The sequence below is a fragment of the Pseudoclavibacter sp. AY1H1 genome (genome assembly GCF_002931055.1).
Lineage (GTDB): Bacteria > Actinomycetota > Actinomycetes > Actinomycetales > Microbacteriaceae > Pseudoclavibacter.
In genome coordinates, this window is record NZ_PSXX01000010.1 from 113333 (window position 1) to 160406 (window position 47074).

Annotated in this window: 43 protein-coding genes (1 of these 43 only partly in view); 27 read left to right on the forward strand and 16 right to left on the reverse strand. The window is 68.8% G+C overall.

All coding sequences use genetic code 11. From position 1 onward, the window contains the following. Positions 1 to 2399: the 3' portion of a YhgE/Pip domain-containing protein gene (locus C5E05_RS14975; protein ID WP_104342384.1), read on the forward strand. 82 nt of this gene lie to the left of the window's left edge; 2399 of the gene's 2481 nt are visible here — the last part of the coding sequence; its start codon lies off the left edge, out of view; its stop codon occupies positions 2397 to 2399. Positions 2400 to 3125: 726 nt separating this feature from the next. Here C5E05_RS14975 and C5E05_RS14980 read toward each other — a convergent pair. Together C5E05_RS14980 and C5E05_RS14985 are read right to left on the reverse strand one after the other, a co-directional pair. Beyond that, positions 3126 to 3851 carry a GPP34 family phosphoprotein gene (locus tag C5E05_RS14980; protein WP_104305694.1) on the reverse strand — a complete coding sequence of 242 codons (726 nt, stop codon included), beginning with the start codon at positions 3849 to 3851 and terminating at the stop codon, positions 3126 to 3128. Between the two features lie 55 nt (positions 3852 to 3906). After that, entirely contained in the window at positions 3907 to 4566 is a 660-nt protein-coding gene (locus C5E05_RS14985) for an XRE family transcriptional regulator (RefSeq protein ID WP_104239973.1), read from the reverse strand. Between the two features lie 93 nt (positions 4567 to 4659). Between C5E05_RS14985 and C5E05_RS14990 the strand changes: the two genes are divergently transcribed. After that, entirely contained in the window at positions 4660 to 5214 is a 555-nt protein-coding gene (locus C5E05_RS14990) for a hypothetical protein (protein ID WP_104332017.1), read from the forward strand. Further along, entirely contained in the window at positions 5211 to 5744 is a 534-nt protein-coding gene (locus C5E05_RS14995) for a ferritin (RefSeq protein ID WP_104239975.1), read from the forward strand. Before C5E05_RS14990 ends, C5E05_RS14995 begins: the two co-directional genes overlap by 4 nt. 96 nt (positions 5745 to 5840) lie before the next feature. Here C5E05_RS14995 and C5E05_RS15000 read toward each other — a convergent pair whose 3' ends face one another. Genes C5E05_RS15000 through C5E05_RS20580 form a run of 3 tightly spaced genes read right to left on the reverse strand, consistent with a single transcriptional unit; the run spans position 5841 to position 8894 of the window. Further along, complete coding sequence (locus C5E05_RS15000; protein WP_104342385.1) at positions 5841 to 6617, reverse strand: DeoR/GlpR family DNA-binding transcription regulator; 777 nt, start codon at positions 6615 to 6617, stop codon at positions 5841 to 5843. A gap of 10 nt (positions 6618 to 6627) precedes the next feature. Continuing rightward, positions 6628 to 7623 (reverse strand): 4-hydroxythreonine-4-phosphate dehydrogenase PdxA, encoded by a 996-nt coding sequence (pdxA, locus tag C5E05_RS20575; protein WP_104342386.1) that lies wholly within the window; start codon positions 7621 to 7623, stop codon positions 6628 to 6630. Beyond that, entirely contained in the window at positions 7620 to 8894 is a 1275-nt protein-coding gene (locus tag C5E05_RS20580; RefSeq protein WP_104342387.1) for a four-carbon acid sugar kinase family protein, read from the reverse strand. The genes pdxA and C5E05_RS20580 overlap by 4 nt, the downstream gene beginning before the upstream one ends. A gap of 245 nt (positions 8895 to 9139) precedes the next feature. Here C5E05_RS20580 and C5E05_RS15015 point away from each other — a divergent pair, with 245 nt between their 5' ends. After that, positions 9140 to 10576, forward strand: coding sequence for an Nramp family divalent metal transporter (locus C5E05_RS15015; protein WP_104342388.1), 1437 nt, complete (start codon positions 9140 to 9142; stop codon positions 10574 to 10576). After that, positions 10576 to 11523, forward strand: a complete 948-nt coding sequence (locus C5E05_RS15020) for a phosphoglycerate dehydrogenase (RefSeq protein WP_104342389.1) — start codon at positions 10576 to 10578, stop codon at positions 11521 to 11523. The genes C5E05_RS15015 and C5E05_RS15020 overlap by 1 nt, the downstream gene beginning before the upstream one ends. An 84-nt stretch (positions 11524 to 11607) precedes the next feature. On the opposite strand, the gene C5E05_RS15025 is transcribed toward C5E05_RS15020, so the two are convergent. Both C5E05_RS15025 and C5E05_RS15030 read right to left on the reverse strand, forming a co-directional pair. Further along, positions 11608 to 12501: a dihydrodipicolinate synthase family protein gene (locus tag C5E05_RS15025; RefSeq protein WP_104342390.1), complete on the reverse strand. Its 894-nt coding sequence runs from the start codon at positions 12499 to 12501 to the stop codon at positions 11608 to 11610. 60 nt (positions 12502 to 12561) lie between these two features. After that, on the reverse strand, positions 12562 to 13542 hold the full coding sequence (locus C5E05_RS15030) for an aldo/keto reductase (RefSeq protein ID WP_104342391.1): 981 nt from the start codon (positions 13540 to 13542) through the stop codon (positions 12562 to 12564). 135 nt (positions 13543 to 13677) lie between these two features. Between C5E05_RS15030 and C5E05_RS15035 the strand changes: the two genes are divergently transcribed. After that, entirely contained in the window at positions 13678 to 14397 is a 720-nt protein-coding gene (locus tag C5E05_RS15035; RefSeq protein WP_104342392.1) for a CoA pyrophosphatase, read from the forward strand. Between the two features lie 57 nt (positions 14398 to 14454). On the opposite strand, the gene C5E05_RS15040 is transcribed toward C5E05_RS15035, so the two are convergent. Further along, complete coding sequence (locus C5E05_RS15040; protein ID WP_104239982.1) at positions 14455 to 15435, reverse strand: LacI family DNA-binding transcriptional regulator; 981 nt, start codon at positions 15433 to 15435, stop codon at positions 14455 to 14457. Between the two features lie 86 nt (positions 15436 to 15521). Next, entirely contained in the window at positions 15522 to 16757 is a 1236-nt protein-coding gene (locus tag C5E05_RS15045) for a Gfo/Idh/MocA family protein (RefSeq protein WP_104342393.1), read from the reverse strand. A gap of 225 nt (positions 16758 to 16982) precedes the next feature. Here C5E05_RS15045 and C5E05_RS15050 point away from each other — a divergent pair, with 225 nt between their 5' ends. From C5E05_RS15050 to C5E05_RS15060, 3 genes are all read left to right on the forward strand, one after another. Beyond that, on the forward strand, positions 16983 to 18239 hold the full coding sequence (locus C5E05_RS15050) for an ABC transporter substrate-binding protein (RefSeq protein ID WP_104239984.1): 1257 nt from the start codon (positions 16983 to 16985) through the stop codon (positions 18237 to 18239). A 129-nt stretch (positions 18240 to 18368) separates the two neighbouring features. Continuing rightward, positions 18369 to 19220: a carbohydrate ABC transporter permease gene (locus C5E05_RS15055; protein ID WP_201297692.1), complete on the forward strand. Its 852-nt coding sequence runs from the start codon at positions 18369 to 18371 to the stop codon at positions 19218 to 19220. Beyond that, complete coding sequence (locus tag C5E05_RS15060; RefSeq protein WP_104342394.1) at positions 19217 to 20146, forward strand: carbohydrate ABC transporter permease; 930 nt, start codon at positions 19217 to 19219, stop codon at positions 20144 to 20146. The genes C5E05_RS15055 and C5E05_RS15060 overlap by 4 nt, the downstream gene beginning before the upstream one ends. 25 nt (positions 20147 to 20171) lie before the next feature. Here the strand turns inward: C5E05_RS15060 and C5E05_RS15065 are convergent, their stop codons facing one another. Continuing rightward, complete coding sequence (locus C5E05_RS15065; RefSeq protein ID WP_104342395.1) at positions 20172 to 21008, reverse strand: exodeoxyribonuclease III; 837 nt, start codon at positions 21006 to 21008, stop codon at positions 20172 to 20174. Positions 21009 to 21074: 66 nt separating this feature from the next. On the opposite strand from C5E05_RS15065, the gene C5E05_RS15070 reads away from it, so the two are divergent. From C5E05_RS15070 to C5E05_RS15085, 4 genes are read left to right on the forward strand one after another with little or no spacing between them, the layout of a single operon-like run. Further along, the gene (locus tag C5E05_RS15070) at positions 21075 to 21779 is read left to right on the forward strand and encodes a hypothetical protein (protein ID WP_104342396.1); all 705 of its coding nucleotides are present in this window, start codon (positions 21075 to 21077) and stop codon (positions 21777 to 21779) included. Further along, complete coding sequence (locus C5E05_RS15075; RefSeq protein WP_104239989.1) at positions 21776 to 22081, forward strand: transcriptional regulator; 306 nt, start codon at positions 21776 to 21778, stop codon at positions 22079 to 22081. The genes C5E05_RS15070 and C5E05_RS15075 overlap by 4 nt, the downstream gene beginning before the upstream one ends. Before the next feature lies 1 nt (position 22082). Beyond that, positions 22083 to 23048, forward strand: a complete 966-nt coding sequence (locus tag C5E05_RS15080; RefSeq protein WP_104342397.1) for an ABC transporter ATP-binding protein — start codon at positions 22083 to 22085, stop codon at positions 23046 to 23048. Positions 23049 to 23053: 5 nt separating this feature from the next. Then, complete coding sequence (locus tag C5E05_RS15085) at positions 23054 to 23806, forward strand: ABC transporter permease (RefSeq protein WP_104342398.1); 753 nt, start codon at positions 23054 to 23056, stop codon at positions 23804 to 23806. 70 nt (positions 23807 to 23876) lie between these two features. On the opposite strand, the gene C5E05_RS15090 is transcribed toward C5E05_RS15085, so the two are convergent. After that, a complete protein-coding gene (locus C5E05_RS15090; RefSeq protein WP_104342399.1) occupies positions 23877 to 24548 on the reverse strand; it encodes a GntR family transcriptional regulator in 672 nt (223 codons plus the stop codon). Between the two features lie 75 nt (positions 24549 to 24623). On the opposite strand from C5E05_RS15090, the gene C5E05_RS15095 reads away from it, so the two are divergent. The 4 genes from C5E05_RS15095 to C5E05_RS15110 all read left to right on the forward strand — a co-directional run bounded on the left by C5E05_RS15095 (position 24624) and on the right by C5E05_RS15110 (position 28953). Next, complete coding sequence (locus tag C5E05_RS15095; RefSeq protein ID WP_104305705.1) at positions 24624 to 26021, forward strand: MFS transporter; 1398 nt, start codon at positions 24624 to 24626, stop codon at positions 26019 to 26021. A 77-nt stretch (positions 26022 to 26098) separates the two neighbouring features. Then, the gene (locus C5E05_RS15100; protein ID WP_104239994.1) at positions 26099 to 26884 is read left to right on the forward strand and encodes an HpcH/HpaI aldolase/citrate lyase family protein; all 786 of its coding nucleotides are present in this window, start codon (positions 26099 to 26101) and stop codon (positions 26882 to 26884) included. Next, positions 26884 to 27873 (forward strand): C-terminal binding protein, encoded by a 990-nt coding sequence (locus C5E05_RS15105; protein WP_104239995.1) that lies wholly within the window; start codon positions 26884 to 26886, stop codon positions 27871 to 27873. Before C5E05_RS15100 ends, C5E05_RS15105 begins: the two co-directional genes overlap by 1 nt. Positions 27874 to 28113: 240 nt before the next feature. Continuing rightward, positions 28114 to 28953, forward strand: coding sequence for a DNA-3-methyladenine glycosylase (locus C5E05_RS15110; protein WP_104342412.1), 840 nt, complete (start codon positions 28114 to 28116; stop codon positions 28951 to 28953). A gap of 73 nt (positions 28954 to 29026) precedes the next feature. Here C5E05_RS15110 and C5E05_RS15115 read toward each other — a convergent pair whose 3' ends face one another. Both C5E05_RS15115 and C5E05_RS15120 read right to left on the reverse strand, forming a co-directional pair. Continuing rightward, on the reverse strand, positions 29027 to 29590 hold the full coding sequence (locus C5E05_RS15115) for a TetR/AcrR family transcriptional regulator (protein WP_104342400.1): 564 nt from the start codon (positions 29588 to 29590) through the stop codon (positions 29027 to 29029). 5 nt (positions 29591 to 29595) lie between these two features. Further along, entirely contained in the window at positions 29596 to 30063 is a 468-nt protein-coding gene (locus C5E05_RS15120) for a nuclear transport factor 2 family protein (RefSeq protein ID WP_104342401.1), read from the reverse strand. Positions 30064 to 30192: 129 nt separating this feature from the next. Here C5E05_RS15120 and C5E05_RS15125 point away from each other — a divergent pair, with 129 nt between their 5' ends. Together C5E05_RS15125 and C5E05_RS15130 are read left to right on the forward strand one after the other, a co-directional pair. Beyond that, positions 30193 to 30432, forward strand: coding sequence for an antitoxin VbhA family protein (locus C5E05_RS15125; RefSeq protein ID WP_104239999.1), 240 nt, complete (start codon positions 30193 to 30195; stop codon positions 30430 to 30432). Beyond that, positions 30432 to 31061 (forward strand): Fic family protein, encoded by a 630-nt coding sequence (locus tag C5E05_RS15130; RefSeq protein ID WP_104305708.1) that lies wholly within the window; start codon positions 30432 to 30434, stop codon positions 31059 to 31061. Before C5E05_RS15125 ends, C5E05_RS15130 begins: the two co-directional genes overlap by 1 nt. A 33-nt stretch (positions 31062 to 31094) precedes the next feature. Here the strand turns inward: C5E05_RS15130 and C5E05_RS15135 are convergent, their stop codons facing one another. Next, positions 31095 to 35873 (reverse strand): NAD-glutamate dehydrogenase, encoded by a 4779-nt coding sequence (locus C5E05_RS15135; RefSeq protein WP_104342402.1) that lies wholly within the window; start codon positions 35871 to 35873, stop codon positions 31095 to 31097. Between the two features lie 96 nt (positions 35874 to 35969). Next, positions 35970 to 37010, reverse strand: a complete 1041-nt coding sequence (locus tag C5E05_RS15140) for a Gfo/Idh/MocA family protein (RefSeq protein WP_104342403.1) — start codon at positions 37008 to 37010, stop codon at positions 35970 to 35972. A 137-nt stretch (positions 37011 to 37147) separates the two neighbouring features. Here C5E05_RS15140 and C5E05_RS15145 point away from each other — a divergent pair, with 137 nt between their 5' ends. From C5E05_RS15145 to C5E05_RS15160, 4 genes are all read left to right on the forward strand, one after another. Continuing rightward, positions 37148 to 38581 carry a hypothetical protein gene (locus C5E05_RS15145; protein WP_146081137.1) on the forward strand — a complete coding sequence of 478 codons (1434 nt, stop codon included), beginning with the start codon at positions 37148 to 37150 and terminating at the stop codon, positions 38579 to 38581. A 213-nt stretch (positions 38582 to 38794) separates the two neighbouring features. Continuing rightward, positions 38795 to 39604 carry a molybdate ABC transporter substrate-binding protein gene (modA, locus tag C5E05_RS15150; RefSeq protein ID WP_104305712.1) on the forward strand — a complete coding sequence of 270 codons (810 nt, stop codon included), beginning with the start codon at positions 38795 to 38797 and terminating at the stop codon, positions 39602 to 39604. A gap of 11 nt (positions 39605 to 39615) precedes the next feature. After that, a complete protein-coding gene (locus tag C5E05_RS15155; RefSeq protein WP_258064891.1) occupies positions 39616 to 40437 on the forward strand; it encodes an ABC transporter permease in 822 nt (273 codons plus the stop codon). Continuing rightward, positions 40434 to 41495, forward strand: a complete 1062-nt coding sequence (locus tag C5E05_RS15160) for a sulfate/molybdate ABC transporter ATP-binding protein (protein WP_104342405.1) — start codon at positions 40434 to 40436, stop codon at positions 41493 to 41495. The genes C5E05_RS15155 and C5E05_RS15160 overlap by 4 nt, the downstream gene beginning before the upstream one ends. Before the next feature lie 8 nt (positions 41496 to 41503). Here C5E05_RS15160 and pcp read toward each other — a convergent pair whose 3' ends face one another. Next, a complete protein-coding gene (gene pcp / locus C5E05_RS15165) occupies positions 41504 to 42145 on the reverse strand; it encodes a pyroglutamyl-peptidase I (protein WP_104305714.1) in 642 nt (213 codons plus the stop codon). 341 nt (positions 42146 to 42486) lie between these two features. Between pcp and C5E05_RS15170 the strand changes: the two genes are divergently transcribed. The 4 genes from C5E05_RS15170 to C5E05_RS15185 all read left to right on the forward strand — a co-directional run bounded on the left by C5E05_RS15170 (position 42487) and on the right by C5E05_RS15185 (position 47046). Next, the gene (locus C5E05_RS15170; protein ID WP_104342413.1) at positions 42487 to 43584 is read left to right on the forward strand and encodes an amino acid ABC transporter permease; all 1098 of its coding nucleotides are present in this window, start codon (positions 42487 to 42489) and stop codon (positions 43582 to 43584) included. Beyond that, positions 43581 to 44399, forward strand: coding sequence for an amino acid ABC transporter ATP-binding protein (locus C5E05_RS15175; protein ID WP_104240008.1), 819 nt, complete (start codon positions 43581 to 43583; stop codon positions 44397 to 44399). Before C5E05_RS15170 ends, C5E05_RS15175 begins: the two co-directional genes overlap by 4 nt. Positions 44400 to 44470: 71 nt before the next feature. Further along, positions 44471 to 45493 (forward strand): ABC transporter substrate-binding protein, encoded by a 1023-nt coding sequence (locus tag C5E05_RS15180; protein ID WP_104240009.1) that lies wholly within the window; start codon positions 44471 to 44473, stop codon positions 45491 to 45493. A 17-nt stretch (positions 45494 to 45510) separates the two neighbouring features. Next, positions 45511 to 47046, forward strand: coding sequence for an MFS transporter (locus tag C5E05_RS15185; protein ID WP_104342406.1), 1536 nt, complete (start codon positions 45511 to 45513; stop codon positions 47044 to 47046). The last annotated feature ends 28 nt before the right edge of the window (positions 47047 to 47074 follow it).

Below are 47074 nucleotides of genomic sequence, written 5' to 3' on the forward strand. Positions count from 1 at the left end.
TCATCTACGCGGGCTCGCTGATCTGGTCGAACGAGGACCCGACGCACCGCCTCGACCACATCAACGCCGCGATCGTGAACAGCGACCAGGCCGCGACGCCCGCAAAGACGACCGACGGCGAGCCCGCCGAGCCCGTCGACCTCGGCGCGACGCTCACCGAGAAGCTCGTCGACAGCACCGAGTCGAACAACTTCAGCTGGCACGAGATGTCGGCGGACGAGGCGCAGAGCGCGCTCGAGTCCGGCCAGGTGCTCGCCGTGCTCGACATTCCGTCGGGCTTCTCGGCGGCAGCGGTCTCCGCGGCCGGCGATGACCCGCTCGATGCGGCGATCGCCCGCCTCTCCATCACCACCAACGACGGCGCGAACATCATCGTCGGCAACATCGCGTCGACGGTCGGCACCACGGTCGCCGACGAGCTCGCCGCCGAGGTCTCCGACGAGTACCTCCGCAACGTCTACGTGGGCTTCACCGACATCCACGAGAGCGTCTCGGAGGCTGCCGACGGCGCGACCGAGCTCAACGACGGCGCCGAGCAGGCGCGCACGGGGTCCGGTGAGCTGGTGGTCGGTCTCGGGCAGCTGCGTGAGGGCGGCCTCGCGCTCGCCGACGGCAGCGCGACCCTCGCCGATGGGGCGACCCAGGTGGATGCGGGGGTGCAGCAGCTCAACACCGGCCTCGTCACCGCCAACTCGGGTGCCCAGCAGCTCAGCTCCGGCGCCGCTGACGCGAACACGGGCGCGCAGCAGCTCAGCGCGGGCGCGGCCAGCGCGAACGGCGGCGCGCAGGAGCTCAGCACGGGGCTGGGCACGGCGAGCTCCGGCGCGCAGCTCCTCAGCGATGGACTCGCGGAGCTGTCCACGGCCGCCACCGACCTGCCAGGGAAGGTCACCGCCCTCACATCTGGTGCCACGGCGCTCGACACAGGGGCGACAGCTCTTGCCGGTGGAGTGGACACCGCCTTGACCGGAGCCGAGACACTCAACGGCGGGGCGTCGCAGCTGGCGTCGAGCACCAGCGAGCTCTCGGGCGACGTCGACTCGCTGCTCTCGAGCTGGGACACGCTCTCGGACGAGCAGCGCAAGGAGCAGATCACGCAGCTCTCCGAATCCGCCCAAGCCGCAAACACGCAAGCTGCGGGGCTCAGCGCCGGTATGACGGGCCTGGTCGGCGACGCGGCGGCCGGTACGGGGCTCAGCTTCCTCCAGTCGAAGTCGGCAGACCTCGCGGCCGGTGCAACCCAGCTCTCCGGATCCGTCGCGCCGCTCAGCGGCAAGGCCGACGAGCTCGTCGCGGCGATCTCGACGGCTTCGACGAAGTCCGCAGAACTCGCGGCTGGCGCTTCGCAGCTCTCATCCGGCGCGTCGACGCTCGCGACAGGCACGCAGTCGCTCGCCGACGGCGCAGCCACGTTGGCGACGGGCACGCAGTCCCTCGCCGATGGCGCATCCACGCTCGCGACGGGAACGCAGACGCTCTCGGCTGGTGCATCCACCCTCGCGCAGTCGACGCCGCAGCTCGCCTCCGGCGCGACGCAGCTCGAGCAGGGCGCGACGACGCTCGCCGACGGGACGGCCGACGCGGAGTCGGGCGGCACCGAGCTGAACGACGGCATCACGCAGCTCGCGGACGGCAGCAAGACCCTCGCCGACGGCCTCGACGACGGGGTCTCCGACATCCCCAGCTACACGGATGCGCAGGCCGACCACCTCGCCGGGGTCACGTCGACGCCCGTGGAGATCACGAAGACCCGCCTCAACGAGGTGCCGGCATACGGCTACGGTCTCGCGCCGTACTTCATGACGCTCGGCCTCTGGGTCGGCGCGCTCGCCTTCTACCTGATGTTCCCGCCGCTGCGGGAGCGGCTCGTGCTCGGCCGCCAGCCGGCGATCGTCGTGGCACTGCGCAGCTTCGCACCCGGTGCGATGCTCGGCGCGGCCCAGAGCCTCCTCATGCTCACGATCGTGCGGTTCGGTCTCGGCCTCGAGCCGGCGAACATGCTCGGGCTCGTCGCGCTCGCGCTGCTCACGAGCGTCACGTTCGTCGCCGTCAACCAGGCCTTCAACGCGCTGCTCGGCCCTCCCGGGCGCTTCCTCGCGCTCATCATGATCGTGCTCCAGCTCTCTTCGGCCGGCGGCACCTACCCGGTCGAGACGGCGCCCGCGTTCTTCCAGCTGATCCACTCCTGGCTGCCGCTGAACTACGCCGTCACGGCGTTCCGCTCACTCGTGGCCGGCGGGTCGATCGGCATCGGCGAGGCGTACGGGATGCTCACCGTCTGGCTCGTTGCCGCCCTCGCGCTCACCACCCTGTCGATCGCGCTCAAGCGGCGCCGGGAGCGGCTCAAGCCAGCGGCGGCCCCGGCGGCGGCTGTTTCGGAGCCGGTTGCGGTTCGGTAGTTGTCGGCGGGCGAGCGTCTCGTCCGCTCTCCTACCGTGTTCGGGATGGTTGTAACGCTTCGGGATGGCTTGCAAGCCATCCCGAAGCGTAGAACCCACCCGGAAACTGCTCGCGGGGTTCGTGGGGCCGGTCGGGCCAGCGGGGGCCCGCAGGGATCGGTCGGGGCCGCGGGGTTCGGTCGGGCTCGCGTTGCGTGCGCTCTCCTGCCGTGTTCGGGATGGCTTTGACGCTTTGGGATGGGGTGCAAGCCATCCCGAAGCGTAGAACCCACCCGGAAACTGCTCTCGGGGTTCGTGGGGCCGGTCGGCCCAGCGGGGGCCCGCAGGGATCAGTCGGTCTCGCCGGCTTCGCGGGGCTCGTGGGGGCTCAGGCCAGCGGCGGCCCGGCCGCAGTTTCGGAACCGGTTGCGGTTCGGTAGTCGTCGGCGGGCGCGCGTCTCGTGCGCTCTCCTGCCGTGTTCGGGATGGCTTTGACGCTTTGGGATGGGGTGCAAGCCATCCCGAAGCGTGGAACCCACCCGGAAACTGCTCTCGGGGGCCGCGGGGCTCGGTCGGGTCCGCGGGGTTCGGTCGGGCGCGCGTTTCGTCCGCTTTCCTACCGTGTTCGGGATGGCTTTGACGCTTCGGGATGGAGTGCAAGCCATCCCGAGGCGTGGAACCCACCCGGAGACTGCTCGCCGGGGCCGCGGGGCCGCGGGGGCCGCGCCGGCCCGGGGAAGCGCAGGGCTAGCTGTTCGCTGCGTTCGCGTTGGCGGCGACGCTCGCGGCGACGGCGGCGTTGATGGTGATCGCGTTCATGGTGCGCGAGACCGCCGAGCTCGCGGCGGCAGCTCCCCAGTCGCCGGCCTCGAGTGCCTTCGCTCGGTTGATCACTTCGGTTTCCCACGGGAGCTCTCGGTGCAGGGTGGGCAGCGAGCCGCTCGCGGAGAGCAGCGCCGCGAGTGCGGCGGTGCGGGCGTCGGGCTCGGCGCCGTCGATGAGCACGGCTTGGACTCGGCTCATGAGTGCGGCTCGTCGGCCCGTGTCGCCCAGACTGATGGTGGTCTTGGGGATGAACCCGAACGTCTTGCCCTGCTCGCGGTGCAGGTCGCCACGGAAGATGAGGCTCTCCAGCAGCTGGCCGCGCAGCTGGGGGCCGATGGACGCGAGCATGCCCTGCACCTCGCGCCGCTTCCCGTCGGAGTACTCCCACGCGCCCCGGAGGATCTCGTCCTCCGGCGCCGTCTCACCCACGGAGAGCACCAGGGTCCCGCGCAGGCCGGCCTTCTCGATAGCGACCTGGTCGTTCAGGGCCAGCTCGGTGAGCACGGCACCGGCGAGCACGTAGAAGAGGGTGCCTTCGCCGCCGATCGTTCCGTCGTCTGGATTGAAGAGCAGCAGCAGCAGATCTTCGGCGAGCAGCGGCTTCGCTTCCTCGGGGCCGATGGTCGGGATGTGGTCGGGCTGTTCCATGGTTCCCCCTGGCAGGTGCGCGAGTCGTCGTGCCGGCCAAGGTACCAGCCGAGGCTCAGCCCTCCGCGCGGTCTCCGTACGCCGTGACGGAGAGGAAACGCGCCGGGAGCTCGATGAGCTCCTCCGGGCCGTGGGGGCCCTCGCCGTCGAACTGCAGGGTGTCGCCGGGGCCCATCTCGTAGCGCGCGTCCCCGTGCCCGTAGGCCATGCGGCCCTCGAGCATGTAGAGCAGCTCGGTGCCCGGATGCTGGAAGAGGGGGAACACCTCGCTCGCCTCGGTCAGCGTCACGAGCACCGCCTCCATGCGCTTGTGCTGGCCGCGCAGGGCGCCGAGGAGCTCGTAGAGGTGGCCGGATCGGGAGCCGCGGCGCACGATCTGCGCCCCGTGGCCTGCCGGCACGTAGACGGCCTCCCTGTCGGAGTCGACGCCGCGGAAGAGGGCGGTGACGGGCACGTCGAGGCCGTGCGCGAGGCGGCCGAGGGTGGTGAGGCTGCAGGAGGTGAGGGCGTTCTCGATCTTCGAGAGCATGGCCTTGGAGATGCCGACCTTGTCGGCCATCTCGGCGACCGACATCCCGGTCGCGAGGCGGTACGCGCGCACCTGGATGGCGATGGCACGCTCGAGGTCGCCCGGCTGCGGTCCGACCGTGGCCGGGTCGACCTCGCGGTGCACGGAGCCCACGCCGATCTCGTCGTGGTCGTGTGCGTCGCTCATGCAGCCTCCGGGGTTCCGTTCAAGCCTAGCTTTCGCCGACCGGCCCGCCCGCGTCGTTTGGTGTTGGGCGCGCCTGGCTCTAGCGTTGCGGTCATGAGCGAGACGAGCGCTGGTGCTGACCGTGGCTGGGTCGCGCGCGCCGCGATCAGGGCGGTGCTGCTCGTCATCATCGCCGGGTACCTGGCGTACATGCTGCTGGTGTTCCCGAACGCGGCTGCCGGATCCGACGTTGATCGCGACTCCGCCGAGGGTGCGCGCCTCGCCGGCACGCTCATCCCGATCGCGTACGCGAGCATCGCGGCAGCGGTGGTGCTGGGCGTGTGGCTGGCGCTCGATGTGACGAGGGCCATCGCGATGAGCCTGCGAGCGTCGCTGCTGTGGCTTGCCTCGGTCGCCGTCCTGGCTGCATCCGCCTGCGCAGCGCTGAGCGTCGCCGTCATCGTGGACAGCATCGTCGCGGGGATCGGCGTGGATGCCGACCAGACCAGGTACTGGGGGAGCACGGGGGCGATCATCGGGGATGCCTTCGGCCTGACCTGCCTCCCCTTCGTGGCGGCGACCGGTGTCGCCCTGCTCCTGTGGACGATTCGCACCGCGACGAAACTTGACCGCCACGCGAAACCTGCCAGGAGTAGCGTTGCGGCGTGACTTCATCTACGTTCAATGACCTTCTGACCGCCCAGATCGGCAACGAGTTCTCGGCCTCGCAGCAGTACATCGCGATCGCCGTCTGGTTCGACAACCACGACCTCCCGCAGCTCGCGGCGCACTTCTACCAGCAGTCGGTCGAGGAGCGGAACCACGCGATGATGCTCGTGCAGTACCGCCTCGACCGCGACCTCGGCGTCACGATCCCCGGCGTCGCCGCGCCGAAGACCGAGTTCGCCGATGTGGTCGAGCCCATCGCGCTTGCGCTCGCGCAGGAGCAGGAGGTGACCTCGCAGATCGAGGCGCTGTTCCGCGCTGCGCGTGCTGACGGCGACGCGATCGGCGAGCAGGCGATGCTCTGGTTCCTGAAGGAGCAGGTCGAGGAGGTCGCCTCCATGTCGACGCTCGTCACGATCGCGAAGCGCGCCGGCGACAACCTGTTCGACATCGAGAACTTCATCGCCCGCGAGACCATCGGCGACAGCGGCCAGGACGCGGACGCGCCTGCGGCGGCAGGCGGCGCGCTCTAGCAGCCGGCTCGGCCGATCGCGCCGTCGTCAGACGGCTCGCCTCGGGTGGGGGACGCGCGAGGCGTGTCCCCACACCCGAGCGCCGATGTGCAGGCGCTACGCGACGATGACCTCATGGCCGAGGGCCCGCAGCTGCTCGATGTGCTCTGGCTGTGCGGACTCGTCGGTGACAACCGTCCAGGAGGGCGGCATGGAGAGGGACGCCTGCCCGATGGCCTTCCCCAGTTTCGCTCCGTGTGCCAGCACGTAGACCTGGGTGACGCGACGCCCGATGATCTCCTTGAGTCGCGTCTGCTCGGTCTCCATCTCGCAGAGCTGCCCGTCCGAGGAGACGGAGTCGGCGCCGAGGAAGGCGATGTCGCCCCGCACCCGTTCGAGTGTCGCTTCGGCGAGCGCGCCTACGAAGCTGCGACTGAGCTTGCGGAGGCGACCCGCCACGGCGATGACCTGCACGGGCGAGTTCTCGTCAGAGAGGTCGTTGATGACCTGGAGGTTGGGGGTCACCACGGTGAGCTCCTCGCGGTGCCGAAGATGCGGGGTCATCGCCGCGATCGTCGAGCCTGCGTCGAGGATCAGGGTCGCGCCCGCGGTGATGCGCTCGGCGGCGAGCTTCGCGATGGCCCGCTTCTCTCCTTGCGCTTCGCCCGCCCGCTCCGGCAGGGAGGACTCGCCATGCCCGTTCACGGCTATCACGCCGCCGTAGGTGCGAGCGAGGAGTCCCGCCTCGCCGAGACGGGTGAGATCGCGGCGGATGGTCGAGGGGGTCACGTCGTAGCGCGCGGCGAGATCGTCGACCGTCGATGGCCCCTCGGCTGTTGTGCGCTGCAGGATGTCCTGGCGTCGTTGCTGCGCGGACAGTCGGGGATTGCTCATGGTTGAGAGATTACGCGTGCACGGGGGCGAGCACGATCGCCTGGCGCATCGCCTCGACCATGCTCCGCGTGTCGACGATCCCCTTGCCTGCGATGTCGAAGGCGGTGCCGTGGTCGACGGAGGTGCGCGGCACGGGGAGCCCCACGGTGATGTTGACGCCAGCTTCGATGCCGAGCACCTTGATGGGCCCGTGTCCCTGATCGTGATACTGGGCCACGACGAGGTCGTAGTCGCCTCGTCCCGCGAGGAAGAAGAGCGTATCGGCGGGCAGTGGCCCCTCGGCGTTGATGCCATCGGCGCGGGCGGCGTCGACTGCTGGCGCGATCTTGAGTGCTTCTTCGTCGTAGCCGAAGAGGCCGTTCTCTCCTGCGTGCGGGTTGATGGCGGCGACGCCGATGCGGGGATCGGCGATGCCTGCTCCCTGCAGAGCTGCGTGGCCGCGTCGGATGGTGCGCTCGACGAGGCCGGGTTCGATCTTCGCGATGGCATCGATGAGTCCGATGTGGGTCGTGACGTGGATCACGCGCAGCTTCGGGGTGGAGAGCATCATCGATACCTCCTCGGTGTTGGTCAGCTCGGCGAGCAGTTCCGTGTGCCCGGGGTACTTGTGGCCTGCGGAGTGGAGCGCGGACTTGTTGAGCGGTGCGGTGCAGATCGCCTGGATGCTGCCCGCCGCCGCCAGCTCGCAGGCGACGCGAATGTACTGGAAGGCGGCGTCCCCGGCGATGGCGGAGAGTTCGCCGAAGGGGAGGTCCTCCGGGATGAGACCGAGGTTGATGACGTTGATGACGCCAGTCTCCGTGCGCGCGTCGTTCGGGTCGGTGATCTCGTGGAACTCCGCGTCGAGACCGAGCGCCTCGGCTCCCCGGCGGAGGCGGGCCGTGTCGCCGATGACGACGGCGCGGCAGGTCGTGGTGATCTCAGCGTCGAGCAGCGCGGCGACGGTGATCTCCGGTCCGACGCCTGCGGCGTCGCCCATGGTCACTCCGATGGTGGGAAGGCTCATGGGAGCCACCTTTCGTTGTAGTCGTCTGCGGCGGGGTCCGCCGTGGTCTTCGGGGTCGTGGATGCTCGCAGCTGGATTGCAGCGGCTGCGGTGAGCAGGGCGTTCGGGCCACCGAAGCTCCCTGGCTTGGTGGCGATGAGGCGTCCGTCATCGGCGCGCATCGTGATGATGCCCGGCTCTGCTCTCCCGTCGGGGTCGAGGACGGGGTTCGGGTGGGTGAGCGAGGTGATGCCGAGCTCATCGAGGAATGCACCGGCGGTCTCACCGCCGGTGAGCACGAGGTCGTGGTCGATGAGGGCGCCGGCACAGAGGCTCGCGAATGCTCTGGCGTACGCCGGACGGTCGATGACGGCGGCACGAGGATCGGCGTGGAGCACCCAGATCCGGGACGCGGTGGCGATCGGGGCGCGGGAGTCGCGGGGATCCAAGCGGGTGACCGTGGCCCCCGCGGCGCGCAGGGCCTCCACCTGTGCAAGCGCACTGGGCTCGGGCGAGCCGACCACGACGGCGACCGGTCGGCGATCTGGAGAACGAGCAGGCGGAGCAGGCGCGTGGTGGTCGGCAAGGGCCGCCGGTATTCCGATGCTGGGTCTCGAGTCGAGTTGCGCTGCCGAGACAGCTTGGATGAGGTCGGCCGCTCCGACCGCAGCCACCGGCACGTCGAGGCGCACGATGCCGAGAGCCAGCCGCTCGAGGTCCGTGGTGGTCTCGGCGTCGACGAGGATGCACTCATGCGTCTCCGCCAGCTGGGCGAGCCGTCGGCCGAGCAGCGCCGGTGTGGGGAATCCACGCAGCTCATCGAGGTGGATCGAGAAGGTGGTGAGGTCTCCCGTGCTGTCACTGAGTCGTTCAGGTGCGCGGCTCGTCTCGCGCTGCCAGGCGGGAGTGACCGCGAGCGGCTCGCCGCCGACCAGGGGGCGTCCGGCGAGCACGGTGCGGCCGAGGCTCGGAGCGGCAGAGGTCATGACGATTGCGGCGTGCGCGGCGAGCGGCCGCAGCTCGGCGGCGATGTTCCCGCGCAGCTGGGAGTCGATCTTCTTCATGAGCAGGCCGGGGCGGTCACGCAGCGTGTGCAGCACGGTGCGGGTACGCGCTTCGGCAGCATCGGATGGCAGCGAGCGGCTGTCGGTATCGATGACGAGACGCGGCGCAGCAGAGGTGTGGGGGAGGCCTGCGGTGACGTCGCGCACGAGTGCGCTTGCGGGGCCGAGGGCACCCGCGGCCTCCACTGCGCCACTCAGATCATCGGCGATGACAGTGAGGTGCTGCATGGCTTGTCCTCTCTGCGGTCTGCCGTGGTTGCTGGGTCGCGGGAACCGTTGACATTGCGTGTTGTGAGCAGTCTTGCGCAGTTTGTGACGGTAATCAAGCCCATAGTGCGCGAACTGCGCGTATCTCTTGCGCGAAACGCGCTTGTGATGTCAGACTGTCTTCGTCGCAGCGTGGCACACCCCGCACTCGTGTGGGTCCCGTCGGCGCCGCATCCATCTGCACATTTCGCGCAAGGAAGCCGAACATGACTGAACAGGCCAACACTCGAATCGCTGTCGCCGGCGATCCTGCGAACAACGAAGACCCGTACCACCTCGACCCCGCTGACGCGATCGAGCCACCCACCACGTTCCGTGGGCGACTCAAGTACCTGGGTCCTGGGCTTGTCATCTCGGCGGCCGTCGTCGGCTCCGGGGAGCTCATCACGACGACGGCACTCGGTGCCAAGGCCGGCTTCATCCTGCTCTGGCTCGTCATCATCTCGACCGGGATCAAGGTCTGGGTGCAGCTCGAGCTCGCGCAGTGGACCATTCTCGCCGGCAAGCCGGCGCTCGAGGGGTACAGCAACGTGGGGCCGCGCGTCTTCGGCCGCGCGGGGTGGATCAACCTGCTCTGGGTCCTCATGGACTTCGCGAAGGTGCTCCAGCGTGGCGGCATCATCGGCGGTGCGGTCGCCTGCCTGAGTCTCGCGTTCCCGGTCATCGGGGAACCCCTCGGCCTGCCGTCCCTCATCTTCTGGACCGTGCTGAGCCTTGCTGTCGTGATCAGCCTCCTGCTGACCAACAAGTACAGCGTCGTCGAACGGCTCTCTGTCGTGGCCGTCGTGCTCTTCACGATCATCACCGTGGCGCTCGCCCTCGCGCTGCCCTTCACCGGCTTCGCCTACAGCACTGCAGATATCGCTGGCGGCCTCACCTTCGCGCTCCCGGTCGGGGCCATCGGCTTCGCCATCGCCATGTTCGGCATCACCGGAGTCGGGGCGGACGAGATGACGACCTACACCTACTGGTGCATCGAGAAGGGATACGCACGGTACGTGGGACCGGACGACGGCAGTCCCGAGCGGGCCCGGCGCGCCCACGGCTGGATTCGTGTGATGCGCACCGACGTGCTCGTCTCGTGGATCATCTCCACGATCTGCACGATGAGCTTCTATGTCATCGGCGCGGCCATCCTGCACCCGCAGAACCTCGTCCCCTCCGGCAACGACATGATCGTCACGCTCTCGTCGATGTACACGTCCGTCATGGGGCCAGCCGGGTACTGGATCTTCATCGTCGGCGCGTTCATGGTGCTCTTCTCCACCTTCATCGCGTCGACGGCCAGCGTCCCGCGCCTGTGGGCGAACACCGCGTCCATCCTCGGCTTCTACGACTGGACCAACCTGGCGACGCGCAAGCGCATCATCCGGGTCCTGACGGTCGTCTTCCCGATCATCTGGGCGCTCAGCTACCTCGTCATCCAGTCACCCGTGCTGATGGTGCAGATCGGAGGAATCGCCAGCGGCATCTTCCTCGTCGCAGTGGTCATCGCGGTCTGGCACCTGCGCAAGCACCAGGTTGCACCAGAATTCAAGTCGAACCATTTCTTCACTGTCATGCTCGGGGTCTCCTCGTTCGCGGTCGCCGCACTCGGCATCTACTCCGCCCTCGAGATCCTCGGCCTCGGAATCGGAGCCTGATGCGACTGCGCGTCCTCACCCCATCGTTCGGCCGATACTCGAGCGAGCCGTCCGCGCTCGCCGTTGAGCTCGGGGTCGAGCTCGAGTACCAGACCGACGGCCATCCGAAGGCGGCGGCCGACGTCGTCGCCGCGATCGGGGACGCACCTGCGGTGCTCGTCGGCCTCGATGAGGTCTCCGCGGAAGTGTTCGCGGCATGTCCTCAGCTGAGGGTCGTCGCGAAGCACGGCGTCGGCACCGACAATATCGATCTCGCAGCTGCTGCGGCCGCTGGGGTGGTGGTGGTCAACACCCCAGGCGCGAATGCGGACGCTGTCGCAGATCTGACGCTGGGCCTCATGCTCGCGGGGTCGAGGCGCATCGTCGAAGCCGAGCGCAGTCTGCGCGCTGGGAACTGGGACGTCTTCCTGGGGGCTCAGCTCGGCGGGAAGCGCCTCGGTGTCCTCGGGTTCGGGCGCATCGGACGTGCCGTCGCGCATCGTGCGGTCGCGTTCGGGATGCGCGTCTCGGCCTACGACCCGTACGTTCCGGCGTCGGTGCTCGAAGAGGCGGGCGTCGAGGCGGGTTCCCTCGATGAGATCGTCGCCTCGAGCGATATCCTCACGCTGCACCTCCCCGGAGACAGCGGTCCGCTGCTGACCCGCGAACGAATCCTGCGCATGCCGCACGGTGCGGGGCTCGTCAATGCAGCCCGTGGTGGGCTGGTGGACGAGTCCGCGCTCGCGGAAGCCCTGGAATCCGGGCGGCTGGGCTTCGCGGCGCTCGATGCCCTGGAGCATGAGCCGCCGCGTGCTGACGATCCGCTGCTGGTGGCGCCGAACCTCCTTCTCACACCGCATATCGGCGCGTTCACGGATGCGGCGAACACGGCGATGGGGACGATGGCCGTCGCAGAGGTGGCGAGAGTGCTCGGCGGCGGGGAGCCACGCTTCCGCGTCGGTGGTTGATGCTCGCTGATCGTCCTCAGACAGCGAAGGCGGGGCCGCATCCACGTGGATGCGGCCCCGCCTTCGTCGAGCGCCTGGTGTCGGTCAGCGGAGGCCGCGGGCCAGGTCAGCCTCCACGGTCTCCTTGACGGCTGCGATCGCTTCGTCCGACAGCTGGTTGAAGGGAGCACGGCAGGGGCCCAGGCCGGCACCCCGCTGGTTGGCGGCGTGCTTCACGACCGAGTTCGGGTTGCCGAGTGCGAGGCAGTTCCTGATCGGGCGGATGCTGTCCTGCGCCTTGCGGGCGTCATCGAAGCTTCCAGTCCTGAACAGGTCGTAGATGCTGGCCATGACGCTCGGGTAGATGTTCGCGATGCCGCTGATGCCGCCCGTGCCGCCCGCCTGCAAAGCCCAGAGGTTCAGCGAGTCGTTGCCGGACATGACGGAGAACGTTGCCCGGTCGGTGCGTTCGAGGTACTGGAGGATGGTGTCGAAGTTGCCGCTAGAGTCCTTCACCGCGACGATGTTGTCGACGTGCGCCAGACGCTCGATTGTCGCGGGGGCGACGCTCACGCCGGTGCGGGCGGGAATGTTGTAGACGATGATGGGTGCGTCAACGGCGTCGGCGACGGCCCGGAAGTGCGTCTCTAGCTCCTTCTGGGACGCGGCAGCGAAGTACGGGGCGATGATCGAGAGGCCGTCGGCGCCCGCTGCCGCGGCGTCCTTCGCGATGCTGATGGTCTCACTGGTGCTGACTGCCCCGGCGCCGACGATGACGGGCACTCGACCAGCGACTTGGTCGATGACCACCCGTGTGACGTGGGCACGCTCGGCCGGTGACTGCACGAAGAACTCGCCGTTCGTGCCGAGCGCGAAGATGCCGTGCATGCCTGCTGCAAGCTGAGTGTCGAGGTGCGCGCGCATGGCGCCCTCGTTGAAGGTCTCGTCATCGTTGAAGGCGGTGGCGACGGCGGCGAAGATGCCTGAGAACTGCGGCAAGGTGTTCCTCTCATTGGGTCGTCGCCTGCGCGGCTACGCGGAGGCGCGATGGTCGTTGACTCAGCGGTTGTAGAGCGGCATGGTGCCGCGGATGCCCGTGGTGGCCACATCGATCGCGTCGAGGATGTCGGCGGCGAGCGGGCCCTTGGCAACGGCTGCGATGTTGGACTGGAGCTGCGCGACGGTGCTCGTTCCGAGCAGGAGCGCGTCGGTGGCAGGCGAATGTGCCGCCCACCGGAGCGAGAGCTCCGCTTGCGGGATGCCGGCAGCGTCTGCGATATCCGCGAGGCTCTCCGCAGCCAGGGTGACGGTCTCTGAGAGGTATCGCTGGCGGTACATGTCTGCGAGCACGGAGCCTGTGAACCGGTCTGGCGTTCCTGCCGATGATGGGCGCCGCGCGAGGAGCCCGCCTGCGAGTGGGTTGTAGACCATGGTCGCGACGTCGTGGGTGCGGGCAGCTTCTGTCCACTCGTCTTCGATGCGCCGCGCGAAGATGCTGTACACGTTCTGCGCGACGGCAGGTCGGGGTGCGCCGGCTCGTGCGGCCTCCGTGATGAGGTCGACGACCTGCCAGGCGGCGAAGTTGGAGACTCCGAGGGCTCCGATCTTGCCTTCGGCGTGCAGCTCGGCGACCGTGCCCATGGTCTCAGCGAGGCCGGCGCTGCGGTCGGGCTGGTGGAGGTAGAAGAGGTCGATGCGGTCGACACCGAGGCGTCTGAGGGAGCCCTCCACGCTGGCGCGGAGTCCCTTGGCAGAGAGCGGAGAGCTGTCCCCTGCATCTGCGTGCGGCATCCCGGCCTTGGTCGCGAGCACGATGCGATCGCGGAAGCGTGCGACCGCGGGGGCGATCAGCGTCTCCGTGGTGCTCTTCGCGTACCCGTTGGCGGTGTCGATGCCCGTGATGCCGGATTCCACGGCGCTTTCGAAGATCTCGAGGGCAGTGGATGCCTCGACGGTGTCGCCGAACGACATCGTGCCGAGGACAAGGGGCGTCAGGTGCACTGAGGTGCCATCGAGTGCCAGCGGCTGTGCGCGAGTCATTGGGTTCTCCTCGTCGAGTCGGGTGTTCAGCGTCTCATGATTGCACGTTGCGCGCAACAGAATGCGTGCTTCGCGCAATGTGGGGCCTGTGCGCGGTGCAGGGCTGAGCCGGCGAGCGCCGCGTAGGCTGAAGCCGTGCATCCTGAACCCGTGACGAAGGCGGCGCGAGCGCAGCTGGCCGAGCTCGCCGAGTGCGCGGCTGCTGGGCGAGAGCCTGCCGTGCACCTGTCGCCCGTCGATGAGCGCCTCGTGCGCGTCTCCCGTTCGGCCGCGGTGCTCATCCTCTTCGGCGTCCTCGACTCGCTTCCCAGCGATCGCGAAGCACAGGCCGGCGCCGTCTCCCGTGACCTCGACGTGCTGCTGCTCGCGCGAGCTTCGACGCTGCGCTCGCACCCGGGCCAGGTCGCGTTCCCGGGCGGCCGGGTCGACGCGGAGGACAGGGATGCGGTCGCGGCCGCGCTGCGCGAGGCGGTGGAGGAGACGGGGCTCGATGCCGATGGCATCGACGTGCTCGGCCCCCTCGAGCCCGTGCCCCTCACCTACTCGCGGCATCTCGTCACGCCCGTGCTCGCCTGGTGGCGGCGTGCGTCCGAGGTCGGTGTCGTCGATGAGGCGGAGTCGGCGGCCGTGTTCCGGGCCCCCGTCGCCGAGCTGCTGGACCCCATGAATCGGGGCACCACGGTGCTGCGCCGCGACGGCGAGGAATGGCGTGGGCCGGCGTTCATGGTGCGGAACGAATCGGGCGAGCACCTCGTCTGGGGCTTCACGGCGATGCTGCTCGACGGCATCTTCGACCGCCTCGGCTGGACCGAGCCCTGGGACCAGGCGCGGGAGTTCGAGCTCCCCGACGCCTGAGCTCGCCAGTCGCCCGAATCGGCGTGGCGCGAGGCCGCGACCGCCGAGTCGGTGGGCTCATTCGCAGCCGCAGGACCTCCGGATGACGAGCTCGCCCCGAGGCCGCTCGTCCGGGATGCTCCCGACGCCGAGCAGCCGGAAGACGGCCTGCTCGGCGAGCTCGGCGATGGGCTGGGCGAGCGTCGTGAGCCCCGGCCAGGCGTACTCGGCGTCGTCCGTGCCGTCGAACGAGACGACGGCGACGTCGCCCGGCATATCGACGCCCGCCTCGTGGAGCGCCCGCATCGCTCCGATCGCGAGCTGGTCGGAGCTCATGAAGACCGCGTCGACCTGGGCGCTCGCGGCGGCGAGGTTGCGGCCGGCGAGGTACCCGGATCGGCGTTCGAAGTCGGCGGGGAACACGAGCCCGGGCTCGAGGCCGGCGGAGGCGAGCTCGGCGGTCCACCCGCCGTAGCGGGCATCCTTCGTCGAGCCGACGAACGCGATCCTGCGGTAGCCGTGGTCGATGAGGTGGCGCGTGGCGTCGCGTGCGCCCTGATCGAGGTCGACGCCGACACCCATGGTGCCTGCGATGGGGTGGGGGTTGTTGAGGGTGGCCCAGCGGATGCCGAGCGCGTTGAAGGCGGTGACCTCGTTCGGGTGCACGATGGAGGCGACGAGGAATCCGTCGACCTGCCGGGAGGCGAGGGACCGGGCGAGTGCGATGGCCCGGTTGTCGTCGTCGCGCGAGTTCACGACGAGCACGGCGTAGCCCTCACGTGCCGCCACGTTCTCGACCTGCTGGCACAGCTCCGACCAGAAGGGGTTCGTGGTGTCCGGCACGATGATGCCGATGAGCCGCGAGGACCCCATCTTCAGTGCGCGGGCCGCGGCGTTCGGCGTGTAGCCGAGGATGCGAATCGATTCGCGCACGCGCGCCGCGGTCGCCGGCGCGACGGGGGCACGGCCGTTGAGGGTGTACGTGACGACGGCATCGCTGACACCTGCGTGGCGCGCAACGTCCCGGCGCGTGACCTTCCGGGGTGCACCTTCGGGCATCACTACTCCTCGTTCACTCGAGTCGATCTTACGGTCGATGCGGGCGCCCGAATCCTCGGACGCCCGCATCTTCATCGCTCGCTCCGTCAGGCGCGTGCGGCGTCGGCGCTCACTGCACCGAGCGGCGCGGGTGCGTCGCCGAAGTCGTTGATCGGGAGTCGCTCTCCACCCGCCAGGGCAGAGCGGTGCGCGACGATGCCTGGCAGCGTGAAGCGCGCGGCGACCCAGGCGTTGACGGGCGGGAGGGTGCGGTTGTTGACGGCGGTGACGAAGTCGTCGACGAGGAAGTGGTGGCTGCCCTCGTGCCCGTTGTGGACGCCCGAGAACTCCGCGGGGAGCCGCGAGGTGTCGTGCACCTTCGAGTGCCCGGACACGAACGCGTCGCGTAGGGCGGGGGCGACGTGCGCGAGCGACGGGTCGTCGGCATCCGCAGTCGCATCCGTCGCGATCAGGTCGGAGACATCCGTGACGCCCTGCTTGTCCTGCCACACGGCGACCTCGGCGAGCTGCTCGAAGCTGCCCTCCGTGCCGAAGTAGCGGAACCGGCTCTCGCGGATGTGCGAGGGGTAGCCGACGCGACGCATCTCGTTGATCCGCATGGACCCGCCCTCGGAAAGCTCGAAGAGCGCCGTCGCGTTCGAGAAGTTGTTGTCGAACATGCTGATCTCGCGGTCGAAGACGCCGTCCTGGCGATCGTCGACCACGCCGATGCAGCTCACGCTGGTGGCGTGCCCCGGGATGGCGCCGAGGACGCCGCCGATGGAGTGGGTCGGGTAGAGCATGGGCGGGTAGCTCGCGGTGCGCTTCCACTCGGCGCCTCCCGAGTAGGCGTAGGCATCGTAGAAGCCCAGGTCCATGTCGTGGACGTAGTCGCCCTCGGCGTAGAAGATGCGCCCGAACTTCCCGTCGGCGAGCTGGTTGCGCGCGTAGATCGTCGCCGGGTTGTAGTAGCTGGTCTCGCCCATCATGTAGGTGAGGCCGGTCTCGCGCACCGCATCGATGATGGCGGCGATCTCGTCTTCCGAGATGGCCATGGGCACTGCCGAGTACACGTGCTTGCCAGCCTGCAGCGCGCGGAGCACCAGCGGACCGTGCGTCCAGCGCTGGGTGAAGAGGGCGATCGCGTCGATCGAGTCGTCGGCGAGGAGGGCCTCGAAGCTCTCGGCGGTTCCGTCGAGGTCGGCGGATGCGTTGAGCGCCTCCGCGCGCTCGGACAGCACGTCGGTCACGAGGATCCGGTCGACGCCGGGGTGGAGTTTGAAGAGGGTGGCGAACTGGCCGGCGAACTGACCGGCTCCGACGATTCCCAGGGACAGCGACATTGGTGACCTTTCAAGGTGACAGGAAAACCCTGGCTCCACCACGGTGGGGAGTCGGGCGCGGACCTCGAGCATCGCATGACTATTTACTCGCGTCAACACGATATGTGTCTGAATTATTGGCCCTTGCGGTTAAATATTTACTCGCATAAATTGTCGGCAGATAGCGATGGAGCCATCCGCGTCCTTGCGGTCGGCCGGATCCATCGCCCACACGAAGGAATGACAATGAAGTCTCGCGCTACCACCGTCGCGGCAGCCTCCGTCGCAGCGACGCTCCTCCTCGCCCTCACCGGCTGCAGTGGCGGCTCCGCCGAATCCGGCACGACCATCGAGTTCCAGACCAACGCCTCGGTCGACTCCAAGCTCATGATCGCCCTCGAGGAAGTGACTGCCGCCTTCGAAGAAGCCAACCCGGGCGTCACGATCGACCTCGTCGCGCCCAGCTCGCAGTACGAGGCCGACATGAAGGTCAGGCTCGCAGCAGGCGACGCCCCGGACATCTTCGCCACCCACGGATGGTCGCTCCTCCGCTACAGCGAGTTCCTTGAGCCCCTCCAGAACGAGGCCTGGGCCGCCAACTTCAACCCAGCCCTCGACTCGGCCATGCGCAACGACGCCGGCGAGTTCTTCGCCCTCCCCATCGACACCGACGTCGCAGGCATCATCTACAACGCCGACGTGCTCACCGCGGCCGGCGTCGACCCCGCCTCCATCTCCACCTGGGACGACTTCGCCGAAGCCGCCGCGGCCGTCGATGCGAGCGGGATCGCCCCGATCGCAGTGTCCGGCAAGGACGGTGGCCCGGCCGGCAACCTCGCCGACTGGATCGTCGCCGGCGCCTACACGCCCGAGCAGCTCGACGAGCTCAGCGCCGGTTCGTTCGTCGACGCGCCCTACGCGACGACGCTCGACCTCATCGACGGGTGGCGCACCTCCGGCTACTTCAACCCCGACTACTCCTCGGCGACCTCCGACGACGTGTCGCGCGCGCTCGCCGACGGCAACACCGCCTTCGTCTTCAGCCAGAACCAGGCGGCCAACAACGCCCTGCAGTACAACCCAGACGCCAACCTCGGCTTCATGCCCGTCCCCTCCCTCACGGACGAAGACCCGTACCTGGTCGGCGGAGAGTTCAACGCCTTCGGCATCTCGAAGACGAGCGAGCACCTCGACGACGCGAAGGCCTACCTGGCGTTCCTCGCGCAGCCGGAGAACATCACCGTGCTCGCCGAATCCGTCGGCAACCTCCCCGGACTCACCGACGCCTCGGCCGACCTCGGCCCGCTGCAGGAGTCGTTCGACACCCACGTCATCTCCGGCTCAGCGCCGCTCGTGCCGTACTTCGACCGCGTCTACCTGCCCAACGGCATGTGGAACACGATGGTGACCACCACCGACTCGATCATCACCGGCCAGTCCAGCGTCGACCAGGCCGTGACCCAGGTCGACGCCGACTTCACCAGCCTCTGGGGCCAGAGCTGAACGGCGAGCGGATGCTGAGAGGAGATCCCCATGAGCTCGCTTGACACTGCAAGAACGCCACAGAAGCTGCCAGCCAGAGCACCAAGGGCGCGGCGGAGCAGGGGGTCCTCCCCTCTCGCCGGAGCAGGGATGAACCTGCTCTACGTGCCGGCCCTCCTGCTGTTCGCCGTCTTCACCATCTACCCGCTCGTGACGGGCGCCGCCATCTCCTTCACGAACTGGAACGGGTACAGCGCCGACCGCAGCGACGTCGGCTTCGCGAACTACACTCGCCTCTTCCAGGACGAGACGTTCCGGCTCGTGCTCATCAACACGTTCATCTACGGCTTCGGGTCGACCATCATCCAGCAGGCCCTCGGGCTCGGGCTCGCGCTCGCCCTCGACCAGAAGGTGCGCGGCCGCAACCTGGCCAGGGCGATCATCTACCTGCCGGTGCTCGTCTCGCCCGTGGTCATGGGCACCATGTACTACCTGCTCTTCCAGTACAACAACGGCGCCTTCAACGACATCGTCGTCGGGCTCGGCGGCGAGCGCGTCGCCTGGCTCAGCGACTCGGGCGCCGCGATCGCCATCATCGTGCTCGTCAACTCGCTGCAGTTCGTGGGCGTCTCCATGATCATCTACCTCGCCGGGCTGCAATCGATCCCCACCGAGCTCTACGAGGCATCCACCCTCGACGGTGCCGGGTACTGGAAGCAGTTCTGGCACATCACGCTGCCCCTCCTGCAGCCGGCGTTCGCGACGAGCATCGTGCTCAACCTCATCGGCGGGCTGAAGCTCTTCGACGTCATCGTCGTGCTCACCGGCGGAGGCCCCGGCTACTCGACCAACTCGGTCTCGACGCTCATCGGCGTCGCCTACTTCGACAACCAGAGCGCCGGCTACGCCTCGGGGATGGGCATCGTGCTGTTCCTCGTGATCGTGCTCTTCACCCTCGGGCTCAACACCCTGCTCAACCGACGACGACTGGACCGCGCATGACTGCAACGACCGTGACCGAATCGAAGGTGGAGCATCCAGCCCCACCGACCAAGCCGCCTCGCAGCGCCGGGCGTGCGCGCAGCACCGGCCGCCCGAAGCGAACGAGCCGAGCCACGGGGACGGCCCTGGGGCTCGGCGCCGTCCTCATCGTCGCCTCCGTCGTGCAGCTGCTCCCGTTCTTCATCGCCGTCACCACGGCCTTCAAGGAGCGCACCGACCGCTCCTCCCAATGGCTGTTCCCGACGACGGACATCTTCTTCGGCAACTTCGCCATCGCCGTCGAGAGCGGCAACATCCTGCGGGCCATCGGCAACAGCGTCATCGTCACCGGAGTCTCGACGGTGCTCGTGTGCGTGCTGGGAGCACTGGCCGCGTATCCGCTCGCCCGACGCGCCTCGACGCTCAACAGCATCGTCTCGTTCGGCATCCTCGGCCTGATCATGGTGCCGCCGCTGTCGATCCTCGTTCCGCTCTACACGCTGCTCAACCAGATGGGAGCGCTCAACACTTACTGGGGCGCGATCCTCGTCATGGTCACCCACCAGCTGCCGCTGAGCATCTTCCTCTACACGGCGTTCATGAGGTCGCTGCCGCAATCGGTGGAGGAGGCGGCCACCATCGACGGCGCGAACCGACTGCAGATCCTCTTCCTCGTCGTGTTCCCCATGCTCAAGCCGGTCACCGCGACCGTCGTCATCCTCACCGGCGTCGCCGTGTGGAACGAGTTCGCGATCTCCGGGTACATCCTCACCTCGCCCGAGATGCAGACCATCGCGCCCGCGATCGCCTCGTTCTTCTCGGTGCAGAGCAGCAACCTCCCGGCCGCCGCGGCGGCGTCGCTGCTCGCCGTCCTGCCCGTGTTCGTGGCCTACCTCTTCCTGCAGAAGTACTTCATCAAGGGCATGGTCGCCGGCTCCGAGAAGTAGCCGGCGTCCCATCCCGGGGCCGGCTCTAGAAGATCATCGGGCGGTCGTCGTCGAGGGAGGTCTCGAGGTCGAGCTCCACGACGACGGGCACGTGGTCGCTCGGGCCGTCGCCCTTGCGCTCGTCGCGCTCGATGGATGCATCCACGACGAGGTCGTCGAACTCGGTGTTCCCGAGGATGAAGTCGATGCGCATGCCCTCGTTGCGGGGGAAGCGGAGCTGCTTGTAGTCCCAGTACGTGTAGCCCTCGACGCCACGCGAGCGGACGGTGTCGACGAAGCCGGCCTCGAGGAATGCCTCGAACGCGGCACGCTCGGGGGCCGAGATGTGCGTCGAGTCGACGAAGGCGGCGAGGTCCCACACGTCGATGTCGAGGGGCGCGATGTTGAAGTCGCCCATGAGGGCCAGCGGGGTGTCCGGATGCGCCTGCTGCCACGTGGTCATGTCGGCGAGCAGCGCCTTCAGCCAGGCGAGCTTGTAGGTGTAGTGCTCGTGCGTGAGCTCGCGCCCGTTCGGCACGTAGAGCGACCAGAGGCGGAGGTCCTCGACGGTGACGCCGAGCGCGCGGGCCTCGAGGGGGAGCGTGCCCTCCGGGGTCGTCTTGCCGAAGCCGGGCATGTCGGCGAACGTGATCTCAGGGTCGCTCATGGGGAGGCGGCTCGCGAAGGCCACGCCGTTCCACTGGTTGAGGCCGTGGATCTCGAGCTCGTAGCCGGCCTCCTCGAACACCTCGCGAGGGAACTGCTCCGGCTTGCACTTGATCTCCTGCATCGCGAGCACGTCGATGTCGGCCCGCACCATCCAGTCGATGACTCGGCCCGAGCGGGCCCGGATGGAGTTGACGTTCCAGGTGGCGATGCGCATGCGATCAAGGCTATCGCCCAGGTATCGCGGTTGACGCAAATTAGTTTGTAATGCAAACTACTTTGCATGGAGACAAACGGAAGCTCGACCCCCGCCGGCATCACCCCGTCGCAGGACGACGAGGCAGCCCTCGCGCCGAGCGAGATGCTGGCCCTCATGCGCGAGCAGCAGCGCACCACGCGCACCCGCCTCGACCGGGCCCTCTACATCCTGCTCGCCACGTGGGCCCTCGCCTGGCTCGTCGGATTCCTCGCCCTCTGGAGTGCCGAGGACGGCGGCGGCAACCCGGCGCTGCGCATCCCGACCGCGACCGCATTCATCGTCTTCGGGGTGCTCATGGTCATCGGCATCATCGTCTCGGCGGTCTCCGGCATCTCCATGGGCCGCGGGATGCGCGGCCGCAGCAACACCGCAGGAATGCTCTACGGCTTCTCCTGGTCGATCTCGATGATCGGTGCCTGGTTCTTCGCGGCGTCGCTCCTGCGCCAGGTGAACGATCCCCTGCTCGCGCCGCTCCTCATGCCAGGCATCTTCGCCCTCACGATCGGCGTCCTCTACATGGCGGGCGCTGCCATGTCACGATCGAAAGCGCAGTTCGCGCTCGGCGCCGCGGTCATCGCCCTCGTTGTCGTCGCGACGGCGCTCGGCGCCCCAACCCACTACCTCGTCTACGGCACCGTGGGTCCGCTCATCTTCATCACGTTCATCGTGCTGCTTCGCGCGGGCATCATCTCGAGCGAGCCGACCTTGCGGGACGAGGTGCGCGCATGAGCGACACGAGCATCGACCTCGATCCGATCATCCACGCCCCTGCCCGGCTGCGCATCATGACGACCCTCGCCGAGAGCCTCGACGACGGCGACGAGATGACCTTCTCGAAGCTCCGCAGCCTCCTCGACATGACCGCCGGGAACCTCACGACGCACCTCTCGAAGCTCGAGGACGCCGGCTACGTCGTCATCGACAAGGCCTTCGCCGGCCGCAAGCCCATCACGTATCTGACCATCAGCCCAGCCGGACGCGCAGCGTTTCGCAGCTACCGGACGGCGCTCCTGAAGCTCCTCGGAGGATGACATGGACGCACAGCCCACCCGCGAACAGCGCGCCACCACGCCGGCACGATCCATCGTCGAGGTCACCGACGTCGTGAAGCGCTTCGGCCAGCACGCGGCCCTCGACGGCGTCACCCTCGACGTCCGGGCGGGGGAGTGCGTGGGTCTCCTCGGCCCGAACGGCGCGGGCAAGACGACGCTGCTGTCGCTCCTGCTCGGCCTCCGCTCGCCCACGACCGGCACGGTCCGTCTCTTCGACGGCGACCCGCTCGACGTGCGCACCCGCACCCGCGTCGGCTCGACACCGCAGGCGAGCGCGCTGCCGGAGGCCCTCAAGGTCGGGGAGGTGCTGGACTACGTCGCCGCGCACTTCCCGAGACCCGCGGCGAGGGGAGGGCTGGTGGATGCGTTCGACCTCGGCCCCCTGCTCGGCAAGCAGTGCGGCTCGCTCTCTGGCGGGCAGCAGCGTCGGCTCGCCGTGGCCCTCGCCTTCGTCGGCGACCCCGAGCTCGTGCTCCTCGACGAGCCGACCACGGGCCTCGACGTCGATGCGAGGCGCAGTCTCTGGGGTGCCCTCCGTGCCAAGCACCGCAGCGGTTGCGCGGTCATCGTCACGAGCCACCACCTCGAGGAGATCGAGCAGCTCGCCGAGCGAGTCGTCGTCATCGACCACGGCAGCGTCATCACCGACGGCAGCCTCGCCTCGGTCGTCGGCAGCGTCTCTCGGCGGCGCGTCACGATGCGCGGTGTGGACGTCGCGCGCATCCAGGCCATCGACGCCGACGCCCTCACCGAAGTTGTCGAGGGTTCGGTGTCCGGCGGGCGGACAGCGGATGCGGGGCTCGTGACGGCACTCGTCCGCGACTCGGACGCGTTCATCCGCTCGCTCGTCGCATCCGGTGCCCCCTTCACGGACCTGACGGTTCGCGGAGCCACGCTCGAGGAGGCGTTCCTCGCCATGACGCAGAACGCCCAGAACAGGAGCTGAGGACCATGTCCACTGCAGGACTCATCGCCACGCACGTCAAGTACTCGCTCATCGAGACCGCGCGCGTGCCCATCGCCGTGATCGGCTCGCTCGTCTTCCCGACGCTCGCGTTCTGCTTCTTCGTGCTGCCGCAGAGCGCCATCGTCGACGACCCGGCGTTCGCGACGCAGGCCACCGCGTCCATGATCGTCTTCGCATTCATGACCAACGGCCTCTTCAGCCTCGGCCTCGACCTGGCGGAGCAGCGGTCGAAGCCGTGGGTGCCCTACCTGCGCACGCTGCCCGGGAAGCCGTCGGCGCGCATCGCGGGTCTCGTGATCAGCACGCTGGTCATGGCCACGCTGGCGATCATCCCCCTGCTCGTCGTCGGCGGACTGTTCACAGCGGCCGACCCGGCCCCGATGCGCGTGCTGCTCGGACTCGTCGCCGTCGTGCTCACCGCGATTCCCTCCGCCCTCATCGGCGCGATCGTCGGCACGACCGCCGGCCCGAAGGCCGCCATCGCGATCACGCAGGTGCTCATGTTCCTGCTCGCGTTCGGCGGGGGCCTGTTCCTGCCGCCCTTCCTGTTCCCCGACTGGCTCGACTCGGCGTCGAAGGTGCTGCCCGTCCGCCAGGCCCGCGAGCTCGTCATCGCGACCGTCTCCGGAAGCGAGTTCCCCGTGTGGGCGCTGCTCGGCATCCTCGCCTGGACTGCGGTCCTCGGCTTCCTCGCCGTGTTCCTGTACAAGCGCGACGAGGGCCGCAAGTTCTCCTAGGGGGCCGTGGGGGAGGCCGCATGTGCACAGCGTTCTGCTGGGCAGCACCGCGTGCTGCGCCGAAGTCGGCCTAGTCCTGTGGCGTCAGCATTCCCGTCGATGACATGCCCGCCAGGACGTGGAGTTCCCAAGCTCGGAGCAGCTCGCGTGTCTGCCCGTGGGCCAGAGCCGCCTCCAGCAGGTCATACAACTCCTCGTGAGACCGGAGGAACTCGGGAGTCCCAAGACCGGACGGGTGCGGCGTCACGCTCAGCGCGAGTCGGATCTGGTCGCGCAAAGCCCCGTAGCGACTCGACAGCCGCGGCAGCCCGGCCAGGGCGACGACGCCGGCGTGGAAATCAGTGTCGGCTGCGACGAACTCCTCGGAGCTTTCCGCCGTGCGCATCTCGTCGATGTGCACGCGGAGCGAATCAACCGGGGTGCGGTTCTGCACGATGAGTCGCACGGCGAGGAGTTCGTCGGCAACCCTCAGCGCGGCCAGCTCCGGGAGGTCGGAGCGGTCGATCGAGAGCACGCGATATGCGCGATGGGTCGCCTTCTCCACCAGCCCGACTTGCTCGAGCAGCCGCAGCGCTTCGCGCACAGGCGAACGGCTGACCCCCATGCGTTCGGCGATCACCGAGTCCGGCAGCGTGTCGCCCGGCCGGAGCGTGCCGTTCAGGATCTGCTCCCTAATCTGCATCTGGGCCTCATCGGTCAGCGACATGGGTCTGATCTTCTGGAAGTCGCTGCGTGAGGCCATGTTCTTAGAGTACAGGCGACTTGCGATTGTCGACAGTACGCAATACTCTGACCTCAACCGAGCAAAGGAGCTCTAGTGTCCAACCAAGATGTCGTGGCGTCCCCAACATCGCCGGCAGACGGACTTACCCGAGCGCGATCATTTCGCGCCATCGCCGCAGCGACGGCAGGCACATTCATCGAGTGGTACGAGTACGGCCTGTACACCTACGTCGCGGGCCTGGTCATCGCGCCCCTCTTTTTCCCCGAAGGGGCGGGTTCCGTCGCGGTGCTGGCAACCTTCGCAACGTTCGCGGTCGGTTTCGCTGCCCGCCCGGTCGGCGGCATCGTCCTCGGCGCCGCTGGCGACCGATGGGGCAGGCGCCCGGTTCTGATCTTCTCGATCATCCTGATGGGAGTCGCAACGACAAGCATCGGTCTCCTCCCGCCGTTCGCCGCGATCGGCATCTGGGCACCAGCGCTCCTGGTCCTGTTCCGCCTCATGCAGGGATTCGGAGCAGGAGCCGAACTGGCCTCGGCGATGATCTACGTCAACGAATCCACTCAGCAGAAGGCCAAGGGCTATCACTCCTCCTTCCTGCTGGTCGGATCCATGATGGGCGCGATCCTCTCGCTCGTGCTCTTCACGGGACTCAGCGCCGCGCTGACCTCCGAAGCGTTCCTCGAGTGGGGATGGCGTGTGCCCTTCCTGCTCGGGGCCGTGCTCACGGTGATCGGTCTCCTCCTGCGCCGAAAGGTCGGTGAATCGCCCGAGTTCGAGCGAGTCCAGCGTGAGCGTGACGCCGGCCGGGCCCCGATGGCGCGCAGGAATCCGCTCGCGGCGATGGGGGACGCGTTCAAGGCGAGCCCGAGAAACTTCATTGCCGGTTTCCTCCTGCCATCAGGGCTGAACGTCACCGGCTTCGTCGCGCAGGCATTCGGCATCAGCTACCTCTCGGGTCAGATCGGGCTCAGCGCCGATGAGACCCTGCTCACGATCTTCGTGATGATGGGAGTCGGCGTTCTGGTCCTGCCACTCTGGGGGCGGTTGACCGACAAGCTGGGCGCCAAGCTCGTCCTGTACGCGGGAGCGATCGGCGGCATCATCCTCGCGTTCCCGTACTTCATGGCGCTCCAGACGGGAAACCTCCCGCTCATCGTGGTCGCGAGCGTCCTCATCTGGGCTGTCGGCTGGGCCGCTGGGAATGCCGCCCAGCTGATCATCCTCCCGGCCATCTTCCGCACGGAATATCGATCATCAGGTCTCACCTCCTCGCGTGAGCTGCAGGGGGCGCTGGTCGCCGGTCCTACTCCGCTGATAGCGACGGCTCTCGTCCTCGCACTCGGCGGTGCGCCGTGGCTCGTCGCCGCCATGATCGTGCTCGCTCAGACGATGACGATCGTCGGAATGCTCATCGCCCGCCCGACTCTCACCGCTGAGGAAGTGGAATCAGCATCTGCCCATCGCGGGCTCGGAGTGAAGTCCTCCGCATGATCCTCGACGTCTCACCGATGCACCGCACTCCGCGCTGCACACATCCCACCAGCACCACCAGAAAGAAATGAGCAGCAATGCCGCAGTACGACCTCCGGTCCCGTGTGCGAGACGCACCCGTGATCGGCACCACGATCCTCACCGGTTCCCCCACGCTCGTCGAAGCCCTCGCCGCGACCCCCTTCGAAGTGCTCTGCATGGACCTCGAGCACTCCGCCACGACGATCGAGCAGCTCGAGCAGCTCGTCCGTGCTGCTGACGTGCACAGGACTCCCGCGCTCGTGCGGGTGCCCGAAGTCGGTCACTACATCTCCCGCGTGCTCGACGCAGGCGCCGCCGGCATCATCGTTCCCCGTATCGAGACGGCGGCTCAGGCAGCTGAAGTCGTCGAACGAGCTCGATACGCCCCGGAGGGGAAGCGAGGAAGCGGTCCTGGCCGTGGTGCTGCCTATGGAGCCAGCCTCGCATCCCCGGACTACTCCGCCGTGACCAACGCCAGCGTCCTCGTCGCGATCCAGATCGAATCCGCGGAAGGTGTCGAAGCGGCCGATGAGATCCTTGCCACTCCTGGCCTCGACGCGGTCATCATCGGCCCGGGCGATCTCGCCCTCTCCCTCGGCGTTCGCATGGGATCGGACGAGCACTGGGCAGCCATCGATCGCGTGCTGAGCAGCGCTGCCGCCCACGGCGTCGGCACGGGCGCGTTCTGCTTCACGGTTCCGGATGCGCAGCGGTACCTCGCGAGCGGAGCACGGGTGATCCTGTCGGGTGGCGACCTGAACTGGGCCGTCAGCGGCGCGATGTCCGAGTGGCACGCTATCCAGAGCCTCTCGACCGAGGCAGAAACCGCAGGTACCCGCTGATGGCGTCCTACAAAGTGGTCCTGACCAACAGCGCTGTCCCGCTGGCCGAAGAAGCAGAGAAGGCCTTCCTCGGCATGGATGTCGAGTTCGTGACGGTGGATGCACCCACTGAAGACGAGCTGATCAGGGTTGCCGGGGACGCCGACGCGATCATCGCGTTGGCGGAGCCCCTGAGCCGCCGCGTGATCGACAGCCTCTCCCGCTGCCGATCCATCACGAGATTCGGTATCGGCCTGGATGGTGTCGATATCGATGCGGCAACCTCCAATGGGATGTGGGTCACCAACGTGCCGGACTCGAACTACCGCGAAGTGGCCGTTCACGCCATCACGCTCGCGCTCTCAGTCTCGCGGCGGATCGCCTCGCTCGACCAGGCGATGCACCGAGACGGGACGGCGTCGCTCGCTCTCGCGGCCGGAACCAGGCGACCGGATGACCAGACCTTCGGGCTGCTCGGGATCGGACGGATCGGCCGACGCGTGGCCAGCATGGCCTCGGCGATCGGATATCACGTCCAGGCCTACGATCCGGGTGTCTCGGCCGACGACATCCGAGCGCTCGGATTCGTTCCCGTGAGCTTCGACGAGCTGGTGGAGACGTCGGACATCCTCTCGCTGCACGTCCCCCTCCTCGAGTCCACGCGAAACATCATCAGCAGTGCCGTCATCGATCGCATGCCCGCCGGCGCAGCACTCATCAACGTCTCGCGAGGCGGCCTGGTCGATGAGGGCGCGCTTGCTGCTGCGATCCGTTCCGGGCGCCTCGCCGGGGCAGGGATCGACGCTCGTGAGGGCGAACCGGCCCCCATGTCGGTAACCAATCCGCTGCGTGGTCTGGAGCGCGTGGTCCTCACCCCGCATTCTGCTCACTACAGCGTGGAGTCGCTCGCCGAGACGAAGTCCAAGGCGCTCGACGACGTTGCGAGGGCACTGCGCGGTGAAAGCCCGATCTATGCCGTGAACGATCCTCTGTCACTGCGCATCGGCTGACCAGCCTCGGCGCTGAGGTGCATTGGGCAGGGAAGGCGTCGTCGGCTCAGCGGCGCCCTCCCTGCTGGCGTGCCCATCGACTGGTGGTGGCCGATGTCGGCCGCCTCCGAGTCTCGATCCAGGTGGATGGCCCTATATTTGCGATCGTTCCCAGCGCCCGTCGACGGAGCCTTTGGCCGCACGTTGACCTCCACCGAGCCCGGCGGCACTGCCATCACTCTCCACGACAAGGTCGGACACATGACTCGACTCGAGACGGTTCACGAGATCGTCGGGCCCTGGTCGCTCGCCACCAGCAAGCGCTTCTGGGAGGGGTTCGCCCCCGGCAGGCTCGCGTCCCAGACGGAGACCGCGGGCATCCAGACCACTTTTCTCTGCGATACCGACTGGCAGCGAGTGGATGCCGTCATCACCCAGGACGGGCCATCCGTCCGTATCGTGGTGGAGGGCCCGGGTGATCTGGATGCCGCGACCGAGCAAGTCCGTCGGCTGCTGTCGATAGACATCGATGCGCGCGGCTGGCCCGATGTCGCGGCGCGCGATGAGGTCGTCGCGGAAGCGCAGGCTCGGCTCCCCGGGTTCAGGCCGTGCGGTTTCTTCTCGCCATACGAGGCGGCCGTGTGGTCGGTGCTGTCGCAACGGCTGCAGATGCGCCAGGCGGTGGCGATCAAGACGCGGCTCACGCTGCAGCTCGGCGACGACGGAGCCTTTCCGTCTCCGGCCACGCTGCGGGCGGCGTCACTCACCCTGCCCGGGCGCAAGGCGGAGTACCTGCACGCGATCGCCGAGGCCGCGCTCGACGGCCAGCTCTCCGGCACCTACCTGCGCTCGTTGCAGTCGTCCGAGGCGTTCGTCCAGGTGCAGAGCATCCTGGGGATGGGGCCGTTCTCGGCCGAGCTCGTCGTGATTCGCGGCGCGAACTTCCCCGATGTCCTGCCGCGCAACGAGGGTCGACTGAGCGAGGAGGTCATGAAGCGCTACGGCCCCGACCGCTCGATCGACGAGATCGCCGAGGCGTGGAAGCCGTTCCGCTCGTGGGCAGGGGTGCACTTGCGCGCGCTGCGGGCGCTCGACGAGTAGACGATCGTCACGATCGCGTCGCCGCAGGCGCGGGCCGAACTCAGGATGAGTGACGGCCAGCGGCAGTGAGCCGCTAGCGCCTGCGCGCTGGCGATGCTGCGTCGAGAACGGTGTCGAACGCGTCGGGATCATCCAGCGCGCGGGCGAGGACGATGCCGCCCTGAATGGCAGCGACCAGTTGGAGCGCGTGCGAGCGGGGCTCCGGCGACCCCGCGGCGGCCAGGGCGGCAGTGAGCGAGTCGACCCATTCGGTGAAGTAGCCGCGCACGGCCTCATCGAACTGGTCGCGCTCGCGGCCGGTGGCGAATGCGCCGGGGAGGCACGCGCGCCGACCGGAGCGGAAGTAGGCCCGTACCTCGTCGATCATGGCGTGGATGCCCTGTCGCGCCTCCTCCGCGTTGGTGCTGGTGGCGCGCAGCGGTGTGAAGATGCGCTCGTCGAACCATGCCTGGATATCGGCGAGGACTGCCGCCGCCATCTCTTCCTTGCCACCGGGAAAGAAGTGGTACAGGCTCCCGCGGCCGAGGCTGGTCGCGTCCTGGAGGATGGCCATGCTGGCCCCCTCGTATCCGTGCTCGCGGAATGCCTCCGTCAGGAGGGGGATCACGGCTTCGCGAGTCGTCGACGGCTTGGCCATGACGCTCAGATGCCCAACTCGGTCAGCCCCGGGTGATCGCTCGGTCGCGGGCCGAGGGGCCAGTGGAAGAGCCGGTCGGCCTCGTCGATCGGAACGTCGTTGATCGCCGCGAGTCGACGACGCATCAGGCCGTGCTCATCGAACTCCCAATTCTCGTTGCCGAACGAGCGGAACCATTGCCCAGCTGCGTTGTGGGACTCGTAGACGAAGCGGACAGCGATGTGGTTCCCTTCGTAGGCCCAGACCTCCTTGATGAGCCGGTAGTCGAGCTCCCGGCTCCACTTCTCTGTCAGCAGCGCCACGATTTCGGCGCGCCCGTTCACGAACCGATCACGGTTCCGCCAGGCGCTCTCGACGGTGTAGGCCAGGGAGACCCGCTCGGGATCACGCGTGTTCCAAGCATCTTCGGCCGCTCGCGCTTTGCGTGCAGCGGTCTCTGCTGTGAACGGGGGAAGGGGTGGACGCTCGTCCATGAAAGCTCCTCGATGTCACCACCGGTTCTTTACCGATTGGTACAGAGGCTACGCTGTATCGATCGGTAAAGCCAGGATGCGGGATGGGCTGCTTGGTAGACTTGGAGCCCACTGAGCGAGAGGCTCGAGATGGCCGTCGAATTCGACATCCAGAAGCGTTGGCCGGAGCTCTTCGCCCCGCTGAGCGCACAGCAGCGCAAGATCGTCGTGAACGCGCTCGCCTCCAGCTGGCACGAGGGCTGGGTGCCGAATCGCGAAGACGTCGAGAACCTGACTGACCTGCTGCGCGGAGCGATCGACAAGGCCGAGTACGACCGTCGAGTCGCCGGTGCGATCGAGCGCACGCACGCGCACGCTGCCGCGAGCTGATGGCGGCCGACTGCGCCGCCTGGGATTCGTACCTCTGGGAGCCGGGCGGTTCCGTGCTGCGCAACCTCTTCGGGCTGCGGGACAAGGCCGATCTGGCGAGGGCGGAGTTCGCCGAGGCGAATGCGCAGCAGGCGCTCGTCGAAGAGGGTCTGCTGTCGATCCCGAAGACATACGACGCTGCACACGTGAAAGCGCTCCACAGGCAGCTCTTCGGGAACATCTACGAGTGGGCAGGGGAGTACCGCACGGTGCCCATCTACAAAGACCAGTTCGGGTTCGCGGAGCTCGACGACATCCCCAGATACCTCGAGGACGCCGCCCGGATCATCGACGAGCTCGACTGGTCGGAGCTCGACATCGACCAGTTCGCGGCCGCGGCTGCCGAGGTGTTCGCGTACGTCAACCATGCGCATCCGTTCCGTGAAGGCAACGGGCGCGCATCGAAGCTCTTCATGCAGCACGTCTCGGAGCTGAGTCGCTTCGAGATCGACTACGACCCCGCAACGTCAGGTGTCACGGCTGCCATGTGGAACGAGGGATCACGATTCTCCGGTCCCGATCGCTTCTCCTACGAGCCGGTGCCCGACTCGCTCGTGCCAGTATTCCGCGCGCTCGCCGCTGAGCGGTGAGGGCCGGCGTCGAGGCCGGACCCGCGCCCGCGGTCAGCGCACGAGCGACCGCAGGCGCCGCAGCGCGACCGACAGCGTGGCGAGACCTGTGTCGTCGCCAGCGTGCACCGCATCCGCAGCCTCGTCGAGCGCGCGGGTGGCGCTGGGGCCGAGCTGGCTGATCCACGCGTCGATGCGCGCGGTGTGCTCGGCCGGCGCGGTCTGCGTCATAACGGAGGCGGCGAGCTCGATCATGACCGCGTACAGGTCGTCACGCATGGCGGCGCGCGCCATCGACCCCCAGCGGTCGTCCTGCGGCAGTGCCGTCGCCCGCACGAGCATGTCGTCGAAGCTGACGCGCGCCGACAGCACGTAGTAGAGGCCGACGAACTCCTCGAGGTCCCAGCCGTGCTGGTCCGCGCGTTCGATGATGTCGAGCAGCGGCATGAGCTCGAGGAGGCCGGCCCCGCGCAGCGCAAGCGCACGCGGGACGGCGGCATCTTCGAACTCCTGCACGCGGGCGTCGAAGCGCTCGCGTTCCTCGCCCTGCTGCAGCTCGCCCATCCGGCTGGCAAACTGCGCGACCGGGCCGCTGAACCGTTCGATCTCCGCACCGACGTCGATGCTGTCGGGCCGGTGCTGCACGATCCAGCGAGTCGCCCGGTCGAGGAGTCGACGGAAGCCGAGGTACAGCTCGGTCTGGATGGACGCCGGCACGAGGTTGTCGGTGGCCTCGATCTCGACGACGAAGCCGCGCAGGTCGAAGATCTCCCGGGCGGCGACGTAGGCGCGCGCGATCTCCTCGCTCGTTGCGCCCGTCTCATCCTGGGCGCGGTAGGCGAAGGTGATGCCACCGCGGTTGACCATCGAGTTCACGACGGAGTTCACGATGATCTCCTGGCGCAGCGGATGCGCGTGCAGGTCGTCCGCGTACCGCTCGCGAACCTCGGCCGGGAAGTACTCGGCGAGGGTGTTCGCGAACCACGGGTCCTCGGCGAGGTCGGTCTCGGCGAGGTCGCTCTTGAGCGCGAGCTTCGCGTAGGCGACGAGCACCGAGAACTCGGGCCTCGTGAGGCCGCGTCCCTCGTCGATGCGGCGCCTGATCTCGGCGTTGCTCGGCAGGAACTCGAGGTCGCGGTCGAGCTCGTCGCGTTCCTCCAGCCACGTGATGAGCCGCTTGTGGGAAGGCAGCATCTTGGCGGCGTTCGAGCGCGAGTTGCCGAGGAGCACGTTCTGCTCGTAGTTGTCGCGCAGCACCTGCGTACCGACCTCGTCGGTCATGGCGCGCAGTACCTCGTTGCGGGCGTCGCGGTCGAGGCGGCCGTCGCGTTCCACGGCGCCGAGGAGGATCTTGATGTTGACCTCGCGGTCGGAGGTGCCGACGCCAGCGGAGTTGTCGATCGCGTCGGTGTTGAGGCTCACCCCGGCGAGGGCCGCCTCGATGCGACCGCGCTGGCTCACGCCGAGGTTGCCGCCCTCGCCGACGACGCGCAGCCGGAGCTGATGGCCGTCGACGCGGACCGCGTCGTTGCCGCGGTCGCCGATCTCCGCGTTCGTCTCGTCACTGGCCTTGATGTAGGTGCCGATGGCGCCGTTCCAGAGGAGGTCGACGGGGGCGAGCAGTACGGCCTTCTTCAGCTCGAGCGGGGTCAGGCGCTGCGCGTCGGCGTCGAGGCCGAGCGCTTCCCGCATCTGCGGCGTCACCGGAATCGACTTCTGGGAGAGCGGGAAGACGCCGCCGCCCTCCGAGATGACGCTGCGGTCGAAGTCGTCCCACGAGGAGCCGGGGAGGTCGAAGAGCCGCTGACGCTCCACGAACGTGGCCGCCGCATCCGGGGTCGGATCGACGAACACGTGCCGGTGGTCGAACGCCGCGACGAGGCGGATGTGCTCCGAGCGCAGCATGCCGTTGCCGAACACGTCACCCGACATGTCGCCGACGCCCACGACCGTGAAGTCCTGCGTCTGCGTGTCGTGGCCCAGCTCCCGGAAGTGCCGCTTCACGGACTCCCACGCGCCGCGGGCGGTGATGCCCATGCCCTTGTGGTCGTAGCCGGCCGAGCCGCCAGACGCGAAGGCATCCGCGAGCCAGAAGCCGTACTCCTCGGAGATGCCGTTCGCGATGTCGGAGAACGAGGCCGTGCCCTTGTCGGCGGCGACGACGAGGTAGGAGTCGTCCCCGTCGTGGCGCACGACCCGTGGCGGCGGCACGATGTCGGTGCCGTCGCGGTTATCGGTGATGTCGAGGAGCCCGCGGATGAAGGTGCGGTAGGCGGATCGGCCGCCCTCGAGCCACGCGCCCCGGTCGCTCGGCGCGGGGAGCTGCTTCGCGAAGAAGCCGCCCTTCGATCCGGTCGGCACGATGACGGCGTTCTTCACCATCTGCGCCTTCACGAGGCCCAGTACCTCGGTGCGGAAGTCCTCGCGCCGGTCGCTCCAGCGCAGCCCGCCGCGGGCGACGCGGCCGAAGCGGAGGTGGACGCCCTCGACCTCTGGCGAGTAGACCCAGATCTCGGCCATGGGGTGGGGCTTCGGGAGGCCGGGCACGCGGGTGCAGTCGAGCTTCATCGACACCCACGACTTGGGCTCGCCCTGCGCATCCACCTGGTAGAAGTTGGTGCGCCAGGTGGCGTCGACGATGCCGATCATGGAGCTGAGGATGCGGTCGTAGTCGAGGCTGGCGACGTTGTCGAGGGCCTCCTGGAGCTGCTCGGCGAGCGCGGCGAGCGCCGCTTCTCGGTCGCCGGCGAAGTCCGGGTCGAACCTCGTCTCGAAGAGCCGCACGATATCGGCGGCGATGACGGGGTTGGCGATGAGGGCCTGCTCGATGTAGTCGACGGAGAACGTCGTGCCGACCTGCCGCAGGTACATGCTGATAGCGCGGAGGATCACGATCTGCCGCCAGCGCAGCCCGCCAAGGAGGACCAGCGAGTTGAGGCGGTCGCTCTCCGCGGCCCCCGACCAGACGGCGCTGAAGACCGACTCGAGCTCGGCACCCCACTCGGCGTCGTTCCACACGGACGCGCTCGGCGCGGTGAGCCCGAAGTCGGAGATGTGCAGGTTGCGCCCGTCCGGCAGGGTAACGACGTACGGGTGCTCGTCGACGACGTCGACGCCCAGATCGGTGAGGGTGGGGAGCACCATCGTGAGCGGGTACACGTCGTGCGACGCGAACGTGAAGTAGCGCTTCCCGGGCTCGTCCTCTTCCGGTGCGTAGAGGTGCACGGCGAAGGTGGTGTCCTCGTCGAGCTGCTCGAGGAGGGCGATGTCCTTCACCGCGTCGCTCGGGGGGATGTTCTCCTTGTATCCCTCGGGGAAGGCCGAGCCGTAGGTGCTCAGGATCTCGGCTGCCCGCTCCTCATCGTGGTCGAGGTGGAGGGCGTCGACGAGCTCCTCATCCCAGCCGCGGATGGCGCGCTCGATGCGGGGCTGGATGTCCTGCTCGGAGACCTCTGGCAGGTGCACGCCCTTGGCGGCGCGCACGACGAAGTGGAGTTGGGCGAGCGGGGAGTCGCCGACCTTCGTCGCGTGATCGACCTGGCTCGCGTCGAAGGCGGTGCGGAGCTCCTGCTCGATGCGGAGGCGCACGGTTGTGTTGTAGCGGTCTCGCGGCAGGTAGATGAGTGCGGACGCGAACCGGCCGAACTCGTCGCGGCGCAGGAAGATGCGGTAGCGCCTGCGCTCTCGCAGCCGGCTGATCTCGGACGCGACGGCGTGGAGGTGCTCGGTGCTGTCCTGGAACAGCTCGTCTCGCGGGTACTGCTCGAGGATCTGCAGGAGGTCCTTGCCGGAGTGGGAGTTCGGCGCGTGGCCGGATGCGGCGAGCACGGATCGCACCTTGGCACCCACGATGGGCAGGGTGAGCACGGAGGCGGCGTAGGCGACGGACGTGAACATGCCGAGGAAGCGCAGCTCCCCGGTGACGTTGCCCGCTTCGTCGAAGCTGCGGACGCCGATGTAGTCGAGGTACACGTCGCGGTGCACGGTGGCGCGGGAGTTCGCCTTGGTGATGGTGAGGAGTCGCGGCTCGCGGGCGGTGCGCTGGGCCTCCGGGGTGAGGTGGGTGGTCGCGGTGGACGGTCGGCGCAGGATGCCGAGCCCGGTGTGCGGCAGCGGGCGCAGCACCTCCTCGCCCCGCTCATCGGTCTCGAGCGAGTACTCGCGGTAGCCGAGGAACGTGAAGTTGTCTTCCGCGAGCCAGGTCAGGAACTCGACGGCGGAGGTGACCTCGCCGTCGTCGACGCTCGTGGGCGGCTCCGTGCGCAGGTCGGTGACGAGGTCGAGGCAGGCTCGGCGCATGGGCCGCCAGTCGGCGACCGCGGTGTGCACGTCGTCGAGCACGTGCTGCAGCCGGTCGGCGAGCTCGTCGCGGCCTTCCTCGGTGGGGATGCGGTCGACCTCGAGGTGGATCCACGATTCGAGGGTGCCGCCGTGGGCGTGCATCTCGAGCAGCTCGCCGGCGTCGTCGCGGCGCACCGAGACGACGGGATGCGCGAGCAGGTGCACGGCGAGGCCCTGGCGCGCGATCGCCGCAGTGACGGAGTCGACGAGGAACGGCGCATCCGCGGTGCAGATGTCGACGATCGTGCGCCGGGAGCTCCAGCCCTCTTCCTTGAGCGTCGGCGTGAACACGGCGATGAGGGTATCGCCCGTCTTGCGTCGTGTGGCGAGCCGGCGCATGGTCGCCGCGGCGCCCACGATGTCGCGTGGCTCGCGCGTGGCGATGTCGTCGGCGTCGACGTCGTCGATGAGCCGTTCGAGTCCGGTCCGCAAGCTCGGCTCGATGTCGTCGAGCGCCTCGCGCAGTCCGGTGAACTCGGTTCCGTGGATCATGCTTCCCCCTTCGCAGGCGAGCCCCCATTGGCCCGCCGTCGCACCCCGTGCCTTGATGGTAGCGGGGTAGCGGGGTGGAGGGGTGAGGGGTGCGGCTCAGATCTCCACGGTGAGTCCGGTGCGCGCGCTCTCGCGTGCCGCATCCAGGATCTCGACGGTGTGCACGGCCTGCTCGATGGGAACCGGGGGAGCGGACTCGCCCCGGACTGCGGCGAGGAGCATCCGGTAGTACTCGGCGTAGTCGCCGCGCGCGGACGGGATCTGCTGGCTGCCCTCGGTGGTGTGCAGGGTGCCCCAGCGCGCTTCGGCCTCGACTCCCCAGCCGGCGGCGGCGGATGCTGGGCGCAGGCCGGCATCGATCTGCGCCGTCTGCACGTCGTCCATGCGCGACTCGTAGGCGCCGAGGTCGCCGTACGCGATGAGCTCGCGGCCGTCGAGGTGGTTGATCTTGCTGGAGGCGACGCGGGTGAAGACGCCGTTCGCGTGGTGGAGGGCGACGTCGAAGCCGCAGTCGACCTCGACGCCGTCCACCTCGGTGATGTCGAGGTGGGCGCTCACGCGCTCGACGGGGCCGAAGAGGAAGGCCATCTGGTCGACGAGGTGGCTGCCGAGGTCGCGCAGGAGTCCGTGGGCTGGGCCGGTCTCGAGGGTGCCGGAGTCGTCCTGGTCCATGCGGGAGGAGACGCGCCAGATGTCCCCGAGCTGGCCTTCGTCGATGACCTGCTTGAGCGTGACGAGGTCGGTGTCCCAGCGGCGGTTCTGGTAGGCGGTGAGGATGCGACCGCTGCGCTCCGCGGCTGCCTGCAGCTCGCGCGCTCCCTGCGCGGTGGGCGCGAAGGGCTTGTCGGCGACGACGTGCGCGCCGCGCTCGAGGGCTCGCAGGACGAGCTCGCGGCGTGTGTCCGGTGGGGTGGTGATGACGACCGCGTCGACGCCGGCGTCGAGGAGGGCGTCGAGCGAATCGAAGGCTGGCACGCCCGGTGCCTCGGTGGCGAGGATCGCGCGGCGTTCCGCTGAGCGGGTGACGACGCCGGCGAGCTCCCAGCCCTTGACGGCCTGGATGTAGGGCACGTGGAAGCGGTGGCCGCCAGCCCCGTAGCCGACGACGCCGATGCGTGCGGGGGTGGACGCGCTCATGGTGCTCTCGATTCTGCGCTGCTGTGATTCGTTCTAATGACAGGACAAGGCTACGTCAGGGGTGCCCGGGTGACAACGGCTCGCCTGTCGGGGGTGTGGTGTTGAATGGGCGCAGACAGTGACAAAGGGGTGCGACCGTGGTGGAGAGCAAGAACGGGTACACGCCGCCGGCGGACTACAAGGCGCCTGACTTCGTGCGGCAGTGGGCCGACACCGCGAGTCGCGGCGCAGACCGCATCGAGCAGGAGCGCGAGCAGCGGGCGAGGGACGCCGAGCGGGCCGCCGCGCAGCGCGCGCAGGACGGACAGCGTGCCCTCGATCAGACGTCGCAGGACGCCCAGCGCTCGGCTGGCCAGTCGGCGCGGGATGCGCAGCGCGCGGCCGAGCAGTTCGCCCGCGATGAGGGGCGCGCCGCGACGAGCACCGCAGCGCGCGCCACGTACGACCTCGACCGGCTCGGTGAGGGGGCGAAGCGCGGCCTCGCCTACACGCACGGCGGCTCGCAGGACGCCCTGCGGCGCGGGTCCGGGCCCGCGTCTCCCTCGGTGTCGGCTCCCTTCGAGGCGGCCGACGCACCGCAGCCCACCACCGCGGGGCAAGCCCCGCCACCCCCACTCCCGCCGGCGCCGTCTGGTCGCGCGGCTCGCCAGGGTGGCAGGCCGACCGGCAATCAACCCGGGCTCAAGCCGGGCCTCGCCGTGGGTGCCGGCGTCGCCGCGATCGTCGCGGCCCTCGTGGGCCTCTGGTTCGGGATCGTCTTGGCTCTGATCTTCGCGGCCCCGTCCATCAGGCGCGGCTTCCGCTCGGGCGCCAAGGGCGTCGCCGTCTCGATCCTCGCAATCCTCCTGTTCGTGGTGGCCGCCGGCATCCAGCTGCTGCAGTTCGCCTCCGACTCGCGGGAGAGCTCTGCCGCCGAGAGCAGCGCGACGTCGACGCCGGTCGGGTTGGAGGGCGACGCCGTCGTGACCGATCCGGTGCCAGAGCTCACGCTCGAGCCAGGGGTGCCGCTCAGCGGATACGGGGAGGCGAACATCGACGTCCTGCTTCCTTCCGGCGCCGGAGAGCTCGCGGTGCTGGAGGTCGTCGACACCATGGGCGACGTCACCTTCCTGGTCGCGAACCCGCAGGCCACGGAGGACGTGGAGTTCAGCAGCGGCATCCCGGGGGACACCACGCAATGGCTCGTGAACACGGCTGGTGCGGACGCCGCGGCTCGGGGCGAAGACCCGACGCCCGTGGCCACCAACAGCATCCAGGTCATCTCGGGTGGCGTGTGGGAGATGACGCTCTCCGCTGTCGACGTCCTTCCGACGTTCGATGCGACCCTCTCCGGTGAGGGCGCCGGTCTGTACCTCTATACGGGGGCTGGCGGGGAGGCCGCGATCAGTGCCGGCGACTACGGGAAGCTGCAGATCACCACGCACGGGGCGACGCCCGAGCTGACGCAGGTCGAGCTTCCCGAGACCGTCTCGCGCACCTGGCAGCCGGGTCCGATGGTGGTCGAGGTCGAAGAGGCGAGGCGCATCGACGGCACCCCGCAGCCCTGGAGCATCCAGGTCGCACAGCCCTAGGGGTGGTCGTGAGGTGCGGGGTGTCGTGCGTGGGTGCTTTCGGCCGGCGTGCCCTCGGGTCTCCGGCAGGCACGGCAGAACCGCAGCTGCGGCAGTAGAGTTGGCTTCGTGGCGCAAATTCGGGCCCTGGGTCAAACTGGTTCCTCAGATCCAGGATCACTCAGAAGCTCCCGTGCCTCGATCTTCGAACCACTGCCCGAAAGGTCTCGACACATGACCCCCACCAGGAAGATCGCGGCGACGCTGCTGACGGCGGCGGTTGCTCTCAGCCTCTCGGCCTGCGCGGGCAGTGGCGCCCCCGCAGCTCCCGCCGCGGAAACTGCCCCGGCGAGCGCGTCCGCCCTCGAGGGATCCATCACGGTGTTCGCGGCGGCGTCGCTCAAGAGCACGTTCACGGAGCTGGCCGACGAGTTCGAGTCGAGCAACCCGGGCGTGACGGTCGAGCTGAACTTCGCCGGTTCCTCCGACCTGGTCACCCAGATCACCGAGGGCGCCCCGGCCGACGTGTTCGCCTCGGCCGATGAGAAGAACATGGCGAAGCTCACGGACGCCACCCTCATCGCGCCAGACGCTCCGGTGGATTTCGCCACCAACGTGCTCGAGATCGCGGTCCCGCCGAGCAACCCGGCCGGCATCGCCACCTTCGCGGACCTCGCCAAGCCGGAGGCGAAGACCGTCGTCTGCGCTCCCCAGGTGCCGTGCGGCGCCGCGACGCTCGCCGTCGAGACGGCGACCGGTGTGGACATCACCCCGGTGAGTGAGGAGTCGTCGGTCACCGACGTGCTGGGCAAGGTCACCTCCGGAGAAGCGGACGCCGGACTCGTCTACGTCACCGACATCATCGCCGCAGGAGACGCCGTCACCGGCATCCGGTTCCCCGAGTCGAGCGAGGCCGTGAACACCTACCCGATCGCCCCGGTCGCCGCGTCGACGAACCCCGAGGTCGCCCAGGCGTTCATCGACTTCGTCACGGGAGCAGTGGGCCAGGACGTGCTCGCGACCGCCGGGTTCGGCCAGCCGTAGGAACGCATCCAGTGCCCCGAAGAAGCTCCGCCGCTGCCGCCGTGCCCGGCTGGGTGCTGAGCGTCGCGATCATCGGCGCGTCCTTCGTGCTGCTTCCGCTGATCGGGATGGTCACCCGCGTGAACTGGGCCGAGTTCGTTCCGCTCGTCACGTCGGAGTCGTCGATCGACGCGCTCCTGCTGAGCCTCCGCACCTCCCTCAGCGCGACAGTGCTCTGCGTCCTCCTGGGGGTGCCCATGGCCATCGTGCTCGCCCGCACCGACTTCTGGGGGCAGAAGCTCCTCCGATCCCTGGTGCTGCTCCCGCTTGTGCTGCCACCCGTGGTCGGCGGCATCGCCCTGCTCGCCACCTTCGGTCGGCGCGGGCTCCTCGGCCAGAGCTTCGAGGCCATGGGGATCACCATCGCGTTCTCGACGACGGCCGTCGTCCTCGCGCAGACCTTCGTGGCGCTCCCGTTCCTCGTGCTCAGCCTCGAGGGGGCGCTGCGCACCGTCGGAACGCGCTACGAGGCGATCGGCGCCACGCTCGGTGCACGGCCCACCACGGTGCTGCGCCGCATCACGCTGCCGCTCGTGCTGCCCGCCGTGATCTCCGGCGCGGTCCTCTCCTTCGCGCGCGCGCTCGGCGAGTTCGGGGCCACTCTCACCTTCGCGGGCTCGCTGCAGGGCGTCACGCGCACCCTCCCGCTCGAGATCTACCTCCAGCGTGAAACCGATCCGGATGCGGCGGTCGCCCTGTCGCTCGTCCTGGTCGCCGTCGCGGTGATCGTGGTCGCGGTGGCCCACCAGGCCGGCGAGGCCAACGGCTTCCGGCTCCGGCGGAGCGCGTCGTGAGCTTCGAGTTCGCCGCCACCGTGCGGGCGCGGGCGTTCGACGTCGAGCTCACGATCGCCGACGGCGAGACCGTCGCGGTGCTCGGGCCGAACGGTGCCGGGAAGTCGACGCTTCTCACGCTCATCGCGGGCCTGGTCCGCCCCGACACCGGCACGGCCCGGCTCAACGACGAGGTCCTCTTCGACATCGGCGATCGCGGCCGTGGACGCTGGTTGCCACCTCATGCTCGCGGCGTCTCGATGCTCGCGCAGGACGCGCTGCTCTTCCCGCACCTCACCGCACTCGACAACGTCGCCTTTGGTCCGCGCAGCAAGGGACGCTCGCGTGCCGAGGCCAACTCGCGCGCATCCGGCTGGCTCGACCGCGTCGATGCGGGAGGACTGGCGCAGAGCAGGCCCGCTCAGCTCTCCGGGGGCCAGGCGCAGCGGATCGCCGTCGCCCGGGCGCTCGCGTCCGACCCCGCTCTGCTGCTGCTCGACGAGCCGATGGCAGCCCTCGACGTGTCGGTCGCGCCGGCGATCCGACGGATGCTCCGAGACGTCCTGGCGGATCAGACGACGATCATCGTCACGCACGACGTGCTCGACGCCTTCATGCTCGCCGACCGCGTCGTGGTGCTCGAGGGCGGGCGCATCGTCGACGTCGGCCCCACGCGCGAAGTGCTCGAGCGGCCCGCCACGCAGTTCGCGGCCGGCCTCGCCGCGCTCAACCTCGTGACCGGCACCGCCCTCGACGACGCCTCCGTCAGAGCCGACGGCGGGCAGCGCCTCGCGGCGAGCTTCGTCGAAACGCTCCCGGCCGGCACGCGGGTCGGGATCTCCGTGCGGCCGACGCAGGTCGCCGTCACCACCGAGGACCCATCGGAGCCGACTGCCTCACGGAACGTGCTCCCCGGCATCGTCACGGACCTCGAGCCGCGAGGGGACATCATCCGGGTCCGGAGCGCCGAGTTCTCCGCCGACGTGCCGCCTGGCAGAGTCGCTGAGCTCGACCTGGCGCCCGGCACTCGCGTGTGGTTCGCCTTCGCCGCCTCGGATGCCATCGCGTACCGGCTCTGAGGCCCTGCTCAGTCGAGGGTGCCGCCGCCGACCCGCACGTCGCTCTCGTGCGCGAGGGTCGCTCGCACGACGGCGGTGAGCGCGCTCGCGAGCTGGTCCATGGGCAGGAAGGGGCGGTCGGTGCCGACGGCTTCCTCCGCGGAGTACGGGATGTGCACGAAGCCGCCTCGTGCGCCGGCCCGCTGCCGGAGCTCGTGCAGGAGCAGGTAGAAGACGTGGTTGCAGGTGTAGGTGCCGGCGGTCTGGGAGACGACGGCAGGGATGCCGCTCGAGCGCACGGCCTCCACCGCGGCCTTGATGGGCAGGGTGCTGAAGTACGCGGCGGGGCCGTCGCCCACGATGGGCTCGTCGATCGGCTGGAAGCCGCTGTTGTCGGGGATGCGCGCGTCGTCGACGTTGATCGCGACCCGTTCCACCCTGATCGTGTCGGTGCCGCCGGCGAGCCCGACGGCGATCACGATGTCGGGGTCGACCTCGGCGAGGGCGGCCCGCAGCGCGTCGTCCACCCTCGCGAAGTCGACGGGGAGCTGACGCACGTGGATCTCCGCGTCGCCGTCCCAGCGATCGCGCACCTCCTGAACGGCCGTCCACGACGGGTTGCTCGTGTTGCCGTCGAAGGGTTCGAAGCCGGTGAGGAGGACGGTCGGCATGCGGGGGCTCCTGTCGTGCGGGTGGGGCGGCCGGAGGGGGGGAGACCTCAACGCTACGCCGCGGATGCACCCCTCGCTGGCCCCTCACCTGACGAGCAGGTGACCGAATGTGACGCGGAGCTTCGCCGCGCGACCGTGTCGGAACTTCCGTGAAGGGAGGCCGTCGCCCCCGCATCCGCGTGCCCATACCTTCTCGACATGCCCTCGAAATCGAGGGTGAGCCCCTCGAATCGAGGGTCCGCCGAGAGGAGAACGCGATGTCACAACTCGACACCGCACCGACCACCGACAGCCCGTCGTCGACGCCGCCAGACGACGCGAAGCCACTCGCGAGCCGGCGGATGCAGACGCTCGGGCCGGGCGAGCACCTCAAGGTCGTCCACCCCAAGCACTGGGTGCTGTGGATCCTCTCCGCCGTCGCCGTGTTCGCCGTCGCCCAGTTCGCGTGGTCGCTCGTCACGAACCAGCGCTACGAGTGGAACGTCTTCGGCGAGTATTTCTTCAGCCAGATCGTGCTCAACGCGCTTGTCCTGACGCTCCAGCTGACGGTGCTCTCCGGCGCGATCGGCTTCATCCTCGGTGCCCTGCTCGCGGTCGCACGCCTCTCGAAGTCGCCCCTCCTGAACTCGTTCTCGTGGAGCTTCATCTGGTTCTTCCGGTCCGTGCCGCTCGTCGTGCAGCTCGTGGTCTGGTACAACCTCGGCTACCTCTACCCGACGCTCGGGCTCGGGACGCCCTTCACGACCGACTTCTGGCTCGTCGAGTTCCCGACGGTGCAGCTCATCTCCTCGTTCGCCGCGGCGACGCTCGGCCTCTCCCTGCACCAGGCCGCCTACTCGGCGGAGATCATCCGCGCCGGCATCCTGTCCGTCGACCAGGGCCAGCTTGAGGCATCCGCCGCGCTCGGCCTGCCCCGCCGGTACCGCTTCTTCCGCATCATCCTGCCGCAGGCGGCCCGCGCCATCACGCCGAACGCCTTCAACGAGATCATCGGCCTCGTCAAGGGCACCTCCGTGGTGTTCGTCGTCGCCCTGCCGGAGCTGTTCTACACGGTGCAGGTCATCTACAACCGCAACCAGCGCATCATCCCGCTGCTCCTCGTCGCGGTCGTCTGGTACGCCATCATCACGACGCTCCTCTCGATCGCGCAGTACTACATCGAGCGGCACTTCTCGAAGGGCGCGCACCGGGAGCTGCCGCCGACGCCCATCCAGAAGGCGCGCGCGTGGATCTCCGAGAAGTGGGCGCTGCTCGACGACGGTGAGCAAAGCGCAGGCAGGGAGAAACAACGCGAGGCCCCCGAGAAGCCGGACGGAGAGCACGCCGAGAGCGCGAAGGCGCTCGACCGGAAGAAGCACGGCATACCCGCGGGCGCGACAGCCCGCCCCACAGAAGCACCAGCGCCAGCACCAGCACGAAAGGACGCGAGCGAAGCATGAGCCAGGCAACCATCAATCGGAACGCCGAAGCGGAACTCGAACGCAGCAGCGCAGCATCCGGGCAGGTCAGCGTGTGCGGCGTCAGCAAGTCGTACGGCACCCACGAGGTGCTGCACGACATCGACCTCGAGATCGAACCAGGCGAGGTCGTCGCCCTCCTCGGGCCCTCCGGCTCCGGCAAGTCGACCCTCCTGCGCACCATCAACCACCTCGAGTCCGTCGATGGCGGATCGATCCTCATCGATGGCGAGTACATCGGCTACGTCAGGAAGGGAGACCGCCTCTTCGAGCTGCGCGAAGCTGAGACGCTTCGCCGCCGTACGAGGGTTGGCATGGTCTTCCAGAACTTCAACCTGTTCCCGCACCTCACGGCGCTGCAGAACATCACGGCCGCGCCGGTGGCGCTGCAGCGAGCATCCAAAGCGGATGCAGAGGCGCAGGCGCGCAAGCTCCTCCAGCGCGTTGGCCTCGAGGGCAAGGAGCACCACTACCCGCGGCAGCTCTCCGGCGGCCAGCAGCAGCGCGTCGCGATCGCCAGAGCGCTTGCGCTCAAGCCGGACGTGCTCCTCTTCGACGAGCCGACGAGCGCACTCGACCCCGAGCTGGTCGGGGAGGTGCTCGACGTCATCCGCGAGCTCGCCCACGGCGGCACGACGCTGGTCATCGTGACGCACGAGATCGGCTTCGCCCGCGAGGTCGCCGACCGCATCGTGTTCCTCGACGCCGGCCGCGTCATCGAGCAGGGCACACCGGAGCAGGTGCTGACGAACCCGCAGCATCCGCGCACGCAGGACTTCATCCGCAAGGTGCTCTAGCCACACCCTGGCCTGTCGCTCATCTCCCACCCCAGAACTTCAGCAACGCACGTACCCGAAAGGTGCCACCCATGGCAAAGCTCAACAAGAAGAAGGTCGGCGTCATCGCCGGCGGTGTCGCAGCACTCGCCGTCATCGGCGTCGTCGCCACGACCCTCATCGTCAACGGCCAGTCGGCCCCCGTCACGGCAGCAGAGCCAGACGGCGCGGCCCCCGCGAGCGACCTCATCCAGTTCGACCTGACCAGCGCGAACGTCGACGGCCGCCCGCAGATCGATCCGGTCCCCGAAGCCATCGCGGCTCTCGAGGCCTCCGGATGGCAGCCAGCCGAGGCAGGCAAGCTCACCGTCGTCGGCAGCGCGTACATCCCGCCGCTCAGCTTCCTCGCCGAGGACGACAACGTGACGCGCCTCGGCAGCGAGGCCGACTTCGCGCAGCTCATCGCCGACGGACTCGGCCTCGAGCTGAAGGGCGAGGTCGCCGCCTGGGCCGACTGGCCCCTCGGCATCCAGTCCGGCAAGTACGACCTCATCACCTCGAACGTGACGGTCACGGAAGAGCGCAAGGACCTCTTCGACTTCGCCACCTACCGCGAGGACGTGCTCGGCTTCTACGTGAAGGCCGACAGCGAGATCGAGTCGATCACCGAGGCGAAGGACGTCGCGGGCCTCTCCGTCATCGTCGGCGCCGGCACGAACCAGGAGAAGATCCTCGTCGCCTGGGACGAGGAGAACAAGGCCGCAGGGCTCGAGCCGGTCGACTTCCAGTACTTCGAAGACGACGCGGCGGGCACTCTCGCGCTGCAGTCTGGTCGAGTCGACGTGAACTTCGGCCCGAACGCGACCGCCGCGTTCAAGGCTGCGAGCGACGGCGAGACGAAGCTCGTCGGCACCCTCAACGGCGGCTTCCCCGCCAACGCGCAGATCGCAGCAGGCACCGCGAAGGACAACGGCCTCATCGAAGCCGTCTCGATCGTCATCAACCACGCCATCGAGAACGGCCAGTACGACGCGATCCTCGACCGCTGGGGACTGCAGGATGAGCGCATCGACGTCTCCGAGGTGAACCCCGCGGGCCTCCCGCGCGAGGAGTAGCCATCGCCGCGCACCCCATGGCGACGGAACCCGTCGCGTCCTCGAAGGCTGAGGGCGCGGCGGGTTTCGCCGCGCCCTCAGCTCTCCGTCGTCGAGGGCGCCCGGACGGGCTCATACTGGCGCTCGGCGTCGCGACGGCCTTCACGACCCTCCTCGATCAAGCCGTGTTCAGCTTCGCCGTGCCGAGCATCCAGCGTTCCCTCGACGCCGATGGCGCACAGGTGCAGTGGCTGACGTCGTCGTACTCACTCGCGTTCGGGCTCGCCCTCGTGGGCGCCGGGAGGCTGGGCGACCTGCTCGGGCGACGCTCGCTGTACCTGCTCGGGCTCGCGCTGTTCGCGGTCGCCGGGTTCGCGGCCGCGCTCGCGGACGACACGACCACCGTCATCATCGCCCGCCTCGTGCAGGGGTTCGGAGCCGGCGTCGTGAACCCCCAGGTGCTTGGGCTCTTCCAAGACACCTTCCGCGGCATCATGCGCTCGCGCGCGCTCTCCGGGTACACGACCGCAGGCTCGGCCGCCGGGCTCGTCGGACCGCTCGGCGGGGGCATCCTGCTGACCGTCCTCCCCGACGACACGGGATGGCGGCTCGTCTTCCTGCTCGCCGTGCCGCTGGCCGTGGTGCTCATCGTGTCGGCGGTGTTCGTGCTGCCGCGGCCGTCTGCCGTGCCGGGCGGTGTGCGAAGTGCGCTGCGACAGGTGGACGCGGTGGGCGTCGTGCTGCTCGGCACCGGCACGCTCGCGCTGCTGGTCGCGGCGGTGAGCGACGGGGTCCTCCTCACAGCGCTGGCTGCGGCTGCGGTTGCGCTCTTCGTGCTCTTCGCCCTCTGGGAGCGTCACGTATACGCGCGGGGTGGCGCCGCGGTGCTGCATCCCGAGCTCGCCCGCAACCGCGGCTACCTGCTCGGGACCGCCGTAGCCGCGCTCACGTTCGGCTCTGCCCTCGGCATCGGACTGCTGACCACGCTGTTCCTCATCGAGGGGCTCGGCTACTCGCCGTTCGCTGCGGCGCTGCTGCTCACGCCCCGCGCCCTCGGCATGGTCGTCGGGTCGATGCTGAGCTGGCGGCTCGTGCGGCGCTTCGGCCGCAGCGGGATCACGTGGGTCCTCGGCCTGGCGCTCATCGTGGTGACCGTCGAGATCGCCCTGGTGACGACCGGATCGGAGCCGCTCATCGTGCTCGGGATCCTGGGCGCCGGGACGCTGCAGGGGTTCTTCTCCGGGCTCTTCATCCCATCGAACCAATCGCTGACGCTCAACGAGGCGCCGCCAGGGGTGAACGGGGTCGCGGCCGGATTCTTCCAGCTCAGCCAACGCCTCGCGGCGGCCCTGGCGCTCTCGGTCTACGCGGGCACCTACCTCGCCGTGGGGGCGAACATGCCGGCGAGCTTCGCGTTCGGGGCGGCCGCGTCGATCACGATCGCCGCATCGCTCGGGGCGCTGCTCATCTCGGCCGCCGCCACCCCCGCCGCCAATAGGTCGCTTTCACCCCGTTCTCGGCGTCGAAATGGGGCGAAGGTGACCTATCCGGCGGCGGTCAGGCAGCCGACGTGACCGACTTCAGGAAGTCGATCGTCGAGGC

Bases quoted from the DNA above. Each gene is read 5' to 3' on its own strand.
- C5E05_RS14980 (WP_104305694.1), bottom strand. From the start codon at position 3,851: ATGGAACAGCCCGACCACATCCCGACCATCGGCCCCGAGGAAGCGAAG.
- C5E05_RS14985 (WP_104239973.1), bottom strand. From the start codon at position 4,566: ATGAGCGACGCACACGACCACGACGAGATCGGCGTGGGCTCCGTGCAC.
- C5E05_RS14990 (WP_104332017.1), top strand. From the start codon at position 4,660: ATGAGCGAGACGAGCGCTGGTGCTGACCGTGGCTGGGTCGCGCGCGCC.
- C5E05_RS15000 (WP_104342385.1), bottom strand. From the start codon at position 6,617: ATGAGCAATCCCCGACTGTCCGCGCAGCAACGACGCCAGGACATCCTG.
- pdxA (WP_104342386.1), bottom strand. From the start codon at position 7,623: ATGAGCCTTCCCACCATCGGAGTGACCATGGGCGACGCCGCAGGCGTC.
- C5E05_RS20580 (WP_104342387.1), bottom strand. From the start codon at position 8,894: ATGCAGCACCTCACTGTCATCGCCGATGATCTGAGTGGCGCAGTGGAG.
- C5E05_RS15015 (WP_104342388.1), top strand. From the start codon at position 9,140: ATGACTGAACAGGCCAACACTCGAATCGCTGTCGCCGGCGATCCTGCG.
- C5E05_RS15020 (WP_104342389.1), top strand. From the start codon at position 10,576: ATGCGACTGCGCGTCCTCACCCCATCGTTCGGCCGATACTCGAGCGAG.
- C5E05_RS15030 (WP_104342391.1), bottom strand. From the start codon at position 13,542: ATGACTCGCGCACAGCCGCTGGCACTCGATGGCACCTCAGTGCACCTG.
- C5E05_RS15040 (WP_104239982.1), bottom strand. From the start codon at position 15,435: ATGCCCGAAGGTGCACCCCGGAAGGTCACGCGCCGGGACGTTGCGCGC.
- C5E05_RS15045 (WP_104342393.1), bottom strand. From the start codon at position 16,757: ATGTCGCTGTCCCTGGGAATCGTCGGAGCCGGTCAGTTCGCCGGCCAG.
- C5E05_RS15050 (WP_104239984.1), top strand. From the start codon at position 16,983: ATGAAGTCTCGCGCTACCACCGTCGCGGCAGCCTCCGTCGCAGCGACG.
- C5E05_RS15055 (WP_201297692.1), top strand. From the start codon at position 18,369: ATGAACCTGCTCTACGTGCCGGCCCTCCTGCTGTTCGCCGTCTTCACC.
- C5E05_RS15060 (WP_104342394.1), top strand. From the start codon at position 19,217: ATGACTGCAACGACCGTGACCGAATCGAAGGTGGAGCATCCAGCCCCA.
- C5E05_RS15065 (WP_104342395.1), bottom strand. From the start codon at position 21,008: ATGCGCATCGCCACCTGGAACGTCAACTCCATCCGGGCCCGCTCGGGC.
- C5E05_RS15070 (WP_104342396.1), top strand. From the start codon at position 21,075: ATGGAGACAAACGGAAGCTCGACCCCCGCCGGCATCACCCCGTCGCAG.
- C5E05_RS15075 (WP_104239989.1), top strand. From the start codon at position 21,776: ATGAGCGACACGAGCATCGACCTCGATCCGATCATCCACGCCCCTGCC.
- C5E05_RS15080 (WP_104342397.1), top strand. From the start codon at position 22,083: ATGGACGCACAGCCCACCCGCGAACAGCGCGCCACCACGCCGGCACGA.
- C5E05_RS15085 (WP_104342398.1), top strand. From the start codon at position 23,054: ATGTCCACTGCAGGACTCATCGCCACGCACGTCAAGTACTCGCTCATC.
- C5E05_RS15090 (WP_104342399.1), bottom strand. From the start codon at position 24,548: ATGGCCTCACGCAGCGACTTCCAGAAGATCAGACCCATGTCGCTGACC.
- C5E05_RS15100 (WP_104239994.1), top strand. From the start codon at position 26,099: ATGCCGCAGTACGACCTCCGGTCCCGTGTGCGAGACGCACCCGTGATC.
- C5E05_RS15105 (WP_104239995.1), top strand. From the start codon at position 26,884: ATGGCGTCCTACAAAGTGGTCCTGACCAACAGCGCTGTCCCGCTGGCC.
- C5E05_RS15110 (WP_104342412.1), top strand. From the start codon at position 28,114: ATGACTCGACTCGAGACGGTTCACGAGATCGTCGGGCCCTGGTCGCTC.
- C5E05_RS15115 (WP_104342400.1), bottom strand. From the start codon at position 29,590: ATGGCCAAGCCGTCGACGACTCGCGAAGCCGTGATCCCCCTCCTGACG.
- C5E05_RS15120 (WP_104342401.1), bottom strand. From the start codon at position 30,063: ATGGACGAGCGTCCACCCCTTCCCCCGTTCACAGCAGAGACCGCTGCA.
- C5E05_RS15125 (WP_104239999.1), top strand. From the start codon at position 30,193: ATGGCCGTCGAATTCGACATCCAGAAGCGTTGGCCGGAGCTCTTCGCC.
- C5E05_RS15130 (WP_104305708.1), top strand. From the start codon at position 30,432: ATGGCGGCCGACTGCGCCGCCTGGGATTCGTACCTCTGGGAGCCGGGC.
- C5E05_RS15135 (WP_104342402.1), bottom strand. From the start codon at position 35,873: ATGATCCACGGAACCGAGTTCACCGGACTGCGCGAGGCGCTCGACGAC.
- C5E05_RS15140 (WP_104342403.1), bottom strand. From the start codon at position 37,010: ATGAGCGCGTCCACCCCCGCACGCATCGGCGTCGTCGGCTACGGGGCT.
- modA (WP_104305712.1), top strand. From the start codon at position 38,795: ATGACCCCCACCAGGAAGATCGCGGCGACGCTGCTGACGGCGGCGGTT.
- pcp (WP_104305714.1), bottom strand. From the start codon at position 42,145: ATGCCGACCGTCCTCCTCACCGGCTTCGAACCCTTCGACGGCAACACG.
- C5E05_RS15170 (WP_104342413.1), top strand. From the start codon at position 42,487: ATGCAGACGCTCGGGCCGGGCGAGCACCTCAAGGTCGTCCACCCCAAG.
- C5E05_RS15175 (WP_104240008.1), top strand. From the start codon at position 43,581: ATGAGCCAGGCAACCATCAATCGGAACGCCGAAGCGGAACTCGAACGC.
- C5E05_RS15180 (WP_104240009.1), top strand. From the start codon at position 44,471: ATGGCAAAGCTCAACAAGAAGAAGGTCGGCGTCATCGCCGGCGGTGTC.
- C5E05_RS15185 (WP_104342406.1), top strand. From the start codon at position 45,511: ATGGCGACGGAACCCGTCGCGTCCTCGAAGGCTGAGGGCGCGGCGGGT.